The sequence below is a fragment of the Rhodoluna sp. genome (assembly GCF_044232805.1).
Taxonomy (GTDB): Bacteria; Actinomycetota; Actinomycetes; order Actinomycetales; family Microbacteriaceae; genus Rhodoluna.
The window spans coordinates 1-57,671 of record NZ_JBIILG010000002.1; the positions used below are offsets into that span (position 1 = coordinate 1).

Consider the following 57,671-nt stretch of genomic DNA (forward strand, 5'->3'; position numbering starts at 1 on the left):
TGGTAATAATTGGTGTAATCAGATGGGGAACTCCCTGGTAGGCAGCAAGCTCCACACGCTTGGGGTCTATCAAAACTAGCCTCACCTCAGCGGGCTTTGCCCGCATCAGGATGGAGGTAATCATCGCATTTACGAAACTGGACTTACCGGCACCGGTTGCACCAGCTACCAAAAGGTGTGGCATCTTGGCTAAGTTGGCCACCACGTAGCCACCCTCGACATCTTTACCGATACCGATGGTCAGCGGATGAGCTGACAACTTGGCATTTTGCGAGCGCAGAACATCGCCCAAAGAAACAGTCTCACGGTCAGTATTGGGTATCTCAATTCCAATTGCGCTCTTGCCAGGAATTGGAGCCAAGATTCGCACCTCGTTAGAGGCAACTGCATAAGAAATATTGCTTGCAAGCCTTGTTACAGCCTCCACCTTGACTCCGGCAGCTAACTCCACCTCGTAGCGAGTAACGGTTGGGCCTCTGGAAAAGCCAGTCACGGTGGCATCGATATCGAATTCTTGGAACACTGAACTAATCGATGCAACTACCTCGTCAGTGACCTCGGATTTGAGTTTTGGAATTGTTCCTGGGCCAAGAAGAGATGGGTCTGGAAGCTTGTAAGCGCGTTGGGTCCTGCCAACTGGCGCTACCGGCTCAGAGTCCTGCTCGGGTTCATCAAATAACACTTCTGGATCCAGCGGTTCATCGGCTAGCTCGTAATCCTGCTCAGGTTCAGTTTGCTCGAGCATGCCCTGGACTAGATCAGTACCTTCAACAAGAGCGGAGTCATAAGCGTTGTCGTCTTTTTTGGATCTTCTCCACCAAGGTGCCTTGGTGCCATCAAAGGCATCGTGCAGTTCCAATTCGCTATCGTCTTGGCTTTTTTTCTCAAGAGCAGAACCAAACAGATACTCATACAGCTCCCCAAGCCGCTCACCAATCTTGTTGGGAGCGGTCCTGGTCATAATCAAAATCGAACCAAAGCCAAACAGCACCAAAACTGGAACCGCTCCCCATATAGACATAGTGGACAAGAAAGGTATGGCAATTAGCCAGCCAAGCAGTCCGCCGGCTTCGCTAAGGGCTACTACCCCATCGGTTGGTTGGGGCTGAGCACTAAATAGGTGGAAAAAACCTGATGCCACCATTAGTAGCAAGAACAGGCCAATTCCAATTCGCGAATTGTCCCGAGTGGTTGAGGGGTGCCTAGCCAAATAGACAGCAAAAACAATCATTATCACCGGCAGCACAAAAGCCACCGGGCCAAAGAGCATCCCGAAGGTCCAGGCATGCAATAACTGTGCCCAAGGCTCCTGAATCAGAAACCAGCTAAAGACAATCCCAAGAACACCAAGCAGCGACATGAAAAATGGCGGCCCATCACGACGATCTTCCTTGGCTAACTTCTCATGCGAAAAAGCCCTTGCTGTGGCACCAAACCCGTGGGCTAGGGCCAGATAAAACCTGGATGTTAGAGAAACTTCAGGCTTTGCCGACTTAGCCGAGCCAAGAACCTGGGTTTTGGCCGTGGCGCGCTTAGACGCAGGAGTCGATTTTCGAGTTGCCATGACTTTTAAACTACTAGCGGCCTAGCCAAAACCCGCGTAACCTAGGCGGCTAGCCGTGGATAACTACCGGAATGATCATCGGGCGTCTGCGGTGAGCTTTGGAAACCCAGCCTCCGACGCTTCGACGAATCACCTGCTGCAACTGATGGGTATCTTTGATTCCCTCTCTCGCAGCCAGTAGCAGAGCTTTTTCAATCTGGGGCTTCACGTCATCAAAAACGTGATCTTCTTCCGCAAATGCCCGAGCTCTAATCTCTGGCCCTGCGGTAATCAAACCGGTCCGTGGGTCAATAACCACAAACACTGAGATAAATCCTTCTTCGGCAAGAATGCGACGATCTTTTAGATCCTCCTCGGTGATGGTTCCAACCGTCTTACCGTCTACAAACAGCAATCCACATTCAACCTCGCCGACCACTTTGGCAACCCCGTTGGCTAAATCAATCACAAAGCCATCCTCGGCCAAGATAATGTTCTCTGGCTTGACCCCGGTTTGCTCCGCTAGCTTGGCGTTAGCTATCAGGTGGCGATACTCACCGTGAACCGGCATAACGTTTTTAGGCTTCAAGATGTTGTAAACATAAAGTAGCTCTCCAGCAGCTGCGTGACCCGAGACGTGAACCTTGGCGTTACCTTTGTGAATCACATTGGCGCCGAGTTTGGTAAGGCCATCAATTATTCGGTAAACCGCGTTTTCGTTTCCAGGAATCAATGAGCTTGCCAAAATAACAGTGTCACCTTCGGCAATTTCAATGTCGTGCTCCAGATTCACCATGCGAGAAAGAACCGCCATCGGTTCACCCTGGCTACCGGTGGACATGAACACTACCTGGCTTGGATCAAGACTTAGTGCATCTTTCAATTCAATAAGCGCGCCATCAGGAACATCTAGGTAACCAAGCTCGCTGGCGATATGCATATTGCGAACCATCGATCTTCCAACCAACGCAACTTTGCGACCGTTATGCACCGCTGCATCGATAACCTGCTGGACTCTATGAACGTGTGAGGAAAAAGAGGCAACAATTACCCTCTTTTTGGCCCGACCAATTATGTCTTCTAAAACCGGGCCGATGTCTTTTTCCAAAGGAGTAAAGCCAGGAACATCAGCGTTGGTCGAGTCACACAAAAACAAATCCAGGCCGGCTTCACCGATGCGAGAAAAAGCCCGAAGATCTGTCAACCTGCCATCAAGTGGAATCTGGTCCATCTTGAAATCTCCAGTGTGCAAAATTGTTCCAGCCTTGGAGCGAATTACTACAGCAAGCGCATCGGGAATCGAATGATTTACGGCAATAAATTCGAGTTCAAAATCACCCATCTTCTCTACGTCTCCCTCGGAGACGGTGTGAGTGAAAAGACTCATCTTGTGCTCTTTGGCCTTGGCTTCGATAAAAGCCAAAGTTAGCGCAGAGCCGATGATTGGAATATCACCTTTTAGGCGAAGTAGATATGGCACTCCCCCGATGTGATCTTCATGGCCGTGGGTCAAAACCAATCCGATGATGTCATTTAGCCGATCGCGAAGGTATCCAAAGTCAGGCAGGATGACGTCCACTCCTGGCTGGTTCTCTTCGGGAAACAGCACGCCGCAATCAACAATGAGTATCTTGCCGTTGATTTCAAAGACAGTCATGTTACGACCGATCTCACCAATTCCACCGAGTGGAATAATTCTCATGACATCTTTTTGAAGCTTTGCCGGTAACGGCAGGGTCTGAACCACAGGTTCTACTTTCTTGCTTTAGCGGGTTGTGCCTGCCACCTTAGGCAAAGCACCGCCAGCGGCAGCGTTTCTATCTGGTCTAAAGTTCTCAAAGGAAAGTCCTGGCACAGTGCCGACTTTCTCTATTCCGTCTTCAATGCGAGCAGCCTCGTCATCTTCTGGTCCAACTAAAGGCAATCTAACACGGGCTGATGAAATCATGCCTAGGCCATCCAAGACATACTTTGCCGCCACGGTGCCTGGAACGTGAGTCATTATGGCTCGCTGCAGTGGTTCGAGTGCATTGTGAACGCTTAGCGCGTGATTGAAATCATTGCGGTTGGTGGCATCAACCAATTCTCGATACGCAGCGGGGGCTACGTTTGCTGTCACGCCAATCAAACCGGTAGCGCCAATAGATAGGTGCGGCAAAATGTTGGAATCATCGCCTGAAAAATACATCAAATCTGTTTCATTCATCAATCTCGACGCTTGAGCTAGATCGCCCACTGCGTCTTTTACCGCAATGATGTTTGGGTGCTTGGCTGCTCTATGGAAAGTTTGCTGCGAAATGGCAACGCCGGTTCTACCTGGAATGTCATACAAGATAACCGGCAGATCAGTTGAATCCGCGATCAGGCGGAAATGAGTCAAAATTCCAGCCTGGGTTGGCTTGTTGTAATAAGGGGTGACGATCATTACGCCATCGGCTCCAGCTTTTTCACTTGCCTTGTAAAGCTGCATGGCATGTGCCGTTTCGTTTGAGCCACCGCCGGTAATAATCTTTGCTCGTCCCGAAGCTACTGATTTTCCAACTTCAACGAGCTTGATTTTTTCTGGGTCAGTTAGTGTGCTGGTTTCACCGGTAGTTCCAGTCACTACAATTCCATCTGCACCATTGGAGATCACATAATCCATGTGCTTTTCGACAGAATCCCAGTCGACCTCACCCTCGGGGGTCATAGGCGTCACAAGCGCTACGAGCACTTGCCCGAAGATGCCTTGGTTTGTTTTAGCCATGGATAAACCATAGCTCAGAGCTAAGTTAGGGTGCTACTCGACCGTTTTGGTTGAATGTCTCGTAGGTAAATGGCATGAGCTTGGCCCAGAAATCTTCCATCTTCTCAGCACACATTTCGATTTCACGCTGAGGGAAAGATGGGAAGTGGGTGCCTTCGCGCTTGGTCCGAAGGCTCAAAAAGTTCATCAGGGCACGAGAGTTCATAGTCACATACATGCTCGAATATATATTTAGCGGTAGCACGATGCGAGCTACCTCTCTGGCTACTCCTGCCTCCAGCATTCTCTGATAAGACTCGTAGGCGCTAATTGAAGCAGTTCTAGATTCTTGCTCCACTAGGGCAACCTGCTCCGCTGATCCTGGTAAGAATTCGTAGTGACCAGTTTTCCCAGTTTGGACCAAGTTACGATCTGGTCCTGGAATGTAAAACACTGGAGAAAGCTCTTTGTAGCGACCCGATTCCTCGTTGTAGCTCGCGATTCGGTGACGCATGAATTCTCTAAATACAAAAATTGGTGCCTGAACATAAAAAGTCATGGAGTTGTGCTCAAACGGAGAACCGTGGCGATCCCGCATTAGATAGTTAATTAGCCCTCGGTCACGAGAGTCAGCCTCAGCGTCCTTGTTGGCTGTTGCCGCCTCAAGGGATTGCTCGCCCTGGGTTGAAACCCTGGCGGCGAACAAGACGTCCTGGTCACTGGCGTTGGATCGGACTAATTCGACCGTGACATCGGATCTAAAGACTACTTCGGACATTTGACCAGCCTATCTAGAACCTTGCTGGGAGCTGGCAAGGTCCCTCGTGAGCCCGAAAAATTTCTCGAATATCGGGCATAATCCGAACCCTAACCAAGTTGACTACAGGAGTACCAAGAACTACGGATTGAGGACGCCTTGGATTTTCGAATCACCATCATCGCAGCACTGGTGTTGGTCGCGCTCTCAGCAGGATTCTGGTGGCGAGCAAGAACAGGCCGAGCCAAGCTGGTTCGCTCGGGAGAAATTGTCGATCTTGGCAAACTCAAGGCAACCAGGGCTGGCCAGCCCGTTACCAGCTTTGGAAAAAAGGCAACCTTGTTGCAGTTTTCTACCGAGGTTTGTTCAATCTGTGTTCAGACCGCCAAATACTTCAAAGAACTGGAGTCAAAAAACCCAGATCTAACTCATATAGAGGTTGACCTAACAGACCGAATGGATCTGGCAGCTCACTTCAATGTCATGCAAACCCCAACAACCTTGATTCTGGATCGAACCGGTAAGGTTCAAGCCCGAATTGGTGGAGCACCAAAAATAAACGTAATCCAACAAGAACTAGAGAAACTGGAGATCAAATGAGCACATCAAACCAACCGTCTGCGCCAAAGGGGATCGACCCAAGGGGTCCTAGATTTGGCGCCGCAATAACCTCAGTACTTATGGTTTTGGTTATTTACCTAAGCCTTGCTGCCGAAACTATCAACCTAGCTTTGGGAATCATGATTTTCTCAGTAGCGATGTTCACAATCGGAACCGCTGTAGGCCCAGCTAAGCATCCGTACTCTTACATATTCAAGTATCTAGTTAGACCAGCGCTAAAGCCGCCTACCGCACTTGAGAACGCAACACCTGTGCACTTCGCGCAGTTCGTCGGGCTAATTGTTACTGGAACCGGACTGGTCCTACACCTTCTAGGTGTTACCTACGCTTTGCCAGTTGCAGCGGCAGCCGCATTCACTGCAGCATTTCTTAACGCAGTGTTTGCATACTGCCTCGGTTGCCAGATTTACCTAGGCCTAAAAAGAATTGGCGTTATTCCTTCAAAAAGTTAGCTAGTTCGTCCGAGGGCGATTGCTTGCCGCATCGCCTTTCGGGCTCTAGCCCGATCCCCCGCTGCATCATAGGCAAGGCCTAGCGCGAACCAGGTTCTCCAATTAGATTCGTCGGCTTCAACTATCTCGCGATACTTGCCAAAGATTGCTTCAGCAGAATCCTTTGTTGGGCGACCGCTTGGTCGAAGCTCGAACTCAAAACGTGGCCAGGCGTTTTCTTGCTTTAGAGCTTCGCCGAGTTTTTCAATCCTCAAACCAAATCTAAGCTCTAAAAATATTCCCCAAGCCGCAACCGCTGGAAGAAATAGCATCAACGATCCAATAGCTACCGCAACTGGCTCACTCGAGCCAATAAGTGCTAAAGAGCGCTCTCCCACCAAGGTGAGATAAACACCCAGTAGGCCAGTCATGACAATTGCCCCAAGTTTTGCAGAGGTCAAGCTAGTTCTCTTCCATTAGATCCAGCATGCCAACACTCAGTCCAGAAAGTGTCATGGCCTTATGCATTGATAGCAAGATGCCCTTGGCGTAGACCTCGTGAGAGGTAACCTCGTGACGAACGTAGAGAAACTCATCGGCAGCAGTGAGGGTTACTTCCTGTTCAGCGTGCTTATCTGGAAGCCGAACACTCTTGATCGGAATTCCGTTGAATAAAGGGTCTTTATCTGCACCCGTTTGCTCAGAAGCAGGCTTTCCTTTTCTAGCCTCTGATATTGCAAGGGAGGTGTAAAGGGCGGTGCCTGAAGGTGCATCAATCTTTGTGACGTTGTGAGTCTCGATGATTTCAATCCCGTCAAAATACTTGGCTGCCTCGGCAGCAAATTTGGTTGCTAGAACAGAACCAATTGAAAAATTCGGCACAATTGCAACAACCGCCGATGTTCCAACCATTTTGGCTCTAACGCGATCAATCTTCTCTTTACTCCAACCGCTGGTTCCAACCAAGAGCCTCAAGTTGTTGTCGATTGCGAAATCAACCACTCGCTCGGAAACTTCTGGATTCGTAAAGTCAACTACTAAATCAGCACCAATGGCCTCGTTCAAGGAGTTGCCCGAACCCAAAGCGCTATGCAGGGTAAAGGAAGCGTCTTTTTCAATCAAGCCGAGTGTGAGTTGGCCCATTCGACCGGAGGCGCCTATCAGGCTTACGCTTGTGCTCACAGTTTTAAACTTACCTTGAGCTAACTTACAAATTGATCAAACATGGCCTGATCAACATCGCCAACAGCCACTAAGGATCTTGGCCGAGAAACCAATTCGGCCGCCAAGGACTGAACTTCTTCTAAGCTCACGTGCTCGAAACGAGAAAGCGACTCATCCAGGTCCATAAACTCCCCAGATACGATTTCCGCGGTAGCTAGGCGTGACATTCTTGCCTGGTTGGTTTCAAACTTCAGCGCCAAGCTGCCTGAGATATTTCCTTGCGCAAGTTCAAGTTCTGCCTTTGTAATACCCTCGGTTGCGACCTTTTCTAGCTCTTCGAGCATCAAGGAAGTCACTTCAACAGCTTTAGCGGCTGAGCAGCCCGCATACAAACCAAATGTTGCGGCATCCGAGTAACCCTGGTTGAAAGAGTAAACCGAATAAGCAAGGCCGCGCTTTTCACGGATCTCTTGAAATAGCCTCGAGCTCATTCCGCCACCCAAAACTGTGTTCAGAATTCCCATAGCGTGGCGCCTCGGGTCATCTACCGATAAGCCTTCAGATCCAACCAAGATGTTAACTTGCGAGATTGGACGGTTTATTACCTTTATCTTTAGCCCGCGTGAAATCTTCGCTGGGTGAAGCAACCTTCGCGCTACTGGTTCAGCCGCAATCGATAGGTCCCAACCGGCAGCAAGTAAGCCTTGCTCAACCAACTTCACTAGTTCTTGGTGATCGACGCTTCCGGCTGCTGCGACCACTAGATCTTGTGGGCGATAGTTTTGCTGGTAGTGCTCCCAGACCGCATCTCGGGTGACGGCAGATATGGTCTCTTGAGTTCCACCAATTGGCCTACCCAGTGGGTGATCTCCCAAAACCGCGGTAGAAAACTCTTCGTGCACCACATCGTGTGGATCGTCATCGTTCATGGCAAGTTCTTCAAGAATCACCGGACGTTCGTTCTCGAACTCGGTTGAATCAATAAGGCTCGAAGTGAGCATGTCGGCGATTACATCCACCGCAATAGGTAGCGCCTTGTCCTGAACTCTTGCGTAGTAAGAGGTGTGCTCTTTACCGGTCGAGGCGTTCGATGAGCCACCAACTGAGTCAAAAGCTACCGCAATATCTAGCGCAGTTCTTTTCTTGGTGCCTTTGAACAAAAGGTGTTCAAGAAAATGCGTGCTTCCAAAATGGTTATTGGTTTCGTCCCTAGAGCCAACGGCCACAGAGAAAGAAACAGAAACGCTCTGAGCTCCCGGGACTTGCTCCGTTAAGACGCGAACACCGCTTGGGAGGACACTTCTGCGAACAGAAGTGCCCCCCGAAGCGGTGAACGATAAATCAGATTGTCCTAATGGGAACAATACTTCAGTCATGTATCCCTGGAGTTACTTGTCTTCGGTATCAACTGGAGAAAGCGATAGCTTTCCGCGGTCATCAATCTTGGAGATTTCAACCTGGATGCGCTGGCCTACCTCAAGAACGTCTTCAACGTTCTCAACGCGCTTGCCACCGGCCATCTTCTTGAGCTCTGAGATGTGTAGCAGTCCATCGCGACCAGGAACCAAGGAAATAAAGGCTCCGAAGGTTGCCAACTTCACAACAGTTCCTAGGAATCGCTCTCCGATTTCTGGAACGTGTGGGTTAGCAATCGCGTTGATGGCAGCCTTAGCAGCTTCTGCAGAAGGTCCGTCAACGGCACCGATGTAAACAGTTCCATCGTCTTCAATGGAAATGTCAGCTCCGGTTTCATCTTGAATCTGGTTGATCATCTTGCCCTTAGGGCCGATAACTTCACCGATCTTGTCCAAAGGAATCTTCACCGCGATTACTCGTGGCGCGGTTGGCGCCATTTCGTCTGGGGAGCTGATTGCCTGGTTCATGACATCAAGAATCTTGAGTCTTGCTTCTTTGGCTTGCAGTAGCGCTCCATCTAGAACCGAGGCTGGAATTCCATCCAACTTTGTATCTAGCTGAATTGCAGTGATGAACTCACTGGTACCGGCAACCTTGAAGTCCATATCTCCCAATGCATCTTCTGCACCAAGGATGTCTGTCAAGGCCGCGTAGCGGGTCTTGCCATCGATCTGATCTGAGATCAGACCCATTGCGATACCTGCAACCGCTGCGCGAAGTGGAACACCCGCGTTGAGCAGTGCAAGAGTAGAAGCACAAACAGAACCCATCGAGGTCGATCCGTTAGAACCAAGTGCCTCAGATACCTGACGAATTGCGTATGGGAATTCATCTCTAGCTGGTAGCACTGGCACTAGGGCACGCTCTGCGAGCGCACCGTGACCAATCTCACGTCGCTTCGGGGTTCCCACTCTTCCGGTTTCACCGGTTGAGTAAGGTGGGAAGTTGTAGTTGTGCATGTAGCGCTTGGTCTTCACAGGTGACAGTGAGTCGATCTGCTGTTCCATCTTCAACATGTTCAAGGTGGTAACTCCAAGAATCTGAGTCTCGCCACGCTGGAAGATTGCAGATCCGTGAACTCTAGGAATTACGGCAACTTCTGCATCTAGTTTTCTGATGTCGCGAAGTCCTCGTCCGTCAATACGGATTCCCTCTTCCAATACGCGCTTTCTCATAACCTTCTTGGTTACAGATTTGTAAGCGGCGCTAAACATGTTCATGTCTTCTTCAGAAACTGAAGCAGCGAGCTTCTCTTTGACAGAAGCCTTGTAAGCGTCGTCTTGATCCTGACGAGACTGCTTGTCAGCAACCTGGTAGATCTTGGCTAGCTCTGCTTCGGTTTCTTTCTCAACCAACGCGTAGAACTCATCGGTGTAAGGCAAGAACACTGGGTAGTCGGCACTCTCACGAGATGCCACCTTGGCAAGTTCTTGCTGAGCCTTGATTAGCTGCATTATGAAAGGCTTAGAAGCAAGCAGACCCTCAGATACAACTTCCTCACTTGGAGCGGTTGCACCTTCAGACTTGATTAGGTTCCAAGCGTTTTCTGACGCTTCGGCTTCAACCATCATGATTGCAATGTCTTCTTTGCCGTCTTCGATAATCTGACGACCAGCAACAACCATGTTGAATACTGCGCGCTCTAGCTGAGAGTGCTTAGGGAAGGCAACCCACTGGCCATCGATAAGTGCTACTCGCACTCCACCAATTGGGCCAGAAAATGGCAATCCAGCAATCTGGGTTGACATAGACGCTGCGTTGATAGCGATTACGTCGTAGAGCTCATCTGGCTCGATGGACATTACTGTCACAACAACCTGAATTTCGTTTCTTAGGCCATCAACAAACGATGGGCGAAGTGGGCGGTCGATTAGTCGACATGCCAAAATAGCCTCGGTTGATGGACGTCCCTCACGGCGGAAAAATGAGCCCGGGATGCGTCCCGCGGCATACATTCTTTCCTCAACGTCGATAGTTAGTGGGAAGAAGTCGAACTGATCCTTTGGCTGCTTGCTTGCGCTAGTGGCCGAAAAGAGCATTGTTTCGCCGTCTAGGTAGACAGCTGCTGAACCTTGCGCCTGTTGCGCCAGTCTTCCAGCTTCAAAGCGAATGGTTCGCTTTCCGTACTTGCCGTTGTCAATTACTGCTTCGGCTGATTTAATTTCTGGACCTTCCATGGTCCCTCCTCTTTGTTCTTGTAATGCGCACTAATTTCACCCAACTGTTGGGTAAATGCGCATAGCGAGAATGAGGCGAGAGATTTTTTGCTTTTCAAGACTTGAAAAGCGTGCCTGATCGTCAGTAGAAAAACTTGGGTTTTCCCAAGATCCACCACCGAGGACCAGCAAACCTATCCTCATCGCTCGCTACGAGCCTAACAGGGCAGGGCAATTTTGCCTAGGAATCTAGGTGAACAACAGGGTTTTGCTAGTTAGCGGCGGATACCTAGGCGCTCAATAAGAGCACGGTAGCGACCGATTTCAACCTTCTGCAAGTATCCAAGCAATCTGCGGCGCTGACCTACTAGAAGTAGCAGTCCACGACGAGAGTGGTGGTCATGCTTGTGCTCTTTTAGGTGCTCGGTTAGATCCTTGACGCGCTGGGTCAATACAGCAATCTGAACTTCAGGAGAACCGGTGTCACCTGGGTGAGTTGCATACTGCTGAATAATGTCGTTTTTTACTTTTGCATCTAATGACATGGTGTCTTCCTTCTATTCGCTGCGCGGCGCAAAAAACATGACGTTATTTGCTCTATCTATCCGCGGCCGATACACGGCAACCCCAAAAGCTTACTCTAGGAAGCTGCCCTGACGCCAGCCCAAGAATCTACTCTGCGTAGCGGTTGCCGTCTTCCTTGGATTTACTAGCTCGCAGGCACAGAACCAGTAGGAAAATCTGGACCATTAGGGCCAAAAGAACAGCCGGTGCGAAGTAGGCAATCAAGCTAGCCAGATCTTCTAGAGTCGGGGTAACAACGTTGTCAAGGTAGCTGATAACTCCAACGACGCCAAAGACAAAAGGAACAATTGGCAACAATAAGGACCACAGCCACTTACCCGACCAGCCGGCATCGCGAATTCGTCTCGAAGTTACAGCAAGAGATGGAATCAGTATGACAATTGCGAAGATGTTAGAAAAAGGGGTTGGCTGATTTAGCGCTACCAGCACATCATCGGTTTCAACTGGTGGCCAAAAAACCGAATCGATAGTTCCTAGAACAAGGGCCATCAAAACACTGAATAGCACGAAGTACCAATACTGAGCCCTGCTGCTCACACCACGAAACTGTGCGAAATTCACGAATGCCGATTTTACGGCTCCAGCAAAAGTTACTTTCATTTCATTCCTAACTGTTGTCTTACTACCTCTAAATCTAGATTGATTTGGGCAACAAGTGAGTCAACGCCATCAAATTTCTCAACGGGTCTAACAAAGTCAATAAACTCCAAAGTCACGACCTTGTCGTAGAGATCAAGCTCGGTTTCATCCAAGACGTGCGATTCCACCAGCCTTGGTACGGCTTGAAAAGTCTCGTTGATTCCAACCGATTGGGCTGCCGGGTACCTGATGCCTTCGGAAACTAACCATCCGGAGTAGACGCCATCTAGAGGAAGATAACCTTCTGCCTCGCGCGACAAGTTCGCCGTTGGAAAGCCAATTTCTCTACCAATTTTCAATCCATGCTCAACAACACCGACCGCCACATGCACTCTTCCAAGCAGCTTGGCTACAGCCACAACATTTCCCTCGTCTAAGAGGTTTCTTACTCTGGTAGTGGAGACGGTCTCGCCATCAATTTCAATTGGCTTCACTTCCGAAACACTAAAGCCATATTGCTGACCCAGCTCTCGAAGGGTCTGGGTGTCCCCCGAACCTTGATCGCCGAATCTAAACCCTTGGCCCACCATAACGACCTGGGCGTGCAAGGTATCAACCAAGATTTCCTTCACAAACTGCTCAGGGGTTTTGCTCGCAAGTGCTTGATTAAATTCGAGCTCAACTAATACCGCTGCGCCGAGAGATTCGATAATCGAGTGCTTTTGAGTCTTACCAATGATTGGCAACTTTGCCCGATCAGGGCGAAGCAGGTGGTCAGGATGCCTGTCAAAAGTCACAACCGTTGGCACTAGTGATTGATCTTTGGCGGCTTCAATCAAGTTTGAAAACAAGGACTGATGTCCCAAATGTAGGCAGTCAAACTTGCCAATGGTTACGACTGTTTTTCCGATATCGGATGGAACATCTGAAAGAACTGAGTAAGTCTGCAAGCTAGTTGCCTCGTTTTGCTTTTTGAATCCAAATCAAACCAAGAACCGGAAGAACCAGTGGCAAGTAGCCATAGCCGGAACCAAAGCCTGACCAAACACTGGCGTGATCAAAAAGCTCTGGTGCAACAAAAGAAAACGTTCCAACGCTTAGTACTCCAACCAGTTCAAAAACAACAGCCCCAATCGCAACTTTGTTCCAGGTCGTTCCAGACCTAGCCAACGAAACGGTTGCGAGGATGTAAACCAGAGCGCTTAGTAGTGATAGTGAATACGCCAATGGTGCCTGTTCGAATTTGGTAATGACTTGAAAGCTAGCCCTAGCCGTTGACGAAACTGCAAAGACTGCGTAAACCAAAATGAGCAGTCTGCCAACGCCAAGCGATCTTGAAGATTTAGTCAATCTAGGAGCCTTACTCTTTCTTTGTTAGTAACTGCCGGTCCAGATTTGGTGCATGCGAACTAGCATCACGGCAACAGTTAGGGCGGCAACACCCAGAATCATTGTTGACCAGCGGTTTCTTTCCACCAGACCCCAGAAGCCTGCTCCGATAGGAACCATGATTGCTACCAGTAGGTAGGCGAAGTACTCGACGGTATCAAGAGCTGCACTCGCTCCTCCGCTCACCACAACAATGGAAACTGCGAACTGGCCGATAAGCCCAAGTAAGACAAGAGCTAGCGATCCAATGCTCCACAGACTCGGCAGCTTCTTTATCGCGCCAAGAGTTACGGAAAAGATCCCCGCCACCACGGCGACCCAGAGCTGCGCTAGATAGAACCACTCAATCATTTATTGCTCCTTGGAAGACCACAACTGATTTTAAGTCAGTTTTCACACTCTCCAGGACAGCAACTAGTTTTCCTGACATTGACAGCCCTGCAGCTAGGCCAGCAACCTCTGGTTTTCCTGAGATTCGCTTGCCATGAATCAAATCTGTAACTTCCGAATCCGTTAGCTGAATCACTGGAAACAATTGCTTAGCAGCCGTAGCTAACTCTGTTAGCCGTAATTCACCCAGTTCCTCAATCGAGTTGGCCTCAGTTACGTCAAAATGGCCGACCTTGGTTCGGCGAAGTGCCGTGATGTGACCACCAACACCCAAAGAGGCACCAATATCCCGAGCCAAGGCTCGGATATAGGTTCCAGAAGAGCACTCCACCTTAACTTGCACATCCAAAAATCCAGAAACTCTAGCCACTGACAGCATTTCGAAGCGGTAGATGGTTACCTCACGAGCTTTGAGCTCGACTTGTTCACCCGCTCGAACAAGGTCATAGGCTCTCTTGCCGTCTATCTTTATGGCACTGACCGAAGATGGGGTTTGCATGATGACGCCAGTTAGCTTGGCAATTTCACGCACGATATCCTCATCGCTCAGTTTTGCTATTTCATCTGGGCTGGCGGAGGCGATTACTTCAGATTCGGAATCATCGGAAATCGTTTGCTGGCCCAGGCGAATGGTTGCTTCATAGGTTTTGTCGGCACCGACCAAAAAGGTAAGTAGTTTGGTTCCAGATTCAATGCCAAGAACTAATAGCCCAGTTGCTAGTGGATCAAGAGTTCCAGCGTGGCCGACTTTTTTAGTCCCAACCGCCTTGCGCACTTTGGCAACAACATCATGGCTGGTCCAGCTAGTTGGTTTATCAATCAAAACCAAACCTGGGGTTGCCAAGATTAGTCCTGATCTTCTTGGATCTTTGGTTCCTTGTAAGGGTTTAGCTCCCCCGCATAGTTAGCTGATGCTGCAATCTTGGCAACCTGAGCATCTCTGGCTCTGGCTTCTGCAAGTAGATCGTTTAGGTGAGCAGCATTTTCAGGAAGTTCATCGGCAATGAATTCGAGAGTCGGTGTCAAGCGAATAGAGAGGTTATGCCCAACGTCCCCACGGACACGACCGGTGTTTCTTTTGATGATCTCGTTTGATCTGGCGCGGTCCTCATCGGAGCCGTACACGGTGTAAAAGATCTGTGCATGCTGTAAATCTGGAGTCACTTTTACTTCGGTGAGTGTGACAAAACCCAGATCTGGGTCTTTCACGGTTTTCTCCAAAGACTCTGCCACCAAAACCTTGATACGTTCGGCGAGCTTGCGAGCGCGAGCTACATCGACCATTTCTAGACCCTAGGCTTCTCACGCATCTCGAAGGTTTCAATGATGTCCTCGAGTTGCAAGTCGTTGAATCCAGCAAGACCAATTCCACACTCGAAGTCGGTCTTGACTTCGCTCGCGTCGTCCTTGAATCTCTTGAGCGATTCGACCTTGACGTTGTCGATAATGACCTCGCCGCCACGAAGCACCCTGGCCAGAGCATTTCTCTTGATTGATCCAGATCGAACAATCGATCCAGCGATTGTTCCCACCTTGGAGGACTTGAATAGTTCGCGAACTTCAGCTGTTCCGAGCTGAACCTCTTCGTATTCAGGCTTGAGCATGCCCTTGAGGGACTTCTCGATGTCTTCTAGAGCTGCGTAAATCACCGAGTAGAAACGGATGTCAACACCCTCACGGTCGGCTCTTTCCTTCGCCTTGTTATCAGGGCGAACGTTAAATCCGATGATGATTGCATTATCAACAGTTGCTAGGTTCACATCAGACTCGGTAACAGCACCGACACCGCGGTGAATAATACGAAGCTGAACGGAATCGTCGATCTCGATCTTGAGTAGCGAGTCTTCCAAGGCCTCAACGGCACCGGAAACATCTCCCTTGATAACCAAGTTGAGTGATTCGACCTTGCCGTCTTCGAGCGCCTTGCTAAAGTCTTCGAGGCTGACGCGCTTTCTTGTCTTGGCTAGCAGTGCATTTCGATCCGCTGCCTCACGCTTTTCGGCAATTTGTCTTGCCTGGCGCTCATCTTCGGTAACAACAAAGGTGTCACCTGCGCGAGGAACACTTTGTAGACCTAGTACCTGAACCGGTCTAGAAGGTGTGGCTTGCTCTACTGCTTCGCCGTCTTCGTTGAACATCGCGCGAACACGACCGTGAGCACTTCCCGCAACAATGGAGTCACCAACGCTCAAAGTTCCCGACTGAATTAGTACTGTTGCAACCGCTCCACGGCCCTTGTCCAGGTTTGCTTCGATAGCAACACCGCGAGCGTCCTTGTTTGGGTTCGCGCGCATATCAAGTGCTGCGTCAGCAGTAAGTAGCACTGCGTCCAACAGTTCAGCGATTCCCTGCTTCTTCAAGGCAGACACTGGTACGAACATGACGTCACCGCCATACTCTTCAGCAACCAGATTGAACTCGGTGAGCTGCTGCTTGACCTTGTCTGGGTTCGCACCTTCTTTATCAATCTTGTTTATGGCAACCACAATTGGCACCCCTGCAGACTGGGCGTGATTTAGTGCCTCAATGGTTTGTGGCATAACGCCATCGTCAGCTGCAACAACCAAGATTGCGATGTCAGTTACCTGAGCACCACGAGCTCGCATAGCTGTGAAGGCCTCGTGACCTGGGGTGTCAATAAAGGTAATGGCGCGATCGATACCCTCATGGGTGGTGTGCACCTGGTAGGCACCGATGTGCTGAGTAATTCCGCCAGCCTCACCAGCTTGGACGTTGGCGTTACGAATTGAGTCCAGCAGTGCAGTCTTTCCGTGGTCAACGTGACCCATAACGGTAACTACCGGTGGGCGACTAACAAGATCTGCTTCTTCATCGTCGTAATCAGCCGAAACATCCAGACCAAAGCCCTCAAATAGCTCGCGCTCTTCGTCTTCTGGAGAAACAACCTCAATCTTGTAACCAAGCTCATCTCCAAGAATCTGGAAAGTTTCTTCATCAAGCGACGCGGTAGCTGTTGCCATCTGACCAAGTGCAAATAGCACTGTGATTAGCTGACCGGCATTGGCATCAATCTTGTCGGCAAAGTCCTGAATCGAAGCTCCGCGGCGCAATCTGATTACTGTTGTGCCATCTCCTCTTGGAACAACTGCTCCACCAAGACTTGGAATGCTTCTTTGTTCGAATTCTTCTCTCTTAGCGCGCTTTGATTTTCTGGCCTTAGATTGACCTCTTGCGCCACCTTTACCAAAAGCACCAGCTGTTCCGCCGCCAACACCGCGACCTCTTCCACCCGCTGAAGGACGACCTGGGAAACCTCCCGGTGCACCGCCACCCAATCCAGGTTTCGCAGCACCAAATCCTGGACGTGCGCCTGAGGCACCACCTGGTCTTGAACTACCTGGTCTGAACTCGCCGCCTTCTGGTCTAGATCCAGGTCGAGCTGCGCCAGGTCGCGCTGTCCCGGGTCTTGCCATACCTTGTGAGGCATTGAATGGATTGTTTCCAGGTCTTGTCATTGGACGAGGAATTCCCATTCCCTGACTGGATGCAAATGGGTTATTTCCAGGTCTTGGAATACCCGGAGTGGTTGGAGAAACTTTTGGCTCTTTCGGAGCGTCTGTAATTGAACTTGGAGCAAGACGAGAAGTTTTTGGCTTTACTTCTTTTGTGGGTTCAGCGGGAGCAACTGTCTCTTCTGCAGCTGGAGCATCAGCTTTTGCTTTTGGAGCGGCTTTGGGTTTGGCCACTTTTTTCTCTTTAGGCTTGGCGTCAGGAAACGCAGCGCGCAGCTTCTTAGCCACTGGGGGTGCGATTGTTGAAGATCCAGATTTGACGTATTCGCCAAGTTCTTCTAATTTGGCCAAAGCCACCTTGGTGTCAATGCCAAGTTCTTTAGCTACGTCGTAAACACGTGGTAGCGCCACTTACTTCTCCTGTCTGGGCCTTCCCAAACAGGGCAGGCCATTAAAGCTGTTGGATACTCATTTCGAGCTACTCATTTATTTGCCAACATCTTTTCTACCTGTTCTAGTTATTTCACTTCACAAACCAGAAGTTCGGAACTTTTTGGTCCAAATCTCTGATTGATTCTTTCCCTATTCTAGCCCCAAAGGGCTAAAGCGCTCTAGTCGCCTTCGAGAATACTGTCGGGCTGAATATCAATCTTGGCCCCGGTCAACTTGGCAGCCAGGCGGGCATTTTGACCCTCTTTGCCGATAGCGAGCGAGAGCTGGAAATCAGGCACCAAAACCCGCACCTGGCGCTCTTCGGCATTGATCATGTAAGCACTCGATGCCTTGGCTGGGGACAAAGCCTGGGTGACAAACTCCGTCAGGTCCTCGGAATAGTCCACGATGTCGATCTTCTCGTCGTTTAGCTCGGACTGGACGGCTCTAACCCGCTGGCCAAGTTCACCAATGCAGGCTCCCTTGGCATTAATGGCAGGGTCCTTTGCTCGGACGGCAATCTTGGTGCGGTGCCCTGCTTCTCTGGCAACCGAAACAATCTCAACTACACCTTCAGCAATTTCTGGGACCTCAAGTGCAAAGAGTTTTCTAACTAAACCCGGGTGGGTTCTAGAAACAGTAACCTGAGGGCCCTTGGTGCCCTTGGAAACGCTGGTTACGTAAACACGAATTCTTTTGCCGTGGGTATATTCCTCACCGGGAACTTGCTCTTCTGGGGGCATGATGGCCTCAATCGAGCCCAGGTCAACATAAACCATGTATTGGCGCTGCCCCTGCTGGATTGTTCCGGCAACGATGTCTCCGTCTTTGCCCTTGAACTCACCAAAGACACCTTCGTCGTTAATCTCCCGCAATCTGGTGGCAATTACCTGCTTGGCGGCGCCTGCGGCAATTCGACCAAAGTTATCAGGCGTGGCCTCGGTTTCTCCAGTTTGATTACCTTCTTCGTCGAGCACGGCAGTGAAGATAAGAACGTGGCCGGTTTGTTGATCAAGGTGGGCGCGGGCTTTATCGGTATTACCGATGTTGCGGTGGTAGGCGGCTAGCACGGCGGCTTCAATGATCTCAACGAGCTCCTTGAAAGGAATCTCGTTCTCGCGCTCAATGTTTTTCAGAACACTTAGGTCGATGTCCACTTGCAACACCTCCAAAAGTTCTTATTTGACTGCAGACAAAACAGAGTCTAGCTTGATAGCTGCTCTTTCCCCAGTCCTTCTGTTCCATAGTTCAACTTCGCCAGTTTCAAGACCCTTACCAACAATCACCACAGTTGGAATTCCGATCAACTCAGCATCCGAGAACTTAACTCCAGGAGAGACCTTGGCTCGATCATCCAACAAAACTGTCTTTCCAGTGCTCTCAATTTCAGCAGCTAGCTTCTCCGCTGCTTCGTAAACTGCATCGTCTTTACCGGCTGCAACCACGTGCACATCAGCAGGGGTTACCGATTGAGGCCAGATAAGACCCTTGTCATCGTTATTGGCCTCGGCCAAAACTGCAACCAAGCGCGTCACGCCGATTCCGTAGGAGCCCATGGTGACAGTTACGAGCTTCCCGTTTTCGTCCAATACTTTGAGGTCAAGCGCCTCGGCATACTTTCTACCCAGCTGGAAGACGTGACCAATTTCGATACCTCTTGCAAGCTCCAGCTCACCAGAGCCATCTGGGGCCAAGTCTCCTGCCCGAACCTCCGCGATGTCAGCAATTCCATCAGCTATAAAGTCGCGACCCATAACCAAACCAAAAACGTGCTTCTCGTTTTCGTTAGCTCCAGTTACCCAAGAGCTTCCTTTGACTACCCTCGGGTCAACTAGGTACTTGATGCCAGATGTAGCTTTTGCACCAAGGAACTGAGCGCCTGACTTTGTTGGGCCAATGTATCCCTTGACAAGCACTTTGTGCTTGGCAAAATCTTCATCGGTTGCTTGAGCTACCTGGTCGGTTCCAAAGAACGCCTCAGCGCGTTTTTGATCCACTTCACGGTCTCCTGGAATACCGACAATCACAATTTCGGTTTTACCTTCGGCCGAGGTGACAGCTAGGACAACATTTTTCAAGGTGTCAGCTGCACTCCAATTCGAGCCATCATGTTTTTTGACCTTGGAGTTAGCTAACTCCACGAGAGTTTTAATCGTTGGTGTATTCGGTGAAGCGTTAACTTGAGCCGCAGGTAACTTAGAAAAATCAATCTCCTCAGGTGCAACGCTCTTGACCGCTTCAACGTTTGCCGCGTAACCGCCGGCAGATCGAACAAAAGTATCTTCACCAATTGGTGAGGGCGATAGGAACTCTTCTGATTTAGATCCACCCATTGCTCCAGCGTCTGCTTTCACAATTACGTACTCCACACCCAACCTGGTGAAGATGCGCTCGTAGGCGGCGCGTTGAGCTTGGTAAGCAACTTCCAGCCCTTCGTCGTTTACGTCGAAGCTGTAAGCGTCTTTCATGACAAATTCGCGACCGCGCAGCAATCCAGCACGAGGCCTTGCCTCATCGCGATACTTGTTTTGTATTTGATACAAAGAAAGCGGAAGGTCTTTATAGCTCGAGTAAAGATCTTTCACCAAGAGGGTGAATACTTCTTCATGGGTTGGAGCCAACAGATAATCGGCTTTTTTGCGGTCTTGGAGCCTGAATAAGTTATCACCGTATTCGCTCCAGCGACCGGTTACCTCATATGGTTCTCTTGGCAAAAGAGCTGGGAAAAACACTTCCTGCGAACCGGCAGCCGCCATCTCTTCGCGGATAATTTTTTCAATCTTGGCCTTGACCATAAGCCCCAGCGGAAGCCAGGTGTAAATACCTGGAGCTGCGCGTCTTATATATCCTGCTCTAAGTAGCAGCCTGTGACCTTGAACATCAGCGTCAGAAGGGTCTTCTCGTAGTGTGCGAAGGAAGAGTTGGCTTAGACGGATAGGCATGGGCTCAATGTTACCGCCACGAGGCTATTTGTCTTTGACTAAAACCTGCGGTGAGCCAACAAGTGTTGGATCCATCTCAGCGGCCAAGCGGTTAGCTTCCTCAATCAAGGTCGCGACAATCTCAGACTCAGGCACAGTTTTGATAACTTCACCCTTCACAAATATCTGACCCTTGCCATTACCCGAAGCGACACCAAGATCTGCCTCACGAGCTTCACCTGGGCCATTCACCACACAACCCATAACTGCAACTCGCAGCGGAACCGTTAACTTCTCTAGCCCTGCCGTGACGTCGTTAGCAAGTTTGTAAACATCAACTTGAGCGCGACCACAGCTTGGGCAGCTAACAATTTCTAGTTTGCGAGGTCGAAGATTTAGTGACTCCAAAATCTGAGAACCAACTTTGATTTCCTCAGCAGGTGGGGCAGAAAGTGAAACCCTGATGGTGTCACCGATGCCCTTGGAAAGCAATGCACCAAAGCCTACGGATGACTTAATGGTTCCCTGGAAACTAGGTCCCGCCTCGGTAACACCGAGGTGAAGTGGCCAGTCTCCGCGTTCTGCAAGTAATTCGTAAGCACGAATCATGACAACAGGGTCGTTGTGCTTTACGGAAATCTTGAAGTCGTGAAAGTCGTGCTCTTCAAACAGGCTTGCTTCCCAAACGGCAGACTCAACCAAAGCTTCCGGGGTTGCCTTGCCATACTTTTCCAAAAGTCTTGGATCCAACGAACCAGCATTGACACCAATGCGAATTGAAACTCCCGCGTCCTTGGCGGCTTTGGCAATTGGAGCAATCTGATTGTCAAACTGTCTAATGTTTCCTGGGTTTACTCGAACCGCACCGCAACCTGCGTCAATTGCCTGGAAAACATACTTTGACTGAAAGTGAATGTCAGCAATCACCGGGATCTGAGATTTTTTAGCAATGATATGCAGCACATCAGCGTCATCTTGTGATGGGCAGGCAACTCGAACAATGTCACAACCAGATGCTGTTAGCTCCGCAATCTGCTGCAAGGTTCCATTGATGTCAGTAGTTGGAGTAGTCGTCATGGACTGCACCGAGATTGGTGCCTCGCTACCAACTTGCACTTTGCCAACCATGATTTGCCTGGTTTTGCGCCTTGGAGTAAGAACAGGCGGTGGCGGCTTTGGTAGCCCTAGGTTTACAGCTGGCACATTGCTCCTCGAATAACGGTTCTTAGCCCCTTAAGCATACGCAGGCAAACTGGGTTTACTGAAATAGCCCTAGCCGAATAGGGATATTGGGTTGATTAAGTCCGCGGTAATCAATAAAAGCGATACGGCCATCAGTGCAATAAACACAATCCAGGTAAGTGGCATCAATAAAGCAGTGTCCGCAGGTCCTGGATCTTTCTTACCCAAAACTTTGTAGATGCCGCGCTTTATGCTCTCGTAAACTCCCCCGGCTACGTGCCCGCCATCTAAAGGTAGAAGTGGCAACATGTTGAAAACAAAAAGTGCAAAGTTCAACGAACCAAGAATTGAAATTCCGGTTGCAAGCTTGTCCGCAAGCTCGGTTTGCTCCGACGCAGCAACCTCCCCGGCTATTGCACCAATTCCAACAATCGAAATCGGTCCATTTGGATCACGCTCACCGTAACCAAGTGTGGAAGCAGTAACTTCAAAAACTTTTTGTGGCAGTTGCAAAATCAACTGCCCAATTTGCAGCATCACGTTTCCTGAAGCTTCTAATGAAGCTCCAATTGAAACTGGAATTCTCTCAGGGATTAGAAAAACTCCAAGAAATGGCTGTGGCGCCATTACTGCTTCTCCACTGTCATCAAGAATTGGGGTACCAAGGTTGTCAAACTGTGGCCGCTGTTGAATTACGGCACTTACGGTCAGAGAAACTAATTCACCGGCTCTTTTGACTTCGAGCTCAACAGTTGGGGTCTCGGTAAGAATCTGCCTTATCTGAACCCAGTCCTCTGCTGATTTTCCATCAACAGAAACAATTTCATCGCCTGCCTTGAGTCCAGCTATGTGAGCTGGGGTTTGCTCGGAAGCTGTGCAACTGGTTTGCGTGGAGTCTAAACAAACCGAAACGGCATCAATCTTCAGTGAAGATTGAAACACCCCAAAGCCCGACAAAGAAAAAACCGTAAGCAGAACTCCAAGAACCAAGTTCATAAAAGGTCCACCGAGCATGATGATCATTCGCTTGCCAACTGGTAGCTGGTAGAACTTGCGGTTTTTGTCTTTGGGTGTTTCTTCCTCGGAGTGAGCAAGCCTTGCTTGGGCAATCATGTCTGGAAAGAATCCAGTTTTGGTCTCAGGCTTTTTTGCTGGTGGGTACATGCCCAGCATTGCTATGTAGCCACCCAGCGGAATGGCCTTTACCCCGTATTCGGTCTCGCCTTTTTTCCTTGAGAACAAGGTTGGGCCAAAACCAATCATGTACTTGGTTACCTTTACCCCAAAGGCTTTTGCGGGAATCAAATGACCGAGCTCATGCAATCCAATGGAGAAAGCGATGCCGATGATTATGAAGATGATTCCGGCTAGGTACCAAAGGGTTTCGCTCACAAAACCAATCTACTTCACGCTACCGACCAAGCCTGCTGGGCTATTCACATTCTGGGGAAACTAACAGGCCTTCGCAATCTGAGAATCGGTTCTATCCCTTGCCCACTTCTCAGCAGCCAAGACACTTTCGAGACTCAACTGTGAATCCGGTTCGTGGGCTTCCACCGCTCTTTCAATGAGCTCGGTTATTTGATCAAAGGAGATTAGTCCAGCATGAAATGCTGCTACCGCCTGTTCGTTACTCGCGTTATAAACAGCCGGGTAGCTCTTGCCGAGCTTTCCAACCTGCCTTGCAAGCTTCACAGCACTAAAGACATTCTCATCTAGCGGATCAAATTGCCAGCTGTGAGACTTACTCCAGTCAATAGGCGAAGAAACTTCTGCAATTCGTTCTGGCCAACTAAGCCCCAGTGCAATAGGAAGTTTCATATCTGGCGGTGAGGCCTGAGCAATAACTGAACCGTCAACAAACTCCACCATGGAGTGAATAACAGACTGTGGGTGGACAGTGACCTCGATGCGCTCAAAAGGTATGTCAAATAGCAAGTGCGCTTCGATTATCTCAAGCCCCTTGTTTACCATCGAGGCGGAGTTTGTAGTTACCACTTGACCCATCACCCAAGTTGGGTGAGCTAGTGCTTGCGCGGGGGTGACAGCTTGCAGCTGCTTCTTAGTAAAGCCACTGAAGGGTCCGCCCGATGCGGTAAGAATTAGCTTCCTTACTTCAGATGAAGATCCTGCACGAAGACACTGAGCGATTGCAGAGTGTTCAGAATCAACCGGAACAATCTGACCAGGGGTAGCTAAATCTTTGACTAACTGCCCTCCAACAATTAACGACTCTTTGTTGGCAAGAGCAAGAGTTTTTCCAGTTCGAAGCGCGGCGAGGGTTGGAGCTAAACCAATTGATCCGGTTATGCCGTTTAGGACAACATCAGCGTCAGTTTCTGAAACCAGCTTTGTGGCAGCTTCTGCACCCAGCACTGCCTGGGGTGCAGACAAGCCAAAATGATCACGTTGTGCTTCTAGATCCTTAGAATTGGACCCTGCCGCTAGCCCAACAATTTTGAATTTGTCAGGGTTTTTATTGATTACCTCAATGGCTTGGGTACCAATTGACCCAGTAGATCCAAGGATTATGACGTGGCGCATTTATCAATAATGGCATGCTGGGGCTATCAATTGGGCTGGCATAGAATTAGACCACCATGGAAATCACCCAAGAACTCAAATTAGTTACCGCTATTCCAGGGCCAAAGTCCCTCGAATTTCACAAAATGAAGCAACAGGAAGTTAGCCACGGCGTTGGCACCATGTTGCCGGTATACATCGAAAGAGCTCACGGAGCTGTTTTGGTTGACGTTGATGGCAATCAACTTATTGACCTTGGAAGCGGAATTGGTGTTGTCACCATAGGTCACACCAACAAACAAGTAGTTGACGCTGTCATGGAGCAGGTTCAAAAATTAACTCATTCTCTTTTCACCGTAACCCCATACCTTCCTTACCTTCAGGTCTGCGAAATTCTAAACCGCAGAACTCCTGGCAAGTTCGAAAAGCGCTCAGCTTTGTTCAACTCCGGCGCCGAAGCAGTTGAAAACGCCGTAAAGATTGCTCGCAAATACACCGGCCGAGGCGAAATAGCTGTATTCGATCACGGTTACCACGGCCGAACAAACTTGACGATGGCCATGAACTTCAAAGCACATCCTTACAACAACGGCTTTGGTCCGTTTGCTCCTGGTGTGCACCACGTGCCAATGTCTTACCCATTCCGCGATCCACAAGGCATGACCGGTGAAGAAGCCGCTCGTCGCGCAATTACCTATATGGAAAAGCGTGTTGGAGCAGAAAGCTTGGCAGCTGTAATCATCGAACCGGTTCAGGGTGAAGGTGGATTTATTGTTCCAGCTACGGGCTTTTTGAAAACCATCGCCGACTGGGCAGCCAAAAATGGAATTGTCATGGTGGCCGATGAGGTCCAATCCGGTATCGCAAGAACCGGAAAATGGTTTGCCAGCGAATGGGAAGAAGGCTTCGAGCCTGATCTAGTGATCATTGCCAAAGGTATTGCAGGCGGTATGCCGATTTCAGCAGTAACCGGAAGAGCAGAAATCATGGACGCATCCCACCCCGGAGGCCTTGGTGGCACCTATGGAGGTAATCCAGTTGCGGCAGCGGCAGCGGTTGCAGTTCTAAACCAGTTAGAAGCTGGCGGAGTACTCGAGCAAGCAGAGCGCATCGAAAGAATTCTTGTCCCTCGCCTAGAGCAAATGAAGGCGAAGTATCCAGTAATTGGCGATGTCCGTGGCCGAGGAGCGATGCAGGCAATCGAATTCGTTGAACCTGAAACCATGAATCCAAACTCCAAGGCCGTTGAAGCAGTTTCTAAATATGCTCATAGCCACGGTGTGGTAATTCTGAGCGCAGGAACGCACGGAAACGTGATCAGGTTCCTACCGCCGCTAGTAATCAGCGATGCACTGCTTAATCAAGCATTGGACATCGTCGAAGCTGGCATCGCCTCCCTTTAATTAGGCAAAACTCATGACCTCCTTTTATGATCCACCGCGCCTAGCGAAGCTCTTTGCCAAAGAGCTAGAGCTCTTTGTGAAAACTCATCCAGAGTCCAAAAAGCTTCACGACAAGGCTGCCGGACCCATGATGAATGGTGTCCCGATGTCGTGGATGAAAAAGTGGCCAGGCCCATATCCGGTTTATGTAGCTAGCGCCAAAGGCGCTCACTTCAGCGATGTCGATGGGAATGACTATGTCGACTTTTGCCTCGGTGACACAGGAGCCATGGTTGGTCACTCCCCCGATGCATCTGTTGCTGCAATAAAAAATCAACTCGACAAGGGCATCACCTTTATGTTGCCTACCGACGACGCCGCAATTGCGGCGCAAACCCTTGCCGATCGATTTGGTTTAGAGAAGTGGCAATTCACTCTTACCGCAACCGATGCCAACCGGCACATCATCCGCTACGCCAGGCACGTCACTGGGCGCAAGAAGATTGTCATTCATGACTACTGCTACCACGGCACCGTGGATGAAACTTTTGCGAACCTCGACGAGCAAGGCAACACCACTAGCCGCGCCAACAACATTGGCGCACCAGTTGAGCTAAGCGAAACCACCTGGGTCGTGCCGTTCAATGATCTACCGGCTGCTGAAAAAGCCTTTGCATCTGGTGAGATTGCAGCCGCACTTATTGAACCGGCAATGACCAACATTGGAATCGTACTTCCAGAGCCTGGTTATCTTGAAGGGCTAAGAGAGCTTGCGACAAAGTACGACGTGATCTTGATTCACGACGAGACTCATACTCTTTCAGAAGGCATCGGAGGAATGACAAAAAGGCGTAACCTTCGTCCCGACGCCGTAGTGCTAGGAAAAACAATCGGCGCTGGAATCCCAGCCGGAGCCTTCGGCATGAGCTCAGCCCTTGCCGAGCGAATTGCAAAAAGTGTCCACCTTGAGCACATCGACGTGGGTGGTGTTGGAGGAACCCTCGCAGGAAACGCTCTATCCATGGCGGCTATCCGCGCAACGCTTACCGAGGTGCTTACCGAAGAGGCGTTCGAAAGAATGGAGAAAATCTCCACCGAGTGGACCAAGGATGTTCAAGAAATTATCGATGAATTCAATGTTCCTTGGCAGGTCAGCCAGCTTGGCTGCCGTGCCGAATACAGCTTTAGAGCAACAGCCCCAAGAACAGGAAAAAAAGCAGCAGACGCCGATGATTTCGCGCTGCAGCAGTACCTTCAACTTCACTCCATCAACCGCGGAGTTTTGATGACGCCATTTCATAACATGGCGCTGATTTCACCTGAAACAACACTTGAAGATGTGAAGCGTCACACCCTTCACTTCAGGGAAGCCGTAGAAGCTTTATTTGGCTAGTTTTGCAATTCTATTTCGCTTTAGTGCGCCACCGAGCTGGAATACCAGCACCAGCGCGATCGCAAAGATAAACACCGCAGAGCCAATAACGTTTGCCTCTGGCGGAATGCCACGCAGGGCTGCTGCGTAAACATACTTCGGGAACGTAATCTCGGTGCCCGAGTTAAAGGCAGTCACGATGTAGTCATCGAAGCTGAGGGCCAAAGATAGCAGCGCCGCAGCCATGATTCCAGGCAACAACAGCGGGAAAGTGATTTTCATAAACACCTGAGCTGGCGGAGCGTACAAGTCTCTGCCGGCTTCTTCAAGCTTTGGATCCAAGGTTGCAATTCTTGCCTTGACGGTAACTACAACAAAGCTAAGGGTGAAAAGGATGTGTCCAATGATTACGGTTCCAATACCGCGCGGGATGCCAACGTTGAAAAACTGTGCAGCAAGTCCGGCGCCCATAACTACCTCTGGGGTAGCAAGTGGCAAGAACAATAACAAGTTAGTTGCGGAGCGGAACTTGAATTCGTATCTGGTAACAGCGATAGCAAGCATGGTGCCAAGAATTGTGGAAACGATGGTCGCGGTAACAGCAATCAGGATTGAATTACCAAATGCCTCACAAACCGCCTCGTTATTGCAGACCCCAGTCCAGTTATCGAAAGTAAAACCCTGCCAGCCAGGGGTGTTCTTGAATGGGTCGTTGAATGAAAACACGAAGGTGTAGCCAATCGGGAACATGAGAAAAATAAATGCCAAAGAAATATAGGTAGGTAGGAGGTACTTTCCCAAGCTGAACTTGTTCAAAGCAGGTCCTCCGTTCCAGTTCGCCTAATGTAAATCGAGACCAGAACCACAATCGCGGCCATAAGCATCACAGACAACGCCGATGCGCTCGGGAAGTCCTGAATGGTTATGAAGTTAGCTTCAATCACGTTTCCAAGCATCGAGGTATTCGGGCTTCCAAGGAAGTTACCGCTAGCAGTTACGTAGTCACCTGCGATGGGGATAAAGGTAAGTAGCGTTCCTGAAGTGATTCCAGGAATTGAAAGCGGAAAGGTTACTTTCCAAAAGGTACTGGAGGGCTTAGCGTAAAGGTCACTTCCAGCTTCCAATAACGCAGTATCTAAGCGCTCAAGGTTTGTGTAAAGAGGGAGAGTCATAAACGGAATGAAGTTGTAAGTCAGTCCAAAAATAACTACTAATGATGATCCGAGTAGGAATTCGTTGTCCGCCAATAGCCCTAGATCTCTAAGCACCGTGGAAATCCAAGAGTTTTGACTGAAAACCTGCTTCCACGCAAAAGTTCGAAGTAAGAAGCTGATGAAAAAGGGTGCAATAACCAAAGTCAATAACAGTGCCTGCAAGACTGGCTTGTTTCTTGCCTTTACCCCGATGAAATAAGCAATTGGATAGCTAATTGCTAAAGCCAACAGAGTTGCCACAGTTGCGTAGAAAAAGGACCGGATGATCTGATCCAAGTACTCCCCCACTACAAACGCGTAGTTTCCAAACTCAAGACCTGGCTGATACACACCGATTCCCCCGCCAAGAACTGGCGCCTGAAGTGAAGTGGTGATTAGGGAAGCAAAAGGTGTTATGAAAAACAAGCCCAAGTAAAACAAACCAGGCAACACAAGAAGAAGCACAATTTTTGGATTCTTTGACTTCCCTGCGGTCTTTTTCTTCTTGACCGATACCTGGGTTGACATACTGCTAGTTACCTTTGGGCTTCGCTTCAGGAAGATCGGAGAGCCCAAAGCTGTGCTCAACCTTCCAGCTAACCCAAACCTTGGCACCAAGCTCAGTCACAGGAGATTTTCCAATATTCTGGGCAAACACCGTAACTTCCCCAAGATTTGGAATATCGATTAGGTACTGGTTACTAACACCAGTGAACCTAATGTCAATGATTTCTCCAGGGCCAACAACGTTTAGTCCTGAGCTAGCATCAGGCTCGGCATCTTCGTGGAAGAAAGCCTTCTCGGGTCTAACTCCTATTGCAATCTTGCCGGTGGTCTTTTCTGCTCGGCTGGTTGGAACCTTAATCTGACGTCCCGCAACGCTGATACTGACAGAATCTCCAGAAGATTCAACTACGTCACCGACAAAAATGTTTGATTGACCTAAGAACTTAGACACAAATAGTGTCTTTGGTCTTTCGTAAAGAGCTTCCGGAGCACCCATCTGCTCGATGCGACCCTTGTTCATAACCGCAACGGTGTCGGCCATGTCCATGGCCTCTTCCTGGTCGTGGGTCACGTGCAAGAAAGTCAAACCAACTTCTATCTGAATAGCTTTGAGCTCAACCTGCATTTGACGTCTTAGTTTTAGATCCAGCGCACCAAGTGGCTCATCTAACAACAGAAGTGAGGGTCGATTAACGAGTGCTCTAGCGAGCGCCACTCGCTGCTGCTGACCTCCAGATAGCTGGGTAGCTCTGCGCTCTGCTAGGTGCTCAAGTTCAACAAGTTTCAGAGCCTCAGTAGCTTTGGGAAGAGGTTCGCTAACTTTGCGCTGACGAAGACCGAATGCCACGTTTTCCAAAACCGACATGTGTGGAAACAGTGCGTAGTTTTGGAACACGGTGTTTACTGGTCGCTCGTGAGGCTTGATGTTAGTGACGTCTTGATTACCAATAAGGATTTTTCCCTTTGTTGGTGAATCAAGACCTGCAACCAACCGCAAGGTTGTTGTCTTTCCACAACCAGATGGTCCAAGCAGTGCGAAGAACTCACCAGCTGGAATCTTTAGGTCAAGATCCTCAATGGCAACAAAACCCGGATATTCTTTCCTGATTCCAACTAGCTCTAGATCTGCCCCTCTGGCAACGAACTCGACGGCCAACTAAGCGCCCAGCTGAACTCTGCCCCAAGCGGTTACGAATGACTGCTCTTCCTGAGCGCTCAAAGCACGGAAGCCGTGAGTCGAAGCTAGGAAAGCCTCGTCTGGGAAGATCAACTTGTTTTCAGCCAATTCAGGATCCAACTTGATTGCTTCCTCGTATGCTCCAACCACCGGTGTGATGTAGTTCACCCAAGCCGCAAGTTCTGCAGCGTTTATTGGGTCGTAGTAGTAGTTCATCAACAATTCAGCATTCTTCTTGTGAGTAGCACCCATTGGAACGGTGAACATGTCGGCAGAAATTGTTCCACCGGACTCAGGCAGGAAGAAACCAAACTTGTCGTAGCCAGCACCGAAGTTCATCTGGACAACGTCTCCAGACCAAACAATTCCAGCAACGTACTCGTCGTTAGCAAAGCCGTCCATGTACTCGTTACCTGCGAAAGCCTTGATCTTGCCATCGGCGTAAAGCGCAGCAATGTCATCTATAACACCCATAAATGCATCCTCTGTTAGCGATGAAGCGCTGGCAATGTCAATGTTCTTTGACTGAGCAATAACACCAATGGTGTCTCTCATCTCAGAGATTAGGACAACGCGACCGTTTAGTTCTGGTGCCCAAAGGTCTTCTACTTTCGTTGGCGCGTCATTGCCTGTCAGCTCTTTGTAGAGCTCCTTGTTGTAAGCGATACCACCCAAGATTCCCTGGTAAGGAAGTGTGAAGTCGCGGTTTGGATCATAAGCAGCACCCAAGTACGCAGCAGCAACATTGGCTTTGTTTGGAATGTTCGCGGAGTCAAGTTTTTGAACTTGTCCATCGTTTACCAAACGAGCTGCTAGCCAGTCAGTTGGACAAATAAGGTCTGCTCCAACATCTTTACCGGAAATGAGTTCATTTCGGTTGATTCCGTACCACTCGTCGTTGTCGTTGTATTCCTCTAGGTACTCAACGGTAATTCCCGACTGCTCCTGGAAGCGATCAAGAGTAGGACGTGAAAGTTCGTCTTCTGAAAGGTCCATGTAGCCTGGCCAGTTGTACCAAACCAATACCTTCTCGGAATCCGAAACGTCGGTTGCAGGAACTAGTGCTTCTGAAGTTGCACCGCTACCATCGCCGGCAGGTGCACAAGCAGCCAAACCAAAAGCAGCTCCAACTCCAGCAGCTCCAGCTAGTGCGGTTCTTCGGGTTAGTGTCTTGCGACGAGACATCTTTACAAGCTCTGCGAGCATCGGGTCTTGTGGGAGAGAGTTTGGATCTTTCATTATTGGCGACTCCTAGAAATAAAGGCGAACAAGGAAAGAGCTGGGTTATCCCAGACCCTTGGACTTTATCCTGCCACAAAATATTCCTAGAAAAGCCAAAAAACCGCCAATTTGAAGGTGGGATTTTTGGCGTGTTGTGGCCAAAATTGCCACTGACACTTACCTCTCACGAGCAGGTATCCTTCTAAAGGCGCCCATTGAGGTTCCAATTTCGAACTCAGGAGAACCCAATGAAGATCTCAATTCCCAAAGAGGTCAAGAACAACGAATATCGCGTTGCGATTACTCCTGCTGGAGTGCACGAGCTTGTCTCTGCCGGCCACGAGGTCACCGTCCAAGCTGGAGCTGGTCTTGGTTCAGCTATTTCCGACCAGGAATACCAGTCGGCTGGAGCCAAGATTGTCGCTTCCGCAAGCGAAACTTGGGCCGCTGGAGACTTAGTTCTAAAGGTAAAAGAACCAATCGAATCTGAGTACCCGATGCTCCGTGAGGGCCTTACGCTCTTCACTTTTCTCCACCTCGCCGCAGACTTACCTTTAACTAACGAGCTGATCAAAAAGAAGGTAACCGGCATCGCTTACGAAACCGTTCAGCTTCCTTCTCGCGCGCTTCCTCTTTTGGCCCCGATGTCTGAAGTTGCCGGTCGCCTTGCACCACTGGTTGGAGCCAGCACCCTACTTCGCCAAAACGGAGGCAACGGAATGTTGCTTGGTGGAGTTCCTGGAACCCGTCCTGCAAAAGTTGTAGTTCTTGGTGGCGGTGTTGCCGGCACCAGCGCCGTGGCGGTGGCAGTTGGAATGGGTGCAGAAGTAACTGTTTTGGACACCAACCTAAATCGCTTGCGTGAACTAGACGCACTGTATGCAGGAAGACTAAAGACAATCGCGAGCAACACTTTCGAAATTGAGCGTGCGGTTTTGGAAGCTGACCTAGTTATTGGTTCAGTTTTGATACCTGGGGCCAAAGCTCCAAAGCTTGTCACAAATTCACTTGTCAAGAAGATGAAGTCAGGTGCTGTTTTGGTGGACATCGCAATCGACCAGGGTGGTTGCTTCGAAGATTCCAAGCCAACAACCCACGCAGAACCGACCTTCAAAGTCCACGACACTATCTTTTACTGTGTGGCCAATATGCCTGGAGCAGTACCTCACACCTCTACCTATGCGCTGACGAATGCAACCTTGCCATACGTGAAAGCAATTGCGAATCAGGGTTGGAAGAAAGCTCTTGCGGCAGATCCAGCCCTGGCTCTTGGTTTGAATACATTTGACGGAGCGCTTGTGAGCGAGCCGGTTGCAATTGCTCACTCGATGAAGGCAACTGAGCTATCAAAGGCTCTGGCCTAACCCCCAAAGGAAAGCTAAAGCATTCAGCCTGATTGCTACCACAGTAAACAATCGCACTGGCCCATCCCGCAACGGTTATTGGTTTGTGCTTACCTGGATTGATTCCAAGCTGAACCATATCAATCGGGTCCGAAGAATTCATGGCTACCCTGGCGCGCAGGTTTGTAAGCATCGCCCGCGATACCCCGCTTAGTGATTGGGTTGCTGCAACTAGGTGTATCCCTAACGACCTGCCACGTGCGGCAATGTCTTCAATGGTTGCTAGGGCCTTTGGGCCGCTTGCGAGTGCAGCGACGAACTCGTCCACCACAACTACCAATCGAGGTAACAGATTGCCATTGGCAACATACTGCTCGATACTCGAGCACTTGGCACTGGCAAAAAGCCGCTCTCGCTCCGCTAGCTCGCGAGCTAGTAGGGCATAAAGTTCTAGCTGACTTGCCTGATCTAAATCGGTAGCCATACCAATGGCATCGGCAGCAAACTCTTCGAGTGCTGCGCCACCTTTGTAATCAAAGAGTGCGAGCCTGAATTCCTGAGTTGCGCGCAGTGAAGTGATTAGCAGCCGTAGAAATTCAGACTTACCAGATCCGGTTGGGCCAACAACAATTAGATGCGGGCCATCGGTAACCAAGTCCAGAATCAGTTCCCTGTTTTCCCTAACCCCAATCCAGCAAACTAGATTGCCCTGCCCTGCCCCGCTAACCCGGAAACAATCTTGTTTGATGCGATCGAGAGCTTGGGCAAAGTAATCCCCTGCTGATACCCTCGATAGCTCAGCAAGTAGCAATTGATGCCATTGCGCTTTCCAAAGAAACTGAAATCTTGGCAGCACTCGGTTGCCAATGGCAACCGAGCCGTTGGATACGTGCACCACACTGTTTTCATCAAACTGCGGATAGCGGTTTTTATAGCTTTGCGTTCCTATAAGAATCAGCACCATAAGAACGCTTATGAGCGCTAGTTGCCAATAGCCACTTGAGAAACCAAAACCCAAGCCAATAAGCATCGAGGGTAAATACCAAATCCATTGCATAAAGCTAAACCTGCCTCAGATTGAGGCAGGTTTAGTCAATTGGTTTGGAAGTTGTGGATTAGTCCCCGATGTAGCTCATGACGTGCTTGACGCGGGTGTAGTCCTCAAAGCCGTACATCGATAGGTCCTTTCCGTAACCGGAGTGACGGAAACCACCGTGTGGCATTTCGGCAGCAAGAGGAATGTGGGTATTGATCCAGACGCAACCAAAGTTCAGGCCCTTGCTAAAGCGCATTGCGGTGGTGTGATTCGATGTCCACACGCTGGCAGCAAGCCCGTACTTCACGTCGTTGGCGTTGCGCATAGCCTCTTCAGCATCCTTGAACTTCTGAACGGTGATCACAGGACCAAAGATTTCGCTCTGAATGTGCTCGTCTTTTTGCTGCAGGCCAGACAAAACGGTGGCTTCTAGGAAGTAACCATCTCCTGGAAGCTGAGAGCCTCCGGTTTCTAGCTTGGCGTGTGATGGCAAGCGATCGATGAAGCCTTTGACTCTTTCTAGTTGACCCGCGTTGTTGACTGGACCAAACAAGATGTCATCACGCTTTGGATCTCCCGTATGGGCATTTGCCTTTACCTCGGCTACCAGTAGTGCCAAGAACTCATCGTGCACATTCTCATGCACCAGGATTCTCGTAGCGGCAGTGCAGTCCTGACCGGCGTTGAAGAATCCGGCAACCACAATCTGGGCTGCGGCTTTTTGCAGGTCAGCGTCTGGGAAGACAATTACCGGTGCCTTGCCACCAAGTTCTAGGTGAACCTTCTTGACATCAGCTGCTGCAGACTTGGCAACTTCCATACCGGCGCGAACCGAACCGGTAATTGAAACCATTTGTGGGATTTCGTTTTCGATCATGGCTCTACCGGTGTCGCGGTTACCGGTCACAACGTTGAATACGCCTGGAGGAAGGTGTTCTGCTGCGATTTCTGCCAACAACAAAGATGATGCAGGTGTGGTGTCAGATGGCTTTAGGACAACTGTGTTTCCAGCTGCAATTGCTGGAGCAAATTTCCAAACTGCCATGTTCAATGGGTAGTTCCAAGGAGTTACCTGACCGATAACACCAATTGGCTCGCGACGAATAGAAGAAGTGTGATCCCGGGCATACTCTGCGGTAGCGCGGCCTTCTAGGTTTCTTGCAGCTCCCGCAAAAAATCTAATCTGGTCTACCGATGGATCCATTTCATACTCAACCAGTGTTGGTCTTGGCTTACCGGTGTTTTCAGATTCCACATCGGCAGCTTCACCGCTTCTTGCAGCAAGTGAATCAGCAATTCTAAATAGCGCTAGCTGACGCTCGGATGGTGTGAAGTTGCTCCACACCTCGAATGCAGCCTCGGCAGCCTTGTATGCACTAGCAACATCGGCTTCCGAAGAAACCGCTGCGGTGGCGTAAGTCTTACCATTGGCTGGATTGACAACATCGGATCTTTCGGAGGAGCTAGCCTCGACGTGTTTTCCATTGATGAAGTTTTTTAGTTCGCGAACTGCCATTTGTTCATACTCCTTTGTAGAAGGGGTAGCGACCCCTGTTTAGAATCGATTCTAATCCCAGAAAATGACCCCAAAATCACGAGTTTTGTATCGAATTAGTTGCGGTTTGACCCCATGGGAACGGATTCGTTTGCTTATTCAATGCTTGGCTGGCAAAATCCATGTATGTCACGAAGTGGAAGAGCCCAGGCCTCAGCGCTTGACGACGTCTCGAAGTTGATCATCGAGCAGCTCCAAGATGATGGCCGCAAGTCCTATTCCGAAATAGGCAAGGCCGTTGGCCTGAGCGAAGCAGCCGTAAGGCAAAGGGTCCAAAAACTCACCGAAAAAGGCGTCATGCAAATCGTTGCCGTGACCGACCCGGTTCAGCTTGGTTTTTATACCCAGGCCATGGTTGGCATCAAGTGCAGCGGGGACACAACTGAAATCGCCAGCGCGCTAAGCAAGATGGCCGAGGTGGACTATGTGGTCATAACCGCCGGCAGCTTCGACATTCTGGTTGAGATTGTTTGTGAGAACGATGACTCACTAATCAAGATCATAAACTCCAAAATCAGGCGGTTGGCTGGGGTAACATCGACGGAAACCTTCGTATATTTGAAGCTACAAAAGCAGTTCTATAACTGGGGCACCAGGTAACACCTCAAGAAAATGAATGGAATAGAAAATCATGGCAGTTAAGGAATCTAAGGCAAAAAAGCTTGTTGCCGGGATCAAGTCCCTTCTAAAGCGCACCGTCAAATCAGGAGCAGCCAAGACTCCCAAGCTTGCACTCGTTGAGGCGCGTAAGGAAGGTAAGAAGATCACTCCTGCCATGTTGGAGAAGTCAGCGAAGAAGCATCTTTGGATGCACTTCACCCGCCACGGCTCTTTTGAGAACAAAGAGATTCCGATCATGGCTAAAGCCGAAGGTCACTACGTTTACGACGTGCACGGCAAAAAATACATCGATGGTCTATCAGGATTGTTCTCCGTAAACGCAGGTCACGGCCGCAAGCGACTAGCTGATGCTGCTTCCAAGCAGATCACCGAACTAGATTTCTTTCCGCTTTGGTCTTACGCCCACCCGCCAGCAATTGAACTAGCAGAGCGTTTGATTTCTTATGCGCCTAAAAACCTCAGCAGAGTGTTCTTCACCACCGGTGGTGGTGAAGCGGTAGAAAGTGCATGGAAGATCGCCAAGCAGTATTTCAAAATGACAGGCAAGCCAACCAAGCACAAAGTTATCTCTCGCCACGTCGCTTACCACGGCACCAGCCAGGGAGCTCTTTCGATTACCGGTATCCCGGCAATGAAAAAGATGTTTGAGCCGCTAGTTCCTTCGACATTTAGGATTCCAAATACCAACTGGTACCGCGCTCCTTCTTCGTTCAAGACCGAGGAGGAATTTGGTCTCTGGGCTGCTAACCGGGCCGAAGAAATGATTCTCTTTGAAGATCCGGACACTGTGGCTGCAATCTTTGTTGAGCCAATTCAGAACTCTGGTGGTTGCTTCACGGCCCACCCTGCTTATTTCAAGCGCCTGAGAGAGATCTGCGACAAGTACGACATCTTGCTGGTAGCCGATGAAACAATCACCGGTTTCGGCCGCTCTGGTGCGATGTTTGCTTGTGAAAGATATGGCATTGAACCAGACATGATGGTAATGGCTAAGGGAATTACATCTTCTTACCAGCCTCTTGGAGCACTCATGCTTACCGAGAGACTGTTTGAACCCTTCACCGCCGGAACCAACATTTTGGCCCACGGATACACCTTCGCGGCCCACCCGGTTGCGTGTGCGGTAGCACTTGAAAACTTGGATATCTTTGACGAAGAAAACCTAGTTGGAAACGTGGCCAAGAACTCGGCGGTGTTCAAAAAGACCCTTGAGAAACTCTATGATCTTCCAATAGTTGGAAACATCCGTGGCGATGGTTACTTCTTTGCAATTGAACTAGTCAAGGACAAAAAGACTAAGGAGCCTTTCACAGCCCCCGAGCGTGAGAAGCTTCTTCGCGGTTACCTAGCTGGCAAGCTACTTGAAGAAGGCCTTTACTGCCGTGCCGATGACCGAGGTGACTCAGTTATCCAGCTGGCACCGCCACTTACCATCGGACCTAAAGAGTTCGACGAGATCGAGCGAATCCTTCGCAAGGTGCTAACCCCAGCGATGAGCAAGTTCTAACACAAGCTATCCAACACCCCAAGGCCCAGTGGGTCTTGGGGTTTAGCTTTTCCACAACCTTGAAATCTTGCTTGCCTAGTGCGAAAACCGACAACAATTTAGGCATGAGCGAATCAGCAAGATCTAGGCGATCTTTTCCTTCGCCTTTTGGTTTCATAACCATCAGCGCAGAGGCGGAAAAGATTACTTCCGTTGAGCTGTGTAAGAAGTTAACTTCTTTAGGTTCCTCTAAAGTTCTAGACGATGCGGGCACACAGTTAGCGCTCTACCTCGAGGGTGTAATTACAAAATTTAGTCTTCCTCTCAAAGTCTCTGGCACACCATTTCAGCTGGCGGTTTGGAAGGCTATAGCCAAGGTTCCTTTTGGCAAAACTATTTCCTACGGCGAAATTGCAGCTGCTCTTGGAAAGCCCCAAGCAGCCAGAGCGGTTGGGGCCGCGGTGGGCGCTAATCCAACTCCCCTTTTGGTTGGCTGCCACCGGGTTCTTGGGTCCAATGGCTCGCTAACTGGTTACTCCGGTGGCCAGGGAATCAAAACCAAAAAGCTGCTGCTGGATCACGAAGGCATCGATTATGAGTGAATTTGTAACTGAGTATTCGGATGGACAGAAGCGCTGCCGCTGGCCCAAGCAAGATCAGATATACATCGACTATCACGACACCGAGTGGGGCGTAAAGCTAGAGGGAGAAAATGAGCTCTTTGAGCAACTAGCTCTTGAGGCGTTTCAGGCAGGCCTTTCCTGGATAACTATCTTGAAGCGTAGGCAAGGCTTTAGAAAGGCATTTCATAACTTCAACATCCGCAAGGTTGCCAAGATGACCGAAAAGGATATCGAGCGGCTAATGCAGAACGAAGACATTATCCGAAATAGGGCAAAAATTAATGCCACTATCAATAACGCCCGCCTGATCTTGGATCTGGGTCAGCCGCTTAGTCCATTGATTTGGTCTCACGCACCCAAGCGCGCCATGGGTCCGACTTCTGGCTTCGAGTTCAAGGCAACTACCCCGGAGTCAATCGCGCTGAGTAAAACACTGCGAAGTCTTGGTTTTTCATTCGTTGGCCCTACCACCATGTATGCGATGATGCAGTCAATTGGCATGGTGAATGACCATGCACCCGGTTGTTTCAGGAGAAACGAACTTTGCCAGTAGGATTACAGCTGTGAGCCCAGAAGAATTTACAACAATCTATCGGCAGCTTCTGCCACAAATATCGAAATACCTAGCTAGGCGCGTGAGTCCTCCGGATGTTGAGGACATAGCCTCAAGAATTTTTGAAATCGCTTGGACGAAAAGATCTGAGGCACCCAAGGGCTTTGAGCTCCCCTGGCTATATAGAATCGCTGGATTTGTGGTCGCAAATCACCGAAGAACTCAGAAGGCTAAAGAAAACTTCTTGGTCTTATTCCGGCCACGGGACTCTGCCCCTTCGGCTGAGGACATCGCTCTAAGCGACCTTAGTCTTTCAGAAGCTTGGGCAAAGCTGACCCCAGCAGAGCGCCAGGTTATATCCCTAAGTAGCTTTGAAGGTCTAGACAATGATGACTCGGCCAGGGTGTTGGAAATCTCGACTAATGCCTTCGCGCTTAGGTTGAGCAAGGCTAAGGCCAAACTTAGAGGGCTGATTTCCTAAAAAACCCAGACATAATCGCCAACCTGTCTACATAACCTATATATGAATACTCCAGATGAACTAGACGCCCGTCTGCGTAAGGCAGACCCCGCAAACAAAGCCAAAACTGAGCCGCTATCAGCTGAAATCTTGGCAGCCGCCTCAAAGTCCAAACTAAGACTTGGCCTTACCCAAAGATTTGAACTTCTATCAGCCAGAGCTAGAGGTTTCGCTTTGGGTGGATTAGTTTCTGGCACAGCGGCAATCCTGGCAGTGGCCGTAGTAGTCAACCCAGTCCAAACTCCACTTATCCAATTAGCTGCTTCCTACCAAAATCCTTCAAATGGATCCCCCTCGTCTGAAGCATCAGCAGACAAAATGATGTCTATGCCCTTTTTTAGCTACGAGTATGTGGCTGGATCTAATCTGTCAAACGAGGGTGGATCTGGCCAGATCTATAAGCTAGTGCGGACCGGAACTCCAGAATCCGTGCTCCAGAAGATAGCAAGATTGTTTGAAGTTCAGGGCAGCTTTAAGAAGTTCCCTGACTTCAGTGAAGCAAATCCTGGTTACTTTTTTGGTGAATCCGATGATCCTTGGGGAATTGACAGTGTGAGCCCAATCGTCTCGGTTTGGTGGAGCGGGACAGCATCTTGGTACTATTCCAATCCTTCTGACTCTTCAATTTCGACTGATTGCAGATCAATCGACGCCGAAGGGTTTTGTGAGGAGTGGATTGACCCGGTTCCAACCCCAGAACTACTCCCAAGCAAGTCTGAAGCCATAGCAAAAGCTCTGGAGGTATTCAACGCAACTGGCCTAGCTGTGACCGAATCTGACTTACGAGTTGACTGGTCGGAATGGGGCGGTTCCGTGACCGCCGCCATGGTTGTAGATAATCAGCCGACAAGTATCGAATGGTACATCGGCTGGGGGTCAGATGGCGAGATTAGCTACGCGCAAGGTCACTCGGTAGTTGCTCAAGCAGTTGGCACCTACAACACCATTTCCCCTGTCCAAGCTATCGATCGACTCGATCAGTGGATCTGGTATGGATCTCCACCTAGCTATTTGTATGAAAAATACCCGGCAATTTATAGTGACATGAGCGTTCGCAATGAACCACTTGTTGACCCAGAGGTATCAGAAACCGAAGTGACAGCCGAACCGATTGAACCTAGTCCATCAGAGACCGCGTCAGCGGTGCCTGAACCTACCGAAACTGAGCCAGCCCCTGTTGAGCCCCAGGTTGTCACTTTGACAATTGTTAGGGCAGAGTCGGCTCTCTTGGGAATTTGGGATGCTGCCGGGGATGTTTGGCTAGTACCAGGATGGATCATGTTTAACGATGAGGGATGGTGGAGCACAGTAATTTCATTGATTGAGGGAATTATTGCTCTTCCTGACCCCGACATCTTTGAAATAGAGCCTCTTCCTGCAGAAGACTCATCCGTAGGAAATTAGCAAAAGCTTCTTACCCGAAACTTCTATTTTCAGATCGGCTAGCTTCGCAATGGTCTTTAGATCGGCAATGGTTTTTGGTGCTGGGCCAACTGTTAGTGCGGATCTTAGAAACTGACCCTTTGCCTGCTTATTGAAATGATTTAGCCTGGTTCGTTTGCCCTTTTTGTCTTCAAGAACTACATCGAGTGTGTAGTAGACAAGATGGCCTGGAAGAGGCGCTAATTCAGCATATGAATTGGATCTCATGTCGATCACCATCTCTTTTGAAAACTTCGACCACAACGCTTCGTGAGCTTCCTGCCAAAGCGATTTCAGATTCATCCCAGGAAGTTTTGAGCCGGCAGAAAGGCGATAGTTTGGGATCTCATCCCCGGCCGAAATTAAACCAAAAAGCGAAGACTGGATAAACAAGGCCTTACTGGCTCTAGTTCGCATACCTGAGGTGACGCCGCCTTCTTTGAGAGCGTCATACAAGGTGCCGGTGTATCGATCAAGGGCTGGTAAACACTTCGGGTTAGCTAGATCCAGGTTGACGGCAATCTCCCCCAGTTGCTTTGGTCCAAGCTTTAGGGCCTTAGCCGCAATCGTTGGGCTCTTGCAGATTTCAATCAAAGCCAACTGAAGCAATTTACGAGTTTTGTTTAGTTCTTTGTGGCTCAGAACCTTGGCCTTCTTTTTGCCACCAGGCTCCTTGGTTTCAGACGGTGGGAGCAAAAAGATCATTCCATAAGCCTAGACTTAGACCATGGTCAAACTTACAAAAATCTATACCCGCACAGGCGATGAAGGTCTTACTGGTCTCAGCGACTTTTCTAGAACTCGCAAAACAGATCCTCGTATCGAGGCCTACGCCGACGTTGATGAAGCCAACTCCGCAATCGGAGTTGCTGTTGCACTAGCCCATGGCGAGTTCGACGCCGAAACTTTGGCTCTGCTGTCGCAAATACAAAATGATCTATTCGATTTGGGCGCAGACCTTTCGAACCCCCTCAACGAACACTACGAGTATGAGCCATTACGAGTAGACGCTATTTGGATTGATGCTCTAGAAGAAGCAATCGACAAATACAACAAGCAGCTTGAAAAGCTAGACAGCTTTATTCTTCCTGGAGGATCCGGAGTTGCTGCAGGTCTCCACTTAGCAAGGACCGTTGTTCGCAGAGCCGAGCGCGCCACCTGGCACGCAATCGAAAAGTATGGAACAGACCCTGCAAAAAAGGGTCAGAATAACGGCGGCGTAAGCGTTTTGGCTGCCAAGTATCTAAACCGTCTGAGTGATCTGTTGTTTGTCTTGGCACGTTTTGCCAACATCAAGCACGGTGGCGATGTGAAGTGGATTCCGGCTTCAAACAGACGCGAGCGTCCTGCAAGCACCCGCCCTGAGCAGGATTAAGCCAGCGAAGCATTTCTGGCAACAACAGTTACCACGTCATGCTCGACTGACAAGAATCCATCATCTGCGGTAACAACGAGCACTTCACCCTCAGGTTTGGTAACTCTAACCTCACCGTTAGCCAAGATGGCAAGCATCGGTTCATGCCCTGGCATCAAACCAATTTCGCCTTCAACTGTTTTGGCTACCACCAACTTAGCTTCGCCAGACCAAACTGCCTTGTCGGCAGCAACTAGCTCAACCCGCAGAGTTTTTTCAGACAAGGTTAGTTACCAGATTCTTTCTGAATCTTGGTCCACTGGCGCTCAACGTCTTCTAGGCCACCGACGTTGAAGAACGCCTGCTCCGCAACGTTGTCAAAGTCACCGTTTGCAATCTTGGAGAATCCTTCGATGGTCTCCTTGAGCGGCACGGTAGAACCTGCAACACCGGTGAACTTAGTAGCCATGTAAGTGTTCTGAGACAAGAACTGCTGAATTCTTCTTGCTCTGGATACCGCAACCTTGTCTTCTTCGGAAAGCTCCTCAACACCCAAGATGGCGATAATTTCCTGCAATTCCTTGTTCTTCTGAAGAATCTGCTTGACCCTAACGGCAGTCTCGTAGTGATCCTTCGCAATGTAACGAGGGTCCAGGATTCTTGAAGTTGAAGAAAGTGGATCCACCGCTGGGTAAAGACCCTTGGAAGCAATTTCACGGCTTAGCTCAGTTGTTGCATCCAAGTGAGCAAAGGTGGTTGCTGGGGCTGGGTCGGTGTAGTCATCGGCAGGAACGTAAATTGCCTGCAGAGAAGTAATCGAGTGACCACGGGTAGAGGTGATGCGCTCTTGTAGTAGACCCATCTCATCGGCCAAGTTTGGCTGGTAACCCACGGCGGAAGGCATACGACCTAGCAGTGTGGAAACCTCAGAACCTGCCTGAGTGAAGCGGAAGATGTTGTCAATAAATAGCAACACGTCCTGCTTCTGCACGTCACGGAAGTACTCCGCCATTGTCAAAGCAGACAATGCAACACGCAAACGCGTGCCTGGTGGCTCATCCATCTGACCGAACACGAGCGCGGTCTTGTCGATAACACCCGACTCAGTCATTTCATCGATTAGGTCGTTACCTTCGCGGGTACGCTCACCAACACCGGCAAACACCGAAACACCGTCGTGGTCTTCTGCCACACGGTAAATCATTTCCTGAATCAAAACGGTCTTACCAACACCGGCACCACCGAATAGACCAATCTTTCCACCCAATACATAAGGGGTTAGAAGGTCAATAACCTTGATTCCGGTTTCGAACATCTGAGTCTTTGACTCAAGCTGATCGAAAGCTGGCGGCTGGCGGTGAATTGGCCAACGCTCGGTGACCTCAATTTTTTCGCCTGGCTTAGCGTTTAGAACTTCACCGGTTACGTTGAAAACGTGTCCCTTGGTGACATCTCCAACTGGAACAGAAATTGGCGCTCCGGTGTCAGACACTGTGCCACCGCGAACCAAGCCATCGGTTGGCTTCAAGGCAATGGCGCGAACGAGGTCATCACCTAGATGCTGAGCCACCTCAAGAGTTAGAGTCGTGGTTTCTCCCAACAGGTCAATCTTTGTTGTGAGGGCGTTGTAGATCGCGGGGATGGCATCGTGTGGGAACTCGATGTCAACCACCGGACCGTTTACTCGAGCGATGCGCCCGGTGCCTGCCTGTGGGGTTGTCTTTGTCTCAGCCATTTCTTATCTTTCTCTTAGTCCTCATCGCCAACGGTGGCCAGTGCATCCGCACCACCGACGATTTCGGAAATCTGTTGCGTAATTTCTGATTGACGTGCCTGGTTGCTCAAACGGGTGTAGTTCAAAATCAGCTTCTCAGCGTTATCGGTAGCTGACTTCATGGCCTTCTGACGTGCAGCGTGCTCGGAAGCCGAAGACTGAAGCATTGCGTTGAAGATTCTGCTCTCGATGTAAACCGGTAGCAAGGCATCAAGCACCTTGTTTACATCTGGCTCAAACTCGTAAAGCGGGAAGATCTCGCTCTTGGAAGGCTCTTCAACACCCTCGACTACCTCAAGTGGAAGTAAGCGCACAACCTCTGGAACCTGGGAAATCATAGATACGAAGCGGTTATAGACCATGTGAATCTCGTCTACTCCCCCGTCTTTGGCATCAGTGTTGAAATCAGCCAACAGCGCATCTGCAATTGACTTCGCAGTGTCAAACTCCGGAAGGTCAGTGCCACCAACCCACTGCTGACGGGAAAGTCGTCTGCGGAAATTGAAGTAGCTTACGGACTTTCTTCCAACCAGGTAGTAAACAACATCTTTGCCCTGTCCCTTTAGAAGCGTTACTAGCTGCTCAACTTCTTTTAGAACGTTCGAGGAAAAGGCTCCAGCAAGACCGCGGTCGGAGGTAAAGATAACTACCGCTGCGCGATCAATTGTCTCTGGCTCAGTCGTAAGAGGATGATCGATGTTCGAGTAGGTAGCCACGGCAGAAACCGCTCTGGTAACCGCTCGTGAGTAAGGAGTCGAGGCAGCAACGCGCTGCTGCGCCTTGTAGATACGGGAAGCAGAAATTAGCTCCATAGCGCGAGTAATCTTCTTTGTGGTCTGTGCCGACTTAATCTTCTGTCGGTAAACCCTGAGTTGCGCTCCCATATCTCTCCTTTCCTAGTCTCGAATTGGCAACGACGCTTTAGCGCTTTTGCTTGACGATCTTTTCCTGGTTTACTTCTTCTTCTTCCAAAGCATTCACAGCTTCGTTGCCCAAAGAAGAAAGTGGAACACCCTGGCCGGTTTGGAAGCCCTTCTTGAACTTGTCAATTGCGGCGTCCAACTCGCGGATGGTGTCATCTTCTAGGTTCTTGGTTTCACGAATGGTCTCAATTACCTTGCTGTTGCGCTTTAGGTAGTCAAGGAACTCCGACTCGAAGCGAAGCACGTCTTCAACAGGAACTTCATCCAACTTGCCTGAAGTTCCAGCCCAAATAGAAACTGTCTGGTCTTCAACTGGGTACGGAGAGTACTGTGGCTGCTTTAGAAGCTCCATCAACCTAGCTCCGCGAGCTAGCTGCTGGCGAGATGCTGCGTCCAAGTCGGAAGCGAACATCGCGAATGCTTCTAGTGAGCGGTACTGAGCAAGCTCCAACTTCAGGGTTCCAGAGACCTTCTTGATTCCCTTCACCTGAGCAGCTCCACCTACTCGAGAAACCGAAATACCAACATCGATAGCTGGGCGCTGGTTGGCGTTGAACAGATCCGACTGCAAGAAGATCTGACCGTCGGTGATCGAGATCACGTTGGTTGGAATATACGCAGAAACGTCGTTGGCCTTGGTCTCGATGATTGGAAGTCCAGTCATCGATCCAGCACCCAATTCGTCGTTGAGCTTCGCACATCTTTCTAGCAAGCGAGAGTGTAGGTAGAAAACATCTCCTGGGTAAGCCTCACGGCCTGGTGGACGACGAAGCAAAAGGGACACTGCTCGGTACGCTTCTGCCTGCTTGGAGAGGTCATCAAAGATGATCAGTACGTGCTTGCCGCCATACATCCAGTGCTGTCCAATGGCGCTGCCTGTATAAGGCGCTAGGTACTTGAAACCAGCTGGGTCAGATGCGGGGGACGCAACGATGGTTGTGTACTCCAGTGCTCCCGCTTCTTCCAAAGCTGCTTTGATACCTGCAATAGTGGAACCCTTTTGACCAATAGCTACATAGATGCAACGAACCTGCTTGGTTGGATCTCCGGTTGCCCAGTTGGCCTTTTGGTTGATAATCGTGTCAATCGCAATTGCTGTCTTACCGGTCTGACGATCACCAATGATTAGCTGACGCTGTCCGCGACCGATTGGAATCATGGCGTCGATGGCCTTGATTCCAGTTTGTAGTGGCTCGTGAACTGACTTTCTAGCCATAACGCCAGGAGCTTGAAGCTCAAGGGCACGACGTGCTTCTGCCTTGATGTCCCCTAAGCCATCAATTGGGTTACCAAGCGGGTCAACTACTCGACCTAGGAAAGCGTCTCCAACTGGAACAGAAAGAACCTCGCCGGTGCGCTGAACTTCCATACCTTCTTCGATGCCCTCAAAGTTTCCGAGGATAACGGTTCCGATCTCACGCTCGTCAAGGTTTAGAGCGAGACCTAGAGTTCCATCAGCAAACTTTAGAAGCTCATTAGCCATCGCGGAGGGAAGTCCTTCAACGTGAGCGATACCGTCACCGGCATCGATTACGTGTCCGACCTCGTTGCGCGAAGCCTTGTCGCTTTCGTAGGAGTTCACGAAACCCTTCAGGGCGTCGCGAATCTCATCTGGGCTGATTTTTAGATCTGCCATTTGCTTCCTCTACTTCTGGGGCGAACCCCGGTTAGATGCTGGCCTAAGCCAGCATCATCTTTGCTTGCTTGAGACGGTTAGCAACGCTACCGTCAATAACTTCTCCAGCTATTTGAACCTTGATGCCACCGAGAATTGCTGGGTCTATCTCGATGTTGAGTCGAAGATCATTTCCGTAGTCTCTGGAAAGTGACTTCTCGAGAGCTGCTTCTTGGGAATCGCTCAAGGCTTGGGCAACAGTAACTGTTGCCACCAAGCGCTCAGCGCAAGCGGCAAGTAACTTACCAAACTTTTCCAAAACAACCGATAGTCGAACCTTGGTTGAGCCAATGACCGCAAAACGAATCAGCAAGCTAGCTTCCTTGCCAAACTTGCCTGAAATCAGTGCATTCACCATTGTGAGTTTTTGCTCATCGCTTGCCTGCCTTGAAGCCAAAGCAATCTGTAGCTGCTGGTCTGAGTCGACAACTTTGCGGAATTCGAACAACTCAGCTTCAAGGGCCTCAAGAGATTTGGATCTTGCGGCGATGGCAGCAACCGAGTGAACGGCTAACTGCTCCATCGCATCGACCAGGTCAGATCCTTTAGACCAACGCAGCGCGACGATCTTTCCCGCCAATTCGACTGCCTTGGGCGAAACGGAAGCTCCAAAAACCGCGCTCAGGGCTTTTTTCTTACCCGTGATCTCAGCGGAAGGGTCCGAGAGAATGTTGCGCAGTTGTTTAGATCCAGACATAGCTGAACTGATCACGAAAATCTCTTCCGCGAATCTAAGGTCAGCGTCCACTAGTAGCGGGGTAAGGATATCCTTAGCCGCTTTTAGTGCTTGCCTGGTAGAGCTCGACATGATGCTTACTTGCCTGCCTTTTCGGAATTTTCAAGATCTTTCAAGAAATCGTCAACTACCTTGGAGGCAGTTGCGCTGTCTTTCAAGCTCTGGCTTACAACCTTGGATGCCAAATCGATTGCCATTGATCCCACCTCGGAGCGCAAGCTAATCAGGGCAGCTTGACGCTCTGCCTCGATTTGGGCCTTGGCGGTTTGAGTGATTCTGGCCGCCTCCGCTTGAGCTTGCTCTTTCAACTCGGCCAGAATCGCAGCACCTTCGGCACGCGCTTCTTCGCGAATTGCGCTGGCTTCAGCGCGAGTGTTCTCATGAGCCTTCGATAGTTCGTCGGTTTTTGCAGCAGCCTCAGATTGAGCCTTCTCTGCGGCAGCCAAACGTCCTTCGATAGCTTCAGTTCTTTCATTGAGTACCTTCTTGAAGCTAGGAAGAACCCTTAGCCAAAAGAAAGTAAGCATGATGGCAAAAACGACCGAAGACCAAAGAATGTCGTAGTCGGCAGGCAGAAGAGGGTTTTTAGTCTCTTCTTCCGCCGCTAAGACGATAATCCTTGAAATCATGGTTTAGTCCTTAACTTTTGCTTAAGCGAAGATGAATGGAGTTGCAAGACCGATAAGCGCTAGCGCTTCGGTAAATGCAATACCCAGCCACATTGTGACCTGTAGTTTTGACGCTAGTTCTGGCTGGCGTGCGGTTGCTTCGATGGTCTTAGATACAACTAGACCTACACCGATGCCTGGGCCAATCGCTGCGAGGCCGTAGCCAACTACTGCAATGTTGCCGGATAGCTCGGCGATGTTTGTGATGTCCACTTGTTTTTCCCTTCCGTGGTTTATCCCTGACGGTTGTCAGATCCTTTAGTGCTCATCCGCCAGTGCCAACTGAATGTAAACAGTTGTTAGCAGGGTGAACACATAAGCCTGTAAGAAACTCACCAAAATCTCAAAAAGAGTAAAGGCGAATCCAAATACGAACGTTCCTACCCCGAAGAAGCCAAACAGGCCATCGGCGTAGAAAACAAAGAACTGAGTTGCGCTGAAGCAAAGCACCAACAAAAGGTGCCCCGCGAGCATGTTCATGGTTAGTCGAAGTGCCAGTGTAACTGGGCGAAGAATGAAGGTCGAAAGGATCTCGATTGGCACAACCATCACGTACAAAGCTGGTGGGACACCCGCTGGAGCCACCGCACTCTTGAAGTAGCCGATTCCGTGCTTTTTGACTCCCGCATAGATAAAAGTCACATATGCAGCTACTGCTAACACGATCGGGTAACCAATCAGTGCATTGGAAGAAATGTTGAGCCCTGGGATAATTCCGGTGATGTTCAGCCCCAGAACCGTGAAGAAAACTGTGGTCAGAAGAGGTAAGAACCTGTCGCCATCAACTTTTCCGAGCTGGCCGTGAGCAATGCTGGTTCTAACAAAGTTCAGGGAAATTTCACCCATGAGCTGGAACTTGGTTGGAACAAATACCTGGTTTTTTGTCGCCTTGTCGAACTGTCTAACCCAAAGAGAAAACAGGACGATTAGAAGCAAAACAACTAGTAGTCGCACCAAAATGATTCGGTTTATAGCAAATGGAGTGCCCTCAAAGAACAAAATCTCCGGGTAGAACTCCATGATGGAGGGTCCCTTGTAATTGCCCGAGTCGTCGGTGACCGAAGCCTTGATAATCAGGCTCAGAGCGTTATCTAGCAGGGTGGTCTCCTGTTTCGGGGTGAACGAAGTCACGGCGATTTACAGTGTCTCAGCGTCGAACACCGAGCCATTTATCAAAATTCTAGCAAGAAAAAAACTAGCCCTCGACCACGGGAATACGGGCTGAGAGCACGGCAATAGAGTCAATTGCCAGCGATCCGAGGATGGCTGCCACCAGGGTAAAAAACAGCACCGGGCCATTTATGAATTCGGCCCTCGCCAAGAAGCCAACCGCAAACGCAAAGCCAATTAGCTTCACCAGCCAGCCTCCCATAACCGCTCCGAAGAACCCAGCCAGAGATAACCTTCTGCCAATCAAGACGCTAGCTAAGGTAAGGCTGGTAAATACAAGCGCCAGCGATGCTCCAATAAGTGCACTGGGCACACCCTTCTGGGAATCAACAAAGTATCCAACCACTGAGCCCACCGTGGCGATTAGCCCGATCAAAAGTGAACCCTGAGCCAAGACCTTTATGAATAGCTGGTCGGCGGAGGAAGTAGTTGTCATTTGGGTGCTCTCTTTCTAAGGGCGTTTAGTACCGGCCAAACGGTATAAATAGTGACTGGGATTGCGACCAGGACAGCAATCAAAAGTGCAAGCTGCGTCGGAATAAACATCAGCGACAAACCACCGAAGGAGATAATGGCCGTCCAAAAATAGAAGACCAGAACGGAGCCAACATGGCCGTGACCTAGGTCTTGAAGTTTGTGGTGGATATGACTCTTGTCTGCCTTGAAAGGTGACTTTCCGGCTCTGACTCTGCGAATCACTGCAAGTAGCAAATCAAGAAGCGGAAGCAGCAAAATCGCAAGCGGCAAGACAATTGGCAAGAAAGCTGGAGCCAACACCCGGCTGGATACCGCCGCAGGGTCAATTTGCCCCGTGACCGCCAACGCGGCTGTTGCCATCAATAGACCAAGCAGCATCGATCCGCTATCGCCCATGAAAATCTTGGCTTTGTGCCAGTTGAATGGAAGAAACCCCAGTGCCATTCCAACCACGATTGCTGATATTAGAGAAGCCAAATTGAAGTAGTTGGTTGGTGAGGTTTGCTGGGTAACTAGATAGGTATAAAGGAAAAAAGCGCTGGTTCCAATAAGCACTACCCCAGCAACCAGACCATCTAGCCCATCAATAAAGTTCACGGCATTCATGATCAAAACAGTCAAAAAGATAGTGATTATCATCGAGACCGCATAGCTACCAATAACCAGTCCGCCGATTGGCAAAGAAACAATCTGGACCCCCTGCCAAGCAAGGATTCCAGCTGCTAACACTTGCCCTGCAAGCTTGATAGTCCAGTCCAGATCAAAGAAGTCATCCAAAACTCCGACGATTACAATCACTGTTGCGGCAGAAACAATTGCAAGTATTCTTTGTGGTTCGCTGAAAACAGAGTCAAACCAATTAAGTGATCCTGCAACCAGTAAAGCGGCAAACATTCCCGCAAGCATGGCCAAGCCACCAATGCGAGGAGTCGGAGTGGTGTGAGTGTCTCGATCTCTAATTTCTGGCATCACTAGATGCTTACGACTCATCCGGATTGTGAAATAGGTTGCTGAAAAGGTAACGATTGCCGCGATGGCAATAATGAATAAATAAGCTCTCACTTGCTAAGCCTCAAGATGCTCCCCGAGAACTAGTTTGAGCTTGTCAATGCTAAGAGCCCCTCTTCTAACAATCCGAGCCTTACCGGTAGTTTTTAGTTCCCCGGAATCTTCAACCGCATCAACAAGGTCAGTCATGTCCAAGATCGTAGACGCCTCACCCTTCGGGCTAGAACCACCATCCAAATAAACTTTCACCTTTGAACCTAGGTAGCCTTCGGCTTGCTGACAAGTTATTGCAGCCGGTTCGCCAGTTAGATTCGCACTAGAAACAGCCAACGGTCCGGTTTCTTGCAACAGAGCAAGAGCAATCTTGTGATCTGGCATGCGAAGTGCGACGGTGCCTTTGGTTTCACCCAGGTCCCAGGTCAGTGAAGGCTGTGCCTTCAAAATCAAGGTCAGGGCACCGGGCCAAAAAGTTTCTGCAAGCTTGTGAGCTAGCGCTGGAATTTCTTGGGCAAGTCCATCTAGCGCTGCGACATTACCGATAAGAACAGGTGGCGGTGATTGCCTGTCGCGACCTTTTGCTGCAAGAAGTTTCTTCACACCCTCTTGGGAAAAAGCATCGCAAGCCAAGCCGTAAACAGTGTCGGTTGGCAATACAACCAAATCTTTGTGACCGATTGCAACTTTGGCCAATCTCATCCCAGTAAGAAGGTCAGTGTCTAGGGAACAGTCGTAGATTCGCTCCATCGTGACCTCCTTCTTGAGCCTTACTAGGCGTTTACTGCTGAAATCATGCGCTCTTTGCCTGCTAGGTCAGCTCTGGCTTCAATTTCTAACCAGCCCCCAGCCAATAATAGTTTACCGATGGCACTTGACTGGCTGTCTGCGTGCTCTAACACCAGCAAACCCCCAGATTTCAATAACTTCTTGGCGCGAATTGATATCTGTCGTATTACATCTAGTCCATCAACCCCTCCATATAATGACATGCTCGGTTCATGAAGCTGGACTTCTAAGTCAATAGGAGTTGCATCGTTTGGAATGTAGGGAGGATTCGAAATTACCAAATCAACCTGTCCGTCTAACTCAGTTAGTGAATTCTGCAGATCTTCGTTTCGCAAGTTGTCTTTGGAAAGACCATTGCTTGCTGCGTTTTGCAGCAAGTATCCAAAGGCGTCTTTTGATTTTTCAACTGCAAACACTTCTGATCCCGATACTTCAGTAGACAAGCTAATTGCTATTGCACCACTTCCAGAACAAAGATCAACAATAAGCGGGCTTTGAAAATTTGCGATTTTCTCCATCGCGAAGCCAACCACCTGCTCGGTTTCTGGACGCGGGGTGAAAACCCCAGGCCCCACTTTGAGCTCTAGGTGTCTAAAGGGCGCAGTGCCTGTGATGTGCTGCAGCGGCTGCCTGGCAACACGTCTGGCAAGTGCCAACTGGAACTTATCCAGTGACCCTTGGGGAAATTCTTGGTTTGTTGCAACCATGAGAGACAGCTCAGAGCGTGAAACACCGAGGCAGTAACAAGCAATCAGTTCTGCATCAACTGTCGCTGAAATTACTCCAGCTTCTTTGAGCTTGCTGGAAGATTCGGATAGAAGGCCCGAAACCAACAATTACTTATCGCCTAGCGCTGCCAGCCTGGCTTCTTCATCGGTTTGAATCGCCGAGCGAACAACTGGCTCCAACGCGCCATCCATAACTTGATCGAGATTGTAAGATTTGTAGCCGGTTCTGTGATCGGCAATTCGGTTTTCCGGGAAGTTGTAAGTTCTAATTCGTTCGGATCGGTCAACGGTTCGCACCTGAGATTTCCTAGCCGCGGATTGTTCGGCGTCGATTGCCTCTTGCTGTGCGGCTAGAATTCTGGCTCGCAAAACGCGCATAGCGGCTTCACGGTTTTGTAGCTGGGATTTTTCGTTCTGCATCGAAACAACGATTCCGGTTGGAATGTGGGTGATTCGAACAGCAGAGTCGGTAGTGTTAACCGATTGTCCACCAGGACCTGAGGAGCGGAATACATCTACACGTATTTCGTTCTGGCTGATCTCGACTTCTTCTGGCTCATCAACTTCAGGAAAGACCAGAACTCCAGCTGCCGAAGTGTGAATTCTGCCTTGGGTTTCGGTAACCGGAACGCGCTGCACTCTGTGCACGCCACCTTCGTATTTCAGGTGTGCCCAAACTCCCTCAGCAGGGTCGTTTGAATTGCCCTTGATGGCGATCTGCACATCTTTGTAGCCGCCAAGATCTGACTCGTTCTTGTCTAATACCTCGGTCTTCCAACCCTTTGAGTTGGAGTACTGGATATACATGCGAAGAAGATCTGCAGCAAATAGCGCCGATTCGGCACCACCTTCACCCGCTTTGATTTCCATAATCACATCGCGACCATCGTCTGGGTCGCGCGGAATAAGCAATCGACGCAGCTTCTCGTTAGCCTCGGTGACCTTGGCCTCAATTGCCGGGAGCTCAGCCGCAAAGGCATCGTCTTCCTTGGCTAGATCCTTGGTAGCAACCAAGTCTTCGGTTAGAGAAATGACCTGGTTGTAGGCGCTAACAATCGCACTCACAACGGCGTACCGACGGTTGAGTTTTTTCGCCAAGGCAGGATTCTGATGCACAGACGCATCTGATAACTGTTCCTGCAGCGAGGCATGCTCAGCCAGCAGGGGCTGGACTGAATCGAGCATTATTCTCCGTCAGAACCTGTTGGAACTGGCATGGACTTTTGAACCTGCATCAAAAACTCCACGTTGCTCGAAGTTTCCTTCAATCTGTTCAACACAAGCTCAAGTGCCTGCTGCTGCTCTAGACCGGCAAGTGCACGACGAAGCTTCCAGATGATCTTGGTTTCGTCTGGGTTCATCAGCATCTCTTCGCGTCTGGTTCCAGAAGCGTTTAGATCTACGGCTGGGAAAATTCGCTTGTCAGCAAGTGCACGAGATAAGCGAAGCTCCATATTTCCAGTTCCCTTGAACTCTTCGAAGATAACCTCGTCCATCTTGGATCCGGTTTCAACAAGTGCTGTTGCAAGGATGGTTAGAGAACCGCCATCTTCAATGTTTCTGGCAGCACCAAAGAAACGCTTCGGTGGGTAAAGCGCTGACGAGTCAACACCACCGGAAAGAATTCGACCGGATGCTGGAGCACTTAGGTTGTAAGCGCGACCCAAACGAGTAATCGAATCAAGCAAAACTACAACATCGTGACCTAGCTCAACCAATCTCTTGGCGCGCTCAATAGCAAGCTCGGCAACAGTGGTGTGATCTTCCGCAGGGCGGTCGAAGGTGGAGGCAATAACCTCGCCCTTGACTGTGCGCTGCATGTCGGTAACTTCTTCCGGTCTCTCATCAACCAAAACAACCATTAGGTGAACCTCTGGGTTGTTAGTTGCGATCGCGTTAGCGATGGCCTGAAGAACCAATGTCTTTCCAGCTTTCGGAGGAGAAACAATCAGTCCACGCTGTCCCTTACCAATTGGGGCAACAAGATCAATGATTCGAGTCGAAAGCTTGTTGGCTTCGGTCTCAAGACGCAGTCTGGTCTGTGGGTAAAGCGGTGTTAGCTTCCCGAATTCAACTCGGTCTGCCGAAGCAGCCTGGTCCAGACCGTTGACGGAGTCAATACGAACTAGGGCGTTGAACTTCTGACGACCCTGGCCTTCGCCTTCGCGAGGCTGGCGAATCGCTCCAACAACAGCGTCACCTTTACGAAGTCCATACTTCTTGACTTGACCCAACGACACGTAAACGTCGTTTGGACCTGGAAGGTAACCACTGGTTCTAACGAATGCGTAGTTGTCCAAAACATCTAGGATTCCAGCAACGCTGATTAGAACGTCATCTGGGGAAATCTCTGGTTCTGCTTCTTCGCGGTCGTTGTTTCCGCCGCGCCTTCCGCGATCACGATCGCGGTAGCGGTTGCGGTTTCTGGAGTTGCGGCCGCCGCCACGACGGTCGTCGTCGAAGTCGCGGTTCCTTCTGCGATCACCAGAGTCGGAACTTGATTCTTGGCTTGGGGTATCGCTCGAGGCGGAAGAGTCCTTATTGGATCTTGACTCGCCTGAGTCTTGGTTGCCATCGGCTGGCTTGTCTGCCTTTGCCTTGGACTTTCTTGGGGAACTTTCTGCATCGGGAGCTGAAGCTTCAGCTACTGCTCGACGAGATTTGCGTTCCGGTTTATCTGATTGGATTTCATCCATTTATTGATTGCTCTTTCTTGAGTGATTAGGTAATCGGTTGCTAACTCGATTTACCTCAAACGCGATTTGATTGCGTTTTATTGCAGTATTTTCTGCGGGGATTTCACCTAGCGATTTACCCTAAGAGGGTCCAATTACTTTTGGTGTATTGCTATGGTAGCACCTTTATTGTCAACAGCCAACAACAGCGGTAGCCATTGTGGATGGGTCTTTTCGGCTAATTCCTTAGCCCGCAGTCTCTGGGCCGGGTCACTAGCTAGCACCAAGACAGAAGGTCCTGCCCCCGAAACTACCGCCGCGTGGCCCTCAGCACGTAAAGTCCTGATAAGCCCTTCTGTTTCTGGCATCGCAGTGGCTCGATATTTTTGGTGAAGCCTGTCTTCAGTTGCTGCAAAAAGAAGCTCTGGCGATTGAACCATGGCAGCAACCAGCAGCGCTGAGCGCGAAACATTGAAAACAGCATCGGCGTGAGGAACTGACTCTGGTTGCAAAGATCTGGCCAATGCAGTGGACATCTTCGTGGAAGAAACCAAAACCAACGGTGAGACACCACGATGAACTGAGAGCTTCTTGGTGTGTGGTCCGTTCTCGTCTTCCCAAGCGATACTCAATCCGCCAAAAAGTGCTGGTGCGACGTTGTCTGGATGATGCTCAAACTCCGTTGCGATATCCAGCATGGTCTTGTCGCTAATGGTTGCGACCCCATCCAGCAGGCCCTTGGCTGCCATGATTCCAGAAACAACTGCAGCTCCGGATGAACCCATTCCGCGGCCGTGCGGGATGCGGTTTGTTGCCTTCAGGGCCAAACCGGGCGCGGCCTGGCCAGCGCGCTGGAATGTCTCCAGGATCGCCCGAACTACCAGATGTGAGGCGTCGAGTGGAACTTCGCCTTCGCCTTCGCCGTGCACCTCAATTGAAATGCTTCCTGGCTTAGTTGCGGTAACTTCCAAATCGTCATAGAAAGCAAGGGCGATACCGAGGGTGTCAAAGCCTGGGCCCAGGTTGGCCGAGGTAGTTGGCACCCGAACCGATACGGTTCTTCCTTCTAAATTAGTCATTTTCGCGCCAACCCCAAACGCTCAGCAACTTCAGCAGCATTGGCTGATACGGCTTCTGGAGAGATCTCGTTTCCGGCTTCGTCTTTTAGAGCCCACATCGGATCTTTTAGACCGTGACCAGTCACGGTAACCACAATCAATGCTCCAGCAAAACTTTCTCCCTGTTGGGAGGCTTTGTAAATACCAGCTGCACCAGTAGCCGAAGATGGCTCAACAAATACGCCTGCCTCTTGGGATAGGAATCTGTGCATCCACAAAATCTCAGCATCTGAAACTGCGCCAAACTTACCCATCGAACACTCCATCGCACTCTGGGCAAGATCCCAAGAGGCAGGATTCCCAATCCGGATTGCGGTTGCAATTGTGTCGGGGTTTTTGACTGGTCCACCATGAACAAAAGGAGCAGACCCTTCGGCCTGGTAGCCATACATCTTTGGAACAACCTTGATGCGGCCCTCGTTGAAATCTTCCAGATAACCCTTGAAGTAAGCAGAGTAGTTACCCGCGTTGCCAACTGGTAACACGTGGTAATCAGGTGCTCTACCCAGTGAGTCAAAAACCTCAAAGGCTCCAGTTTTTTGACCCTCAATTCGATCCGGGTTTACTGAGTTGACCAAATGAACCGGATAGTTAGCCGACAAGTCACGAGCCAAAGTTAAGCAGTCGTCAAAGTTTCCTTGCACCTGCAAAATCTTCGCCTTGTGTGCTACCGCCTGGCTTAGCTTTCCAAGAGAAATCTTGCCCTGTGGAACTAAAACAACCGAAGTGATTCCGGCTGCTGCCGCATAGGCCGCAGCGGAGGCAGAGGTGTTTCCTGTTGATGCACAAATAACTGCCTTGGCACCTTCCCCAACAGCCTTGGAAACCGCCATGGTCATTCCTCGGTCCTTGAATGAACCGGTTGGGTTCATACCCTCATACTTCAAATACACCTGGCCAGCTCCAACAAGTTTTGCTAGAGCTGGGGACTCGATAAGAGGTGTGCCACCTTCACCAAGCGTGATAATCGGAGTACTGCTATCGACATCTAATCGATCAAAGTACTCCCGAATCACTCCGCGCCACTGGTGTGCCATTACAAGCCTTCCATTCGAATCACAGACGCGACTTTCTGAACCGCATCGCTAGCCTTCAAATCCTCAACAACAGCAGCAAGGGCTGCGTCACTAGCCAAGTGGGTTCCAATCTCAAGATAGGCAACCACGTCCTTACCGGAAAGAACTGACTGCTCGACGGCCTCGATTGAAACGCCGTGCTTGGAGAAAGTTGTGGCAATTTTTGCTAGCACGCCTGGCTGGTCGGAAACCTCGAGCTGGACCGAGTAGCGAGTTTGAATTCTGCTGATTGGAAGGATTTCTAGCTTTGCGTGAGACGAGTTAGAAAGACCTGGGCCACCTGCCACGTGGCGCTTGGCTGCAGAAACTACATCTCCCAAAACAGCTGAGGCAGTTTGAGTTCCACCGGCACCAGAGCCGTAAAACATTAAACTTCCTGCTGCCTCTGCTTCAACAAAAACTGCGTTGTAAGCGCCATTAACTGCAGCCAGAGGGTGTGACCTTGGAACTAGCGCGGGATAAACCCGAACAGAAATGCCCTCCGGTCCCGATGAATCGGCTTCCAAAAATTCGCAAATTGCCAATAGCTTGATGACATAGCCATCTCGCTGAGCGGCTTTCATCTGTGCAACGGTTATTGAAGTGATTCCTTCTCGATAGACCTTATCTAGAGGAACTTCGGTGTGGAATGCGAGGGTTGCCAAAATGGCAGCCTTCTGTGCCGCGTCGAAACCTTCAACGTCCAAAGAAGGGTCTGCTTCTAAATAGCCAAGCTTCGTAGCTTCAGCCATAGCCTCTTCCAAAGAGATGCCACTTTTGTCCATCCGGTCAAGAATGTAGTTTGTGGAACCGTTAACAATTCCCATAATGCGCTTTACGCGGTCACCGCCAAGAGATTCTCTAAGCGGGCGAATAATTGGAATAGCCCCGGCAACTGCGGCCTCGAAGTAAAGCTGTGCGCCAACTTGCTCAGCAACGTTGAACAATTCAGTTCCGTGTGAAGCCAACAAGGACTTGTTGGCCGTAACAACATCAGCACCAGAATTAAGTGCAAGCAAAATGTATTCCTTAGCTGGCTCTATGCCACCCATTACTTCAATAACTATGTCAGCACCGAGAATTAAGCTCTCAACATCTGTGGTCAATAGCTCTTTTGGAAATCCCTCACGCTTGGTAGTTAGGTCGCGCACCGCAACTCCAACCAGCTCGAGCTCGGCTCCAACGCGGGACTTGAGCTCTTCCTTCTGCTCCAGCAATAGCCTGGCGAC

Annotated in this window: 55 protein-coding genes and 2 pseudogenes (1 of these 57 running past the window's edge); 12 read left to right on the plus strand and 45 right to left on the minus strand. The window is 49.9% G+C overall.

Annotated features, from left to right (window positions below):
• The 4 genes from AC9UES_RS00540 to thyX all read right to left on the minus strand — a co-directional run.
• Window positions 1-1,564, minus strand: a 1,564-nt coding sequence (locus AC9UES_RS00540; protein WP_509525589.1) for a DNA translocase FtsK 4TM domain-containing protein, incomplete at its 3' end; no start/stop codon positions are given.
• Window positions 1,565-1,613: 49 nt separating this feature from the next.
• Window positions 1,614-3,245, minus strand: coding sequence for a ribonuclease J (locus AC9UES_RS00545; RefSeq protein WP_509525744.1), 1,632 nt, complete (start codon window positions 3,243-3,245; stop codon window positions 1,614-1,616).
• A gap of 63 nt (window positions 3,246-3,308) precedes the next feature.
• Entirely contained in the window at window positions 3,309-4,289 is a 981-nt protein-coding gene (gene dapA / locus AC9UES_RS00550; RefSeq protein WP_509525591.1) for a 4-hydroxy-tetrahydrodipicolinate synthase, read from the minus strand.
• A 25-nt stretch (window positions 4,290-4,314) separates the two neighbouring features.
• Window positions 4,315-5,046, minus strand: a complete 732-nt coding sequence (gene thyX, locus AC9UES_RS00555) for an FAD-dependent thymidylate synthase (RefSeq protein ID WP_509525593.1) — start codon at window positions 5,044-5,046, stop codon at window positions 4,315-4,317.
• Window positions 5,047-5,184: 138 nt separating this feature from the next.
• Here thyX and AC9UES_RS00560 point away from each other — a divergent pair, with 138 nt between their 5' ends.
• Together AC9UES_RS00560 and AC9UES_RS00565 are read left to right on the plus strand one after the other, a co-directional pair.
• Window positions 5,185-5,625 (plus strand): TlpA family protein disulfide reductase, encoded by a 441-nt coding sequence (locus AC9UES_RS00560; RefSeq protein ID WP_509525596.1) that lies wholly within the window; start codon window positions 5,185-5,187, stop codon window positions 5,623-5,625.
• Window positions 5,622-6,098 carry a DUF4395 domain-containing protein gene (locus AC9UES_RS00565; RefSeq protein WP_509525599.1) on the plus strand — a complete coding sequence of 159 codons (477 nt, stop codon included), beginning with the start codon at window positions 5,622-5,624 and terminating at the stop codon, window positions 6,096-6,098. The genes AC9UES_RS00560 and AC9UES_RS00565 overlap by 4 nt, the downstream gene beginning before the upstream one ends.
• Here the strand turns inward: AC9UES_RS00565 and AC9UES_RS00570 are convergent.
• From AC9UES_RS00570 to dxr, 17 genes are all read right to left on the minus strand, one after another.
• Window positions 6,095-6,538: a hypothetical protein gene (locus AC9UES_RS00570; protein WP_509525601.1), complete on the minus strand. Its 444-nt coding sequence runs from the start codon at window positions 6,536-6,538 to the stop codon at window positions 6,095-6,097. The two genes, AC9UES_RS00565 and AC9UES_RS00570, sit on opposite strands and share 4 nt — an antisense overlap.
• 1 nt (window position 6,539) lies before the next feature.
• The gene (gene dapB, locus AC9UES_RS00575) at window positions 6,540-7,259 is read right to left on the minus strand and encodes a 4-hydroxy-tetrahydrodipicolinate reductase (protein ID WP_509525604.1); all 720 of its coding nucleotides are present in this window, start codon (window positions 7,257-7,259) and stop codon (window positions 6,540-6,542) included.
• A 20-nt stretch (window positions 7,260-7,279) separates the two neighbouring features.
• Complete coding sequence (locus AC9UES_RS00580; protein WP_509525606.1) at window positions 7,280-8,617, minus strand: M16 family metallopeptidase; 1,338 nt, start codon at window positions 8,615-8,617, stop codon at window positions 7,280-7,282.
• Between the two features lie 12 nt (window positions 8,618-8,629).
• Complete coding sequence (locus tag AC9UES_RS00585; RefSeq protein WP_509525609.1) at window positions 8,630-10,834, minus strand: polyribonucleotide nucleotidyltransferase; 2,205 nt, start codon at window positions 10,832-10,834, stop codon at window positions 8,630-8,632.
• Window positions 10,835-11,088: 254 nt separating this feature from the next.
• On the minus strand, window positions 11,089-11,358 hold the full coding sequence (gene rpsO, locus AC9UES_RS00590; protein ID WP_509525611.1) for a 30S ribosomal protein S15: 270 nt from the start codon (window positions 11,356-11,358) through the stop codon (window positions 11,089-11,091).
• Window positions 11,359-11,485: 127 nt separating this feature from the next.
• Complete coding sequence (locus tag AC9UES_RS00595; protein WP_509525614.1) at window positions 11,486-11,998, minus strand: DUF805 domain-containing protein; 513 nt, start codon at window positions 11,996-11,998, stop codon at window positions 11,486-11,488.
• Window positions 11,995-12,927 carry a bifunctional riboflavin kinase/FAD synthetase gene (locus AC9UES_RS00600; protein ID WP_509525616.1) on the minus strand — a complete coding sequence of 311 codons (933 nt, stop codon included), beginning with the start codon at window positions 12,925-12,927 and terminating at the stop codon, window positions 11,995-11,997. The genes AC9UES_RS00595 and AC9UES_RS00600 overlap by 4 nt, the downstream gene beginning before the upstream one ends.
• A gap of 1 nt (window position 12,928) precedes the next feature.
• Window positions 12,929-13,327, minus strand: coding sequence for a hypothetical protein (locus AC9UES_RS00605; protein WP_509525619.1), 399 nt, complete (start codon window positions 13,325-13,327; stop codon window positions 12,929-12,931).
• A 24-nt stretch (window positions 13,328-13,351) separates the two neighbouring features.
• The gene (locus AC9UES_RS00610) at window positions 13,352-13,717 is read right to left on the minus strand and encodes a hypothetical protein (RefSeq protein WP_509525622.1); all 366 of its coding nucleotides are present in this window, start codon (window positions 13,715-13,717) and stop codon (window positions 13,352-13,354) included.
• On the minus strand, window positions 13,710-14,600 hold the full coding sequence (gene truB / locus AC9UES_RS00615; RefSeq protein WP_509525625.1) for a tRNA pseudouridine(55) synthase TruB: 891 nt from the start codon (window positions 14,598-14,600) through the stop codon (window positions 13,710-13,712). The genes AC9UES_RS00610 and truB overlap by 8 nt, the downstream gene beginning before the upstream one ends.
• Window positions 14,601-14,602: 2 nt before the next feature.
• The gene (rbfA, locus tag AC9UES_RS00620) at window positions 14,603-15,040 is read right to left on the minus strand and encodes a 30S ribosome-binding factor RbfA (RefSeq protein ID WP_509525627.1); all 438 of its coding nucleotides are present in this window, start codon (window positions 15,038-15,040) and stop codon (window positions 14,603-14,605) included.
• Between the two features lie 2 nt (window positions 15,041-15,042).
• Window positions 15,043-17,640: a translation initiation factor IF-2 gene (gene infB / locus AC9UES_RS00625; protein ID WP_509525630.1), complete on the minus strand. Its 2,598-nt coding sequence runs from the start codon at window positions 17,638-17,640 to the stop codon at window positions 15,043-15,045.
• Window positions 17,641-17,840: 200 nt separating this feature from the next.
• Complete coding sequence (gene nusA, locus AC9UES_RS00630) at window positions 17,841-18,818, minus strand: transcription termination factor NusA (RefSeq protein ID WP_509525633.1); 978 nt, start codon at window positions 18,816-18,818, stop codon at window positions 17,841-17,843.
• A 21-nt stretch (window positions 18,819-18,839) separates the two neighbouring features.
• Window positions 18,840-20,603, minus strand: a complete 1,764-nt coding sequence (locus AC9UES_RS00635) for a proline--tRNA ligase (protein WP_509525635.1) — start codon at window positions 20,601-20,603, stop codon at window positions 18,840-18,842.
• A 24-nt stretch (window positions 20,604-20,627) separates the two neighbouring features.
• On the minus strand, window positions 20,628-21,785 hold the full coding sequence (ispG, locus tag AC9UES_RS00640) for a flavodoxin-dependent (E)-4-hydroxy-3-methylbut-2-enyl-diphosphate synthase (protein ID WP_509525638.1): 1,158 nt from the start codon (window positions 21,783-21,785) through the stop codon (window positions 20,628-20,630).
• A 69-nt stretch (window positions 21,786-21,854) separates the two neighbouring features.
• Window positions 21,855-23,156, minus strand: a complete 1,302-nt coding sequence (locus AC9UES_RS00645; RefSeq protein ID WP_509525640.1) for a M50 family metallopeptidase — start codon at window positions 23,154-23,156, stop codon at window positions 21,855-21,857.
• Window positions 23,157-23,216: 60 nt separating this feature from the next.
• Window positions 23,217-24,308, minus strand: coding sequence for a 1-deoxy-D-xylulose-5-phosphate reductoisomerase (dxr, locus tag AC9UES_RS00650; RefSeq protein WP_509525643.1), 1,092 nt, complete (start codon window positions 24,306-24,308; stop codon window positions 23,217-23,219).
• A 56-nt stretch (window positions 24,309-24,364) separates the two neighbouring features.
• Between dxr and gabT the strand changes: the two genes are divergently transcribed.
• Together gabT and AC9UES_RS00660 are read left to right on the plus strand one after the other, a co-directional pair.
• Window positions 24,365-25,690, plus strand: coding sequence for a 4-aminobutyrate--2-oxoglutarate transaminase (gabT, locus tag AC9UES_RS00655; protein ID WP_509525646.1), 1,326 nt, complete (start codon window positions 24,365-24,367; stop codon window positions 25,688-25,690).
• A gap of 13 nt (window positions 25,691-25,703) precedes the next feature.
• Window positions 25,704-27,062, plus strand: coding sequence for a transaminase (locus AC9UES_RS00660; RefSeq protein ID WP_509525648.1), 1,359 nt, complete (start codon window positions 25,704-25,706; stop codon window positions 27,060-27,062).
• Here AC9UES_RS00660 and AC9UES_RS00665 read toward each other — a convergent pair.
• Genes AC9UES_RS00665 through AC9UES_RS00680 form a run of 4 tightly spaced genes read right to left on the minus strand, consistent with a single transcriptional unit; the run spans window position 27,051 to window position 31,157 of the window.
• The gene (locus AC9UES_RS00665; protein ID WP_509525651.1) at window positions 27,051-27,857 is read right to left on the minus strand and encodes an ABC transporter permease; all 807 of its coding nucleotides are present in this window, start codon (window positions 27,855-27,857) and stop codon (window positions 27,051-27,053) included. The two genes, AC9UES_RS00660 and AC9UES_RS00665, sit on opposite strands and share 12 nt — an antisense overlap.
• Window positions 27,854-28,762 (minus strand): ABC transporter permease, encoded by a 909-nt coding sequence (locus tag AC9UES_RS00670; protein ID WP_509525653.1) that lies wholly within the window; start codon window positions 28,760-28,762, stop codon window positions 27,854-27,856. The genes AC9UES_RS00665 and AC9UES_RS00670 overlap by 4 nt, the downstream gene beginning before the upstream one ends.
• Window positions 28,763-28,766: 4 nt before the next feature.
• A complete protein-coding gene (locus AC9UES_RS00675; RefSeq protein ID WP_509525655.1) occupies window positions 28,767-29,897 on the minus strand; it encodes an ABC transporter ATP-binding protein in 1,131 nt (376 codons plus the stop codon).
• Window positions 29,898-31,157, minus strand: a complete 1,260-nt coding sequence (locus AC9UES_RS00680) for an ABC transporter substrate-binding protein (protein WP_509525657.1) — start codon at window positions 31,155-31,157, stop codon at window positions 29,898-29,900.
• A gap of 230 nt (window positions 31,158-31,387) precedes the next feature.
• Between AC9UES_RS00680 and ald the strand changes: the two genes are divergently transcribed.
• Window positions 31,388-32,503 (plus strand): alanine dehydrogenase, encoded by a 1,116-nt coding sequence (gene ald / locus AC9UES_RS00685; RefSeq protein WP_509525660.1) that lies wholly within the window; start codon window positions 31,388-31,390, stop codon window positions 32,501-32,503.
• A 214-nt stretch (window positions 32,504-32,717) separates the two neighbouring features.
• Here the strand turns inward: ald and AC9UES_RS00690 are convergent.
• Both AC9UES_RS00690 and AC9UES_RS00695 read right to left on the minus strand, forming a co-directional pair.
• Window positions 32,718-33,539: pseudogene (locus AC9UES_RS00690) on the minus strand (FtsK/SpoIIIE domain-containing protein); the annotation flags it as partial.
• A gap of 58 nt (window positions 33,540-33,597) precedes the next feature.
• On the minus strand, window positions 33,598-35,034 hold the full coding sequence (locus AC9UES_RS00695) for a gamma-aminobutyraldehyde dehydrogenase (RefSeq protein WP_509525663.1): 1,437 nt from the start codon (window positions 35,032-35,034) through the stop codon (window positions 33,598-33,600).
• A 165-nt stretch (window positions 35,035-35,199) separates the two neighbouring features.
• On the opposite strand from AC9UES_RS00695, the gene AC9UES_RS00700 reads away from it, so the two are divergent.
• The 6 genes from AC9UES_RS00700 to AC9UES_RS00725 all read left to right on the plus strand — a co-directional run bounded on the left by AC9UES_RS00700 (window position 35,200) and on the right by AC9UES_RS00725 (window position 40,280).
• A complete protein-coding gene (locus AC9UES_RS00700; RefSeq protein WP_509525665.1) occupies window positions 35,200-35,673 on the plus strand; it encodes an Lrp/AsnC family transcriptional regulator in 474 nt (157 codons plus the stop codon).
• A 175-nt stretch (window positions 35,674-35,848) separates the two neighbouring features.
• Window positions 35,849-37,201 carry an aspartate aminotransferase family protein gene (locus tag AC9UES_RS00705; protein WP_509525746.1) on the plus strand — a complete coding sequence of 451 codons (1,353 nt, stop codon included), beginning with the start codon at window positions 35,849-35,851 and terminating at the stop codon, window positions 37,199-37,201.
• Between the two features lie 104 nt (window positions 37,202-37,305).
• The gene (locus tag AC9UES_RS00710) at window positions 37,306-37,782 is read left to right on the plus strand and encodes a methylated-DNA--[protein]-cysteine S-methyltransferase (protein WP_509525668.1); all 477 of its coding nucleotides are present in this window, start codon (window positions 37,306-37,308) and stop codon (window positions 37,780-37,782) included.
• Window positions 37,775-38,356: a DNA-3-methyladenine glycosylase I gene (locus AC9UES_RS00715; RefSeq protein ID WP_509525671.1), complete on the plus strand. Its 582-nt coding sequence runs from the start codon at window positions 37,775-37,777 to the stop codon at window positions 38,354-38,356. The genes AC9UES_RS00710 and AC9UES_RS00715 overlap by 8 nt, the downstream gene beginning before the upstream one ends.
• 10 nt (window positions 38,357-38,366) lie before the next feature.
• On the plus strand, window positions 38,367-38,837 hold the full coding sequence (locus AC9UES_RS00720) for an RNA polymerase sigma factor (RefSeq protein WP_509525674.1): 471 nt from the start codon (window positions 38,367-38,369) through the stop codon (window positions 38,835-38,837).
• Window positions 38,838-38,879: 42 nt separating this feature from the next.
• A complete protein-coding gene (locus AC9UES_RS00725; RefSeq protein WP_509525676.1) occupies window positions 38,880-40,280 on the plus strand; it encodes a hypothetical protein in 1,401 nt (466 codons plus the stop codon).
• On the opposite strand, the gene AC9UES_RS00730 is transcribed toward AC9UES_RS00725, so the two are convergent.
• Window positions 40,263-41,003 carry a YaaA family protein gene (locus tag AC9UES_RS00730; protein WP_509525679.1) on the minus strand — a complete coding sequence of 247 codons (741 nt, stop codon included), beginning with the start codon at window positions 41,001-41,003 and terminating at the stop codon, window positions 40,263-40,265. The genes AC9UES_RS00725 and AC9UES_RS00730 overlap by 18 nt on opposite strands.
• A 22-nt stretch (window positions 41,004-41,025) precedes the next feature.
• Between AC9UES_RS00730 and AC9UES_RS00735 the strand changes: the two genes are divergently transcribed.
• Window positions 41,026-41,673 (plus strand): cob(I)yrinic acid a,c-diamide adenosyltransferase, encoded by a 648-nt coding sequence (locus AC9UES_RS00735; RefSeq protein ID WP_509525682.1) that lies wholly within the window; start codon window positions 41,026-41,028, stop codon window positions 41,671-41,673.
• Here the strand turns inward: AC9UES_RS00735 and AC9UES_RS00740 are convergent.
• The 17 genes and pseudogenes from AC9UES_RS00740 to AC9UES_RS00820 all read right to left on the minus strand — a co-directional run.
• A complete protein-coding gene (locus AC9UES_RS00740) occupies window positions 41,670-41,936 on the minus strand; it encodes a F0F1 ATP synthase subunit epsilon (protein ID WP_509523524.1) in 267 nt (88 codons plus the stop codon). The two genes, AC9UES_RS00735 and AC9UES_RS00740, sit on opposite strands and share 4 nt — an antisense overlap.
• A gap of 2 nt (window positions 41,937-41,938) precedes the next feature.
• On the minus strand, window positions 41,939-43,387 hold the full coding sequence (atpD, locus tag AC9UES_RS00745; RefSeq protein ID WP_509525685.1) for a F0F1 ATP synthase subunit beta: 1,449 nt from the start codon (window positions 43,385-43,387) through the stop codon (window positions 41,939-41,941).
• Between the two features lie 14 nt (window positions 43,388-43,401).
• Entirely contained in the window at window positions 43,402-44,310 is a 909-nt protein-coding gene (locus AC9UES_RS00750) for a F0F1 ATP synthase subunit gamma (RefSeq protein WP_509525687.1), read from the minus strand.
• Between the two features lie 37 nt (window positions 44,311-44,347).
• On the minus strand, window positions 44,348-45,985 hold the full coding sequence (gene atpA, locus AC9UES_RS00755) for a F0F1 ATP synthase subunit alpha (protein WP_509523519.1): 1,638 nt from the start codon (window positions 45,983-45,985) through the stop codon (window positions 44,348-44,350).
• 43 nt (window positions 45,986-46,028) lie between these two features.
• A complete protein-coding gene (locus AC9UES_RS00760) occupies window positions 46,029-46,832 on the minus strand; it encodes a F0F1 ATP synthase subunit delta (protein ID WP_509525690.1) in 804 nt (267 codons plus the stop codon).
• Window positions 46,833-46,837: 5 nt separating this feature from the next.
• Window positions 46,838-47,389 carry a F0F1 ATP synthase subunit B gene (locus tag AC9UES_RS00765; RefSeq protein ID WP_509525692.1) on the minus strand — a complete coding sequence of 184 codons (552 nt, stop codon included), beginning with the start codon at window positions 47,387-47,389 and terminating at the stop codon, window positions 46,838-46,840.
• A gap of 21 nt (window positions 47,390-47,410) precedes the next feature.
• Window positions 47,411-47,641, minus strand: a complete 231-nt coding sequence (gene atpE, locus AC9UES_RS00770) for an ATP synthase F0 subunit C (protein ID WP_509523516.1) — start codon at window positions 47,639-47,641, stop codon at window positions 47,411-47,413.
• Window positions 47,642-47,686: 45 nt separating this feature from the next.
• A complete protein-coding gene (gene atpB / locus AC9UES_RS00775; protein ID WP_509525748.1) occupies window positions 47,687-48,511 on the minus strand; it encodes a F0F1 ATP synthase subunit A in 825 nt (274 codons plus the stop codon).
• A gap of 112 nt (window positions 48,512-48,623) precedes the next feature.
• Complete coding sequence (locus AC9UES_RS00780; protein WP_509525695.1) at window positions 48,624-49,034, minus strand: Cg1360 family ATP-synthase-associated protein; 411 nt, start codon at window positions 49,032-49,034, stop codon at window positions 48,624-48,626.
• Window positions 49,031-50,137 (minus strand): MraY family glycosyltransferase, encoded by a 1,107-nt coding sequence (locus tag AC9UES_RS00785; protein ID WP_509525698.1) that lies wholly within the window; start codon window positions 50,135-50,137, stop codon window positions 49,031-49,033. The genes AC9UES_RS00780 and AC9UES_RS00785 overlap by 4 nt, the downstream gene beginning before the upstream one ends.
• 3 nt (window positions 50,138-50,140) lie before the next feature.
• Window positions 50,141-50,827: an L-threonylcarbamoyladenylate synthase gene (locus tag AC9UES_RS00790; RefSeq protein WP_509525700.1), complete on the minus strand. Its 687-nt coding sequence runs from the start codon at window positions 50,825-50,827 to the stop codon at window positions 50,141-50,143.
• Window positions 50,828-50,850: 23 nt separating this feature from the next.
• Entirely contained in the window at window positions 50,851-51,702 is an 852-nt protein-coding gene (gene prmC, locus AC9UES_RS00795; protein WP_509525703.1) for a peptide chain release factor N(5)-glutamine methyltransferase, read from the minus strand.
• Window positions 51,703-52,779 (minus strand): peptide chain release factor 1, encoded by a 1,077-nt coding sequence (gene prfA, locus AC9UES_RS00800; protein ID WP_509525706.1) that lies wholly within the window; start codon window positions 52,777-52,779, stop codon window positions 51,703-51,705. It lies immediately after the preceding gene.
• Window positions 52,779-54,014, minus strand: a pseudogene (rho, locus tag AC9UES_RS00805) (transcription termination factor Rho); the annotation flags it as partial. The gene prfA and the pseudogene rho, both read right to left, overlap by 1 nt.
• 410 nt (window positions 54,015-54,424) lie before the next feature.
• A complete protein-coding gene (gene thrB, locus AC9UES_RS00810) occupies window positions 54,425-55,348 on the minus strand; it encodes a homoserine kinase (protein ID WP_509525708.1) in 924 nt (307 codons plus the stop codon).
• Entirely contained in the window at window positions 55,345-56,424 is a 1,080-nt protein-coding gene (thrC, locus tag AC9UES_RS00815; protein WP_509525711.1) for a threonine synthase, read from the minus strand. The genes thrB and thrC overlap by 4 nt, the downstream gene beginning before the upstream one ends.
• A protein-coding gene (locus tag AC9UES_RS00820; protein WP_509525714.1) for a homoserine dehydrogenase crosses the window boundary here: on the minus strand, window positions 56,424-57,671 show its 3' portion. It continues 60 nt past the right edge of the window; the window shows 1,248 of its 1,308 coding nt (coding positions 61-1,308); its start codon lies off the right edge, out of view — the gene reads right to left on this strand; the stop codon is at window positions 56,424-56,426. Before AC9UES_RS00820 ends, thrC begins: the two co-directional genes overlap by 1 nt.

Bases quoted from the DNA above. Each gene is read 5' to 3' on its own strand.
- AC9UES_RS00545 (WP_509525744.1), bottom strand. From the start codon at position 3,245: ATGAGAATTATTCCACTCGGTGGAATTGGTGAGATCGGTCGTAACATG.
- dapA (WP_509525591.1), bottom strand. From the start codon at position 4,289: ATGGCTAAAACAAACCAAGGCATCTTCGGGCAAGTGCTCGTAGCGCTT.
- thyX (WP_509525593.1), bottom strand. From the start codon at position 5,046: ATGTCCGAAGTAGTCTTTAGATCCGATGTCACGGTCGAATTAGTCCGA.
- AC9UES_RS00565 (WP_509525599.1), top strand. From the start codon at position 5,622: ATGAGCACATCAAACCAACCGTCTGCGCCAAAGGGGATCGACCCAAGG.
- AC9UES_RS00580 (WP_509525606.1), bottom strand. From the start codon at position 8,617: ATGACTGAAGTATTGTTCCCATTAGGACAATCTGATTTATCGTTCACC.
- AC9UES_RS00585 (WP_509525609.1), bottom strand. From the start codon at position 10,834: ATGGAAGGTCCAGAAATTAAATCAGCCGAAGCAGTAATTGACAACGGC.
- rpsO (WP_509525611.1), bottom strand. From the start codon at position 11,358: ATGTCATTAGATGCAAAAGTAAAAAACGACATTATTCAGCAGTATGCA.
- AC9UES_RS00595 (WP_509525614.1), bottom strand. From the start codon at position 11,998: ATGAAAGTAACTTTTGCTGGAGCCGTAAAATCGGCATTCGTGAATTTC.
- AC9UES_RS00610 (WP_509525622.1), bottom strand. From the start codon at position 13,717: ATGATTGAGTGGTTCTATCTAGCGCAGCTCTGGGTCGCCGTGGTGGCG.
- rbfA (WP_509525627.1), bottom strand. From the start codon at position 15,040: ATGGTCGATGTAGCTCGCGCTCGCAAGCTCGCCGAACGTATCAAGGTT.
- AC9UES_RS00635 (WP_509525635.1), bottom strand. From the start codon at position 20,603: ATGCCTATCCGTCTAAGCCAACTCTTCCTTCGCACACTACGAGAAGAC.
- dxr (WP_509525643.1), bottom strand. From the start codon at position 24,308: ATGCGCCACGTCATAATCCTTGGATCTACTGGGTCAATTGGTACCCAA.
- gabT (WP_509525646.1), top strand. From the start codon at position 24,365: ATGGAAATCACCCAAGAACTCAAATTAGTTACCGCTATTCCAGGGCCA.
- AC9UES_RS00660 (WP_509525648.1), top strand. From the start codon at position 25,704: ATGACCTCCTTTTATGATCCACCGCGCCTAGCGAAGCTCTTTGCCAAA.
- AC9UES_RS00670 (WP_509525653.1), bottom strand. From the start codon at position 28,762: ATGTCAACCCAGGTATCGGTCAAGAAGAAAAAGACCGCAGGGAAGTCA.
- AC9UES_RS00680 (WP_509525657.1), bottom strand. From the start codon at position 31,157: ATGAAAGATCCAAACTCTCTCCCACAAGACCCGATGCTCGCAGAGCTT.
- ald (WP_509525660.1), top strand. From the start codon at position 31,388: ATGAAGATCTCAATTCCCAAAGAGGTCAAGAACAACGAATATCGCGTT.
- AC9UES_RS00695 (WP_509525663.1), bottom strand. From the start codon at position 35,034: ATGGCAGTTCGCGAACTAAAAAACTTCATCAATGGAAAACACGTCGAG.
- AC9UES_RS00700 (WP_509525665.1), top strand. From the start codon at position 35,200: ATGTCACGAAGTGGAAGAGCCCAGGCCTCAGCGCTTGACGACGTCTCG.
- AC9UES_RS00705 (WP_509525746.1), top strand. From the start codon at position 35,849: ATGTTGGAGAAGTCAGCGAAGAAGCATCTTTGGATGCACTTCACCCGC.
- AC9UES_RS00710 (WP_509525668.1), top strand. From the start codon at position 37,306: ATGAGCGAATCAGCAAGATCTAGGCGATCTTTTCCTTCGCCTTTTGGT.
- AC9UES_RS00715 (WP_509525671.1), top strand. From the start codon at position 37,775: ATGAGTGAATTTGTAACTGAGTATTCGGATGGACAGAAGCGCTGCCGC.
- AC9UES_RS00725 (WP_509525676.1), top strand. From the start codon at position 38,880: ATGAATACTCCAGATGAACTAGACGCCCGTCTGCGTAAGGCAGACCCC.
- AC9UES_RS00730 (WP_509525679.1), bottom strand. From the start codon at position 41,003: ATGATCTTTTTGCTCCCACCGTCTGAAACCAAGGAGCCTGGTGGCAAA.
- AC9UES_RS00735 (WP_509525682.1), top strand. From the start codon at position 41,026: ATGGTCAAACTTACAAAAATCTATACCCGCACAGGCGATGAAGGTCTT.
- atpD (WP_509525685.1), bottom strand. From the start codon at position 43,387: ATGGCTGAGACAAAGACAACCCCACAGGCAGGCACCGGGCGCATCGCT.
- AC9UES_RS00750 (WP_509525687.1), bottom strand. From the start codon at position 44,310: ATGGGAGCGCAACTCAGGGTTTACCGACAGAAGATTAAGTCGGCACAG.
- atpA (WP_509523519.1), bottom strand. From the start codon at position 45,985: ATGGCAGATCTAAAAATCAGCCCAGATGAGATTCGCGACGCCCTGAAG.
- AC9UES_RS00760 (WP_509525690.1), bottom strand. From the start codon at position 46,832: ATGTCGAGCTCTACCAGGCAAGCACTAAAAGCGGCTAAGGATATCCTT.
- AC9UES_RS00765 (WP_509525692.1), bottom strand. From the start codon at position 47,389: ATGATTTCAAGGATTATCGTCTTAGCGGCGGAAGAAGAGACTAAAAAC.
- AC9UES_RS00780 (WP_509525695.1), bottom strand. From the start codon at position 49,034: ATGACAACTACTTCCTCCGCCGACCAGCTATTCATAAAGGTCTTGGCT.
- AC9UES_RS00790 (WP_509525700.1), bottom strand. From the start codon at position 50,827: ATGGAGCGAATCTACGACTGTTCCCTAGACACTGACCTTCTTACTGGG.
- prfA (WP_509525706.1), bottom strand. From the start codon at position 52,779: ATGCTCGATTCAGTCCAGCCCCTGCTGGCTGAGCATGCCTCGCTGCAG.
- thrB (WP_509525708.1), bottom strand. From the start codon at position 55,348: ATGACTAATTTAGAAGGAAGAACCGTATCGGTTCGGGTGCCAACTACC.
- thrC (WP_509525711.1), bottom strand. From the start codon at position 56,424: ATGGCACACCAGTGGCGCGGAGTGATTCGGGAGTACTTTGATCGATTA.